Below are 57,671 nucleotides of genomic sequence, written 5' to 3'. Positions count from 1 at the left end.
GCCGATAAGCGTCGTTTGATCATTGACGAAGCAAGCTGTTTGGGCTGCCACAATCAAGAGATCGAGCACTACGATAACGGGGTTAACTGCCAAGCTTGCCACACCCCAGATAAAGGGCTGAACGCGTGGGGCGGTAATGTTCCAACCAGCTTTGCTTATAAGGCCCACAAGGCTGATGGTCACTACCTGAAAGAGTCCGGCACGGTCTTAAAATCGGACTGTGCGACCTGTCACGCGGTAGATAAGAGCACTGGTGAACTGGTCGGGATTACCCTTGGTAGGGCGACTGATCGCGCTTGGCAAGAGGTTAACAAAGCCGGTGAAGCGGTTTGGGCATCGTCCGATACTGGTGCTTGTTTAACTTGTCACCGCCCAACCGATCCGTGGTTCAAAGAGTCCACCCGAGCACACATTGAAGGCAATGGTGGCGTACTAGATGCTGCCACTAAGGTTGAGGCACTTGCAGCCAGCCAACAAGAAAGCTGTGCCACCTGTCATAGCCCAGAGCGCATTATGGCTTCTCATGGGCATCAATAAGGTTATCCGTTAATTCAGAGAAGGGGAGTGTTCCTCCCCGACTCAATTGGCATTTTTTGCTGACTGATAATTCACCCGGTGCCTAACTGGCATTAAAGCTGGATGAGCTCGGTCGGCTTCATCTTTCTTTACAAGTAATAACGATGATGAAAAAAAATCAAAAAAATTGGCGCCTAACCTTGCTGGCTGCGGCCATTGCCACCGGCTTGACGGCCTGTGGCGGCAGCGATGGTAACCCTGGAGAGCCAGGGCGCCCGGGGGGTGAACCTGCTGAGGTCATTACTGAACTGCATCTGGCCATTACCGACATCAAACAAGTTGATGGCGTAACCGAAGTAACAGTGTTAGCGACTAACGAGGAAGATCTCGCGGTTGTTGGCTTAACTGCGCTGCAATTGCGCCAGTATCAACTGTATCCGCAAGGGTATGCCAGCAGTGGTGACTCGGCTCGCTGGGCCAGTAACGGCCGCTTTACTGAGTACAGCAACAATGGCGATGGTACTTACACCTTTAGCCTGGCTGGATTGGAGAACGACGCCAGTCTGACTCAGCGCTATAACATCATCTCCAATGCCGTCACGTTAGCGGGTGGAACTGAGGTACCGCATCAAGAGATCAGCTTAGATTTCAGTGGTACTGGTGGTAATGCCGGTTACACCAAACAGGTGGTTTCACAGGTGGCCTGTGAACAGTGTCATAACCCAGCAGAGCCGATTGCCCGCCGTCACAGTGGCTTCTTCGAAGTGGAAACCTGTGCAAGCTGCCATAACGAAACCAGCATGCAGGATGAGCGTGCCAGCTTCCAGCATTTGGTACACGCCATTCACAATGACAGCCACAGCTTTAGCGACAGCAAAGGCAACCTGTACGATGGTGTTGCTGCAGAAGCGCTGCTGAATAACGATTGCCGTACCTGTCACCTTGCCGATGAACAATTGGCAGAAGCAAATAACTGGAATCGAGTACCAACCAAACAGACCTGCTCTGGTTGTCACAACGACGGTTATGCTGACAGTGGCGCCATCATCCATCTGTCGCATTTAGCTAATCAGACCGATAACACCAGTTGTGCCGCCTGCCACTCGGTGGATGAGATCACCGCAATCCACGTTGGTGATTTGGATCTGGATAAGCAAGCGGCCCAATCGCTTACTAGCCAGTTGTCATTAACCGCCGCCGCCAACGGTGACGTTACCGCGACCTTGCAATTGTTCGATGCTAACGGTGCCAAGGTTGATGCCAATGACTACGCCGACTCTTTGGATTTCGTGGAAGTCATCGGCAACGTTAATCCGCAAGCGACTCAGCTCAATTACGGTAACAAACGTAAATTAGCCGTACGTGGTAATGGTGACGACAGCATCGCTAACTACCTCACCGAAGCGGGCACCATTGCTACCTCATTCAGTCAAATGCTTGCGGGTGAGTATGCCCAAGAAACGGCGTTGGTGATTGCTGGTATTCGCTTCTGTGCCGCAGATGGGGCATTTGTGCCATGTGGCGAACACGATACCTACATCTCGATTGATTCCGCTGCGGCGACCGTGGCGATGGAAGGGGTGACGTTAAAGTCGCGTCACTATGACTCGGTTGATAGCAATAGCTGTGCGACCTGCCATGGTGAAACCTTCCAAATTCATAATAGCTTTGTCGAAGAGAGCCATCATGCTGGTTTTACCTTTAACCAGCAGATGCAAGTGGGTGATTGCGCCGCCTGTCATAACACCCACGGTACTTATGCCGGTGGTGCCAATATGGGCGCGATTGAGATGAAGCTGCATAAGACGCATAAATCTCAAGCGATCGTTTCAGATTGCAGCCAGTGCCATACCAGCTTCAATGTGGACTCGTTCGATGACAAGACGCCGCTGGCGACCAGTGGTGGGCTCTACAGCTCACCGTGGGCTGCGACTTGTGGTTCATGCCATGATTTTGCGGCACAAATGCAAAATAGCAACGGTACGGTTGGCGAGCACATGAGCGGTAAAGGGGCGGTTCTCAACCAGCTGTTGGACAATGCCAGCAGTGCTGAAACCTGCGCTAATTGTCATGGCAAAGGCAAAATGTCTGATCACCACTTTTCCCAATTCTGATTAAGCATAGGGGGGGAATTTCTCCCCCCTTTTTATTGTTCTAAAGGGCTCAAAAAATGCCTAAGAAATCCCTAATTGCCGCTCTGCTTGGCAGTGCCTTATGTGCGCTAAGTTTGGCCAGTCCGGTAATGGCTGCTGGTAAATGGCAGCACATGGACCAGGCCGAATTCGAAGCGGTGCTTGATAAAAAATTTGCCGATGGCGCCTACTCCAAACAAGGTGCCGATAACTGTCTGATGTGTCATAAAAAATCAGCTAAGGTTTCAGCCCTTTTTGATGGCGTGCATGGCCGAGTTGATAATCCTAATAGCCCAATGGCTGGGTTGCAGTGCGAAGCCTGTCACGGGCCAATGGGTAAACATAATCGTGGCGGTAAAGAGCCGATGATTGTCTTTGGCGAAGGCTCACCACTGTCGGCGGTTAAGCAAAATTCGGTGTGTCTCTCTTGCCACCAAGGTGAAGAGCGCATGGCGTGGCACGCCTCTACCCACAACTTGGAAGAGATCGCCTGTGCGGATTGCCACCAAGTACACGTGGCTAAAGACGCGATCTTAGATCCCACTACCGAAGTGGAAACCTGCACCAACTGTCATACCCGCCAAGGGGCTGATATGCACAAACGTAGTGCCCACCCGATGGATTGGGCTGGGATGACCTGCTCTAGTTGCCACAACCCCCACGGTTCGCTGACTGAAGCAGCATTAACCAGCACTACCATCAATGACAATTGCTACCAGTGTCACGCCGAAAAACGTGGTCCGTTCCTACAAGAGCACCAGCCGGTAATGGAAGACTGTTCTAGCTGCCATACACCGCATGGCAGTGTGAATGATGATCTGCTGCAACGCCGTGCCCCACAGTTGTGCCAAAGCTGTCACGCCAGTGCCCACAACGGTAATCCACTGTTTAACTCTGGTGCCGATGTAATGACCGCCGGGAAAAGTTGCCTTAACTGCCACAGTCAGATTCATGGCAGTAACTCACCCATGATGGGTCAGCACGCCATCCCACTAGGTCGCTAAGGAGAGCACCGATGAAGATTCATCTCAACTTAATTACCTTGGCCTTATTGGGGTTCTCTGCAACTGCCTCGGCGAACTATGGCTTGGCGAATGCTAATACCAGCAAAATTAATCTGGAAAAGTGGCAGTGTAAGCGCTGTGACATCAATGAAGGATTAACCGGACAGGTTGCCGCCAGCTTGGGCGTGGTGGAAGCTGCTGCTGATCACGCCGCTAATCATTTTAATGGCTTTGACGATGGGGCTGCCTATGGCTTGGATGCGGATCTGGATTATCAGCGTGCCGGTCATCAAGCCAGTTTCGATGCTTATAACTTAGGTAGCGAGCATGGCGTCGCCACCATTAGCGCCGGCAAGTCCGACGCTGCCATGGTGCAGTTGGATTACGCCCAATATCGCCACGTTAATGCACAGGCATTCTCCCCCTACGCCTACGTCGGGGGAGAGTTGATTGATTTAGGCCATGGCCAAAACCAAGATCTTGAACTTACACGAGAGCGTTTTGGTGCCGCGCTGCAAGCCAGCGTTGGCGAGGTTGAAACCTACGCGGATTTCCAGCGTGAAAATAAAACTGGTACTCGCAGCGCTTCAATTGCGGGGATGACCCCAACTAACGTGCTGGCACCGGTTAATCAGCATACCGATCGCTATCGTGCTGGCGCTAGCCTCAGTGGCAGCAACTGGTTTACTGGGGTTAGCTACCTTTATTCCGACTTTAGCAACGACCTTGGTACGGCGATCGATTTCAACGGTTATCAAAACGCCTTAACCAATGCGCCAAGTAACGATGCCTACCAGCTAATGCTGAACGGCAGTTATCAGTTTGGGGTATCGAATATCGCGGGTCGAATTGTCAGTGGTCAGATGAATCAACGTGCTGATCTGGTTGCCAATCCATCGGTCACCGCATTCGATGGTGAAGTTAAGACGCTAGATATTAATCTCGATTACAGCACCTTGGTGAATAACCAACTGCGTCTGCGGGCCGGCTTTGATTACTCTGATCGCGACAACCGCTCCACGATAGTTAGCGGTCCGAACTTGGTGGCCGATCCGCTGACCGGCGAGCTAGAGGATTATGCGCTGATCGATACCACCTCGACCCGGGCCAACGTTGGTAGCAGTTATCGCATCGCTAGCGGCTACCGCCTGAATGCCGATTACCAGTTCGAGCAGAAACAACGTCATGCTCACGGATGGGATAAGGAAGAGACTCAAGATCACAGCGCTGATATCAAGCTAAAGATCACTCAGTTCGAACGCTGGGACATTGCCTTAAAAGGCGGTTACAGCCATCGAGATATGTCGAAAATTGACGCTGACCGTTTGTTGTCTGGCGAAGATAACGCCTTGTTGCGCCGTTATAATCTGGCCGATCGCGATCGTATCGTCGCTGAGTTTAATGTTATCCATACGCCAATGGCTAACGTGGCTGTCGACCTTAAGGGTCACTGGGCTAAGGACGATTACAGCGACACTGAAATTGGCTTAACTGAAGGCCAAGACTACGGCTATGACTTGGGGCTGAGTTATCACAAACAACAGCTAAAGTTGCAGGCGTTTGGTGGTATGCAATGGATCAATACCGATCAAGCGGGCAGCAGTAATGGCGGCAATGCCAACTGGACCGCAGAGGTGGAAGATCAATTTCTGTACCTAGGAGCGGGTGCCGATTACCAATGGCGTCCAGACACGGCGATTGGTGTCGATTACCTTTACAGTGATTCGGCGAGCGATACCGTGGTACAGCAAGGGATCCAAACCCCTTACGATGACTACTTCGCAATCAGCCACAGCATTACCGTGTACGGTGATCATCAGCTTAACCCTAAAATGGGATTACGGTTGGAATACCGTTATGAACGTTTTGAAGAGACCGACTACGCCAATGTTGGTACTGGTTCGCCTTACCTAGGCAACCTAGACCACAACTACAATGCTCATCAGTTGATGCTGACTATTAGCTATCAGTTGTAGTAGAAACCGTGACTCCTTTGGGAGCTAGCCGAATAAAACAGCGAGCCGATGCTCGCTGTTTTCTTTTCAGTTACCCATTAGGCTAGCGTTAGATCAACCGCACTCGTTTGTCTTCGGCGGTAACCAGCTTGCCGATCGCATGGATGGCGATGCCGTTGGCGGCTAAGGTGGCTTCCAGCTCGGCTTTGGCGTCATCGGCAACGGCGATCAACAAGCCGCCGGAGGTTTGTGGATCGCACAGGATCGCCCGCTGGTCGGCGCTTAGCTCTGGTAGGTTGTGGCCGTAGCTGTCGAAGTTACGGTTGCAACCGCCGGGGATGCAGCCCTGGGCCAAGTAGTTGGCTACCTGCGGTAGCATCGGGATCGCGTCGAAGTCTAATTCGGCAGTCAGATCCGCGCCTTGGCACACTTCGATCAAGTGACCCGCCAGCCCGAAGCCGGTGACGTCGGTGATGGCGTTAACGCCGTCGATCTTGGCCAGTTCTGCGCCCACTTTATTAAGCTGACACATCGCTTCCACTGCAATCTGGCTGTGTTCATCCAGTAATTTTTTCTGCTTTTGGGCGGTGGTCAGAATGCCGATGCCAATTGGTTTGGTCAGGTACAGGGTATCGCCCACTTTGGCTTGGTCATTGCGCTTCAGTTGTTTCAGCAGCACTTGGCCGGTCACCGCCAGACCAAAGATCGGCTCTGGGCTATCGATCGAGTGGCCACCAGCCAGCATGATCCCAGCATCGCGACAGGCGGCGCGGCCACCTTCAATCACCTGCTGGCCAACTTCTGGCGAAAGTTTGTTGATTGGCCAACCAAAGATTGCAATCGCCATCATTGGCGTACCGCCCATGGCGTAGATGTCGCTAATGGCGTTGGTGGCAGCAATCCGTCCAAAGGTGAACGGATCGTCAACGATCGGCATAAAGAAATCAGTGGTGCTGATGATGCCGATCTCGTCGTTCAAGGCGTACACCGCCGCGTCATCGCGGCTGGCGTTGCCGACGATCAGTTGCTCATCATGAAACTCCGGCAGATTGGATTGCAGAATGCTGTCGAGTACTTTCGGCGAGATTTTGCAGCCACAGCCCGCACCGTGGCTGTATTCAGTCAGTTTTACGGTCATTAGTTGATACCTTAAATGTGAATTACTTTATCGCTGTTGAGAGTCCAATCGGTCAGGGTCACTAGGGTGCCAATCTCAATCCCGTCGATGCAGCGCTCAAGGCTAACACCACGGGCTTCGACACAGGTTTTGCACATCTGGATCTCAACCCCCTGCGCCAGCAGGATCTCCAGCATCTGGCCGATGTGATAGCTCAGATCTGGGGTGTTCTGGCCAGACAGCGCGGCAAAAACCGCATCGGACATCAGGAACAACCGCTGCTGAATCGGGGTTTTGGCGTGCTCTTGCATTGCCAAGGCGATGCGCAGCGCGTTGTACAGCTTTTCGGTGCCGTAGGGGCTGTCGTGAGCCACCAGTAGGATTGAAGTCATGGCTTAGCCTTTGTCGAAATGGGGTGATAGTTGCCGCCGCAGCGACCACAGGGTCGGTGCCGCTAGCATAGTGTCTTGTTGCAAACTGGGATGTGACAGCGTTGGCATTGGTTCACCGCAAGCCAGCAACTGGCCTCGGTCGAGGTGCCAAACGCGATCGCAATTGCGGGCGACAAAATCCAGATCGTGGCTGATGCTGATGATGCAACGCCCTTGCTGCTGTTGCGCCGCCAACTGCTGCTCTAGCAGCGCTAAATGGTGACGATCAAAATCGCGGCTCGGTTCATCCAGCAGCAACAGTGCCGGTTCGGCGACCAACACCCCAGCCAGCGTGACCAACCGCCGTTGGCCGGCGTCCAGATCGAGCGGGTGCTGCTCGGCAACATCGCTGAGTCCCAGTTGGCTGATAACCGCGTTGACTCGGGTGGCAATGGCGTCTCGGCTGAGCCGCTGTTGTCGCAGCACCAAACCAATTTCGCTGGCGATGTCGCTGTAGAGCAACTGCTGCTCTGGCTCTTGCAGCAAGATGCCCACCAACTGGCAGCGTTCGCGGGCGGATAGAGTCGCCAGCGTTTGGCTGTGCCATTGGATCTGCCCCTGTCTGGGCTTTAATAAGCCCGCCAGCAGTTTTAGCAGGGTCGACTTACCGGCACCGTTGTTGCCAACAATGCCGATGTGTTCTCCAGCGGCCACCGTCAGATTATCCAGTTGCAGACAGTCATCGGCTTGGTTTAGCCAAGCAAAGCGTAACTGCTTAATCGATAGCATCCGGGTGCTCCTGAAACCAGCGTATCAGCTGCGGATCACTTAGCGGCAACCACGGCGGTGATTGCGGCATCTGCGCCAGCGCGCGGGCTAACGCTTGCCAAGCGTCACTGCAATTTAGCTGATTAAGTAACTGTGGCAGCAGCGCGCAGGGCGTGCCTTGGGCTACGACTTGACCGGCGCGCAATAACAGCACCTGATCCACCAGTGGCAGAGTCGGTTGCAGCGCCATCTCGGCAACAATCACCGTCATCTGGGTCTGCTGGCTTTGCTGCTTAAGCATCGACAGCAGTTCGCTGTGTGCCGCTGGGGTTAAGCGGCTAAAGGCTTGGTCAAGCACCAGCAGTTGTGGCTGCATCGCTAAGGCGCAGGCCAGCGCCACCCGTTGTGATTCGCCGCCAGACAGTTCGGCCGGATGGCGTTCGGCCAGATGGTGGCATTGGCACAGGGTTAAGCTGTGGTCGATGCGCGCTTCGATCTCGGCCAGTGGCAACTGCTGATTGGCTAGGCCAAAGGCGATCTCATCGGCGACGTTGAAGGCGCAGCCGCTCCATTGTGGTGCGGCTTGCAGCAGTTGCACTGCCAGCGGTACCGGCGCATTGGCCAGCAGGTTATGCTCAGCAAATTGTAATTCGCCAGCGCAAGGCAGTGGCGTCAGTTGTGGCAGCCAACCGGCCAGCGCCTGACACAACAAGGTTTTGCCTGCGCCATTGCCTCCGGCCAGCAACAACCACTGGCCGCGTGCCAGCGTCAAGCTAATTGGACCGATGGCGCGGCCATGGTGATCCAGTTGCAGTTGCTTAGTGATTAAGGTCATAGCAGCGCCGCCGCCAGTTGCACTGGGATAGCGAGCAACAGCAGTCGCCGCAGCCTGCGCTGGGCGCTTGAATCTGCCGGTGCTTGCCACGGACTACGCTGCGGCAAGCGGCGAAAGCCGCGCATCTCTAGCATCGCGCCCCGTTGGCTAACGCCATTAAGCAATCCCGCCAGCAGCGGCAGCAACATCATCGGCAGCGAAGTTAAGCGCTGCCACAGATTGCCATCCAGCGGTACCCCGCGTGCCAATTGCGCCAGCCGAATTTGCTGCAGTTGTCGTTGGATCGGATCGATCAGTAGCAGCGGCGCCGCCAACAGATAACTGAGGGTTGCCGGTAAGCGACTGCTAAGCAGCGCGTTAACCAGTTTGGGGATTGGGCAATGGCGCAGCCATAACTGCGCCGCCAGCAAACAGCAGGCGATCTGCAACCACAGTTCGGTTGCCGGCCACGGCCAATGCCACTGATTGGTATGGCCGAGCCAGTAACCGATGATCTGGCTGTGGATCAGCCACAGTCCCAGCGCCAGCGGCAGCAGCAACCGCAGCAGCCAGCCCAAGCGCTGGCGACCGTCACGGTCGCTCAGTAGCAGCGCCAGTGGCAGCAGCGCCGCTGCCAGTTGCAGATAGCCTAGCGGCAGCAACCACACGCTGACGCTAAACCACAGCCACCAACAGAAGCCGCTAAAGGGGTGCAGTTTATTCAACGGCGGCGGCGTCGGGAAATTGCTGGCGCGTGCGTTTAGGCAAGCGTCGCACTAACTGCCACGCCAGCAGCGCCGACAGGGTTTTATCTACCAAGTTGGCGCCAACCACGGTGATCGCCACCGATTGCAGCAAGCTGTCACTAACCGCGGTGAGGTAAGCCACCACCAGATCGGTGCCGCTGCCGGTGGCACCGCCAAACAGGTAACCGCGAATAGGCGCTGCCACCAGCGTCAGGGCGATGGTGATAGCGAGCGCGCTCAGCAGCACTTTTGGCAGCGATTGAAAGCCGCCGCGCTGAGCGCAGATCCCAGCCACTAAGCCGATCACTCCGGCCACTGGTGCAAAGGCCGCGGCGATCGGGCCGCTGATCAGCCCCCACAACAGGTTGGTGGTTAAGCCAGTGGCCAGCGCCGCCCAAGGGCCAGCCAACAGCGCCACGATCAGCGAGCCAACCGAGTCTAAAAACAGAAACGGCAGATTCAGCAGCGACACCAGTTGGCCACCGGTCATATTGATGGCGATACCTACCGCCATCAGGCTTAGGTTGCGGTTGGAAAATAGGGTAGAGCTCATCAGGATTAATCTTCTTTATAAGTAACAGTCAGTTCGTCGTAGCCCGAGTGCGGGCAAGGGGCACGGCCAAAGTGCAGGCTTGGCAACACCCCAATCACCAGTTCCAAGGTGGTGCGGACAATGCAGCCGGGCATTAGATGGCCACCGATCATCTGCCCTTGGCCATCGCTTAAGCTGATGTGCAGATGTGGGCAGGTGCGATCAAGGGTGCCGCTTAAGGCATGCACTTCAAACGGTTTGTCGATAACGCAAGGGTGTTCCTGGGCGGCAAAGCGCAGCGAGGCAACACTTAAACTGCCGACGGCGCTGGCAATAAAGGCGGCGTCAAACGGCTGCTGTTCAAGCCATTGCTGCAGCGCACTGAGCAGTTCTTGGCCCGGCAACAGTCGCAGCACATGAAATTCGGCGGCGCTGACGGCGCTGGCCAGCGGGGCAGAGATCGGCTGGTTCATTGCGGCTATCGATCAATCACAGACAGGGAAATTTGCAGGTGGCGAACCATACCGCAAATCGCCACAAATTTCTGTATCTCATTGTGCGAATATAGCCGCTGTCGATCGCTACGGTTGCCGGTAGCATCTTGCAATGGCGGATATTTCTGCTGCCAATGGCCGCCAATACAGGGCAAGCTGCAAGCGATGGCGTCATTGCCACAGTTTGTTACCAAGGCGATCGCCAAGCCATTACCGTAGCGATCGAGTTGGCGTAAGCTAGGGCGTGTTGACGTTTGATGTTCAGAATTTGGTCGAGGATAGCGGCTGTCAATTGAGGATTGCGATTGAAGGCCCTCTCTTCTGAAATCAAAATCAGGGCTCTACGTCGAAATCGTATGACGAAGAGTGACAGCTGCTAGACCGACCCTGCAAGGCGCCCCTTCGTGACCATCGAACATAAAATTAACCGACCAAGTTCAATTTGCTGTCAAAAGTGGCCAATAATGGGCGCAAAAATATTCGGCAAAGGTCAACACGCCCTAGTAATTCTAATTCGCAGCAACAGCCTGCAACCACTCTCCCGCAAGGAGCAACGGAATGTTGAAAAAATCACTGTTAGCGACCGGTGTCGTACTGGCGCTCAGTGCCTGTTCCGGTCTGGATGACCACGTAGTAGAAGAGCGCACCATGACACCCTCATTGATTGATGTAACCGTCCCAGAAGTGACGGCGCTGCCTGACAGCAACCCGCTGAAATTCGCCAGCACCCTGCCATACCAACTGCCACCGTTTGATCAGATCAGCGATGCTGATGTCGAAGCGGCGATCATGGCTGGCATGGCCGAGCAGTTGGCGCAGGTCGAGGCCATTGCCAATAACCCAGCGCCGGCCACCTTTGCCAACACCCTTGAAGCGCTGGAGCGCAGCGGCGCCCTGTTCGGCCGTGGCCTTAGCATTTTGTATAACTTGGGCTCCAGTGCCGGCACCCCAGAGCGCTTGGCATTGATGGCCAAAGTAAGCCCGCTCTACAGCGAGCAGCAAGACAACATCATGCTCAACCCCAAGCTGTATCAACGCTTCGGCCAAGTGGCGGCCAACAGCCAAGATCTGAATCCAGAGCAGCAACGCTTGGTCGAGGTCTATCAGCAGCGGTTCGAGCAAGCCGGTGCTAGCCTGACCGAGCAGCAGCAAACCCGCGTGCGGGAGATCAACAAGCAGCTGTCGAGCCTGACCACCGAGTTTGGCCAAAACGTTTTAAAAGCCAGCCAAGCGGATGCCATTGAAGTGACCGATGTGGCGCGCCTACAGGGCTTAAGCGAAGCAGAGATTGGAAGTGCTAAAGCCGCCGCCGAGCAAGCGGGCAAGCCGGGCTACCTGTTGCCGCTGGTCAACACCACCCGTCAGTCCTACCTAAGCAGCATCGACGATCGCGCTCTGCGCGAGCAGATCTGGCGCGCTTCGGCGGAACGTGCCAGCAGCGGCGAGTTTGATAACACCAAGGTCGCGACCGAAATCGCCGCGCTGCGCGCCGAAAAAGCGGCGCTGTTTGGCTACAGCAACTGGGCCGAATACCAACTGCAAAGCCAGATGGCCGCGAAGCCCGAAGCGGTATTTGAACTGCTGGGCAGCATGGTGCCGCAGGTGATTGCCAACGCCGAAGCAGAAGCGGCGGAGATCACCGCCTTGATGGCGGCGCAGGGGGTTAACCACGAACTGGAAGCGTGGGATTGGTTCTACTACGGCGAGCAAGTGCGCGCCGCTAAGTACCAGTTGGATAACGCCGAAGTGGCGCAGTACTTCGAATTTGAACGGGTGCTGCAAGATGGCGTGTTCTTCACCATGAACCGCCTGTTTGGCATCAGCTTTAAAGAGCGGCCAGAGCTGCCGGGTTATCACGACGATGTCCGTGTGTTTGAGATCTTCAACGCCGATGGCAGCCCGGTGGGTTTGTTTGTCGCCGATTACTTTGCCCGTGAAGGCAAACGCGGCGGCGCTTGGATGAACGCCTTTGTTGGCCAGAACAAGCTGCAAAACGAGCTGCCGGTGATCGTCAACGTGATGAACATTCCCAAGGCCGCCGCAGGCGAGCCGCAGTTGGTGGCGTTTGATGACGTCACCACCATGTTCCACGAGTTTGGCCACGCGGTGCACGGCTTGTTCTCTGACGTTACCTACCCAAGCTTGGCGGGCACCAGCGTGTCCCGCGACTTTGTCGAGTTCCCATCCACCTTCCAAGAGGATTGGGCCTACCATCCAGAGGTGATTGGCAACTACGCTAAGCACTATCAAACTGGCGAGCCGATCCCGGCGGAACTGCTAGAGAAAGTGCTGGCGGCGGGCAAGTTCAACCAAGGGTTTGATACCTTGGAGTACCTCTCTTCAGCACTGCTGGATATGGAGTGGCACAGCGTTGGCACCGATTTCAAAGTCGATGACATTGAGGCCTTTGAGCAGCAAGCGTTGGCCAAGCATGGGATCCGCATCAGCGCCATTCCGCCACGCTACAAATCCAGCTACTTCAGCCACATCTTCGCTGGTGGCTACAGCGCCGGTTACTACGCCTACCTGTGGAGTGAGATTTTGGCCGCTGATGCTTTTGCCCATATCCGCGACAGCGGCGGTTTAACCCGCGAGCAGGGCGATCACTTCCGCCACAGCATCTTGTCGATGGGCAACAGCCAAGACTTGATGACCACCTATGAAGGTTTCCGAGGCCAACAACCGACCACCGAAGCGTTGTTGATCCGCCGCGGCATTCAGCTAAGCAAAGCCAAATAGGGTGGTAAGCCTGAAACGACCAAACCAGCGCTGCGGCGCTGGTTTTTTTCTGAAAGTTATCAGTTAGTAGTCATTAGTTTTCTGAGAGCTTTTAGTTGGCAGTGATTAGTTTTTAGTAAAAGCCAGAGCCAGAGCCGTGGTTGTCGCCGAACCGACTGCTCTTACTGATAACTAACAACTAATAGCTGCTCTTAACTCGCTCTTACTGCCAACTAATAACTATTAACTGCTTTTCATTCGCTCTTACTGACAACTACCAACTAATAGCTGCTCTTAACTCGCTGTTAAAGGCGACGATTAACTATCAGCTGGCTAGGTTGCGCGTTTTCCCTAAAACGTTGGTCGATAGCGCTAGATGAAAATTTTACAAATGGGGTTAACTTTCAGATATATCGATGCTTTTTTTCTTGATTTGGGTTTCAGGATTGTGAATCCGCAAGTGACTTTATAAGCTGGTGACTGCCATTCACCAGAGCGTCGGTACCGGATGTACCGCATAGGGAACACAAGGAATGTTTAACCCCAATTTACTCGCCAGCGCGGTTGCTATCGGCTTAGCCACCACCGCAACCGCCCAGCCTCTGCCACCAACCACTCAGGTTTCCGTGGGCACCCCGCTGGAGCAAGACGATTACCAGAATCACCGTCGGTACACCTCGCCAACCAGCAGCTGCACCGGAACCCTTGTTAACCCATGGGTAACCAAAACCAGCGCTCACTGCGCCGACGCTGTGCGGCTATATAACGCGGTTGATGTCACCTACAACACCCCGATTTATGGTTTTTACACCACTACTGATGGTTACGAGGACACTCAGGCGTGGATGGATCACAAAATGGTCAAACACCAGCGGTTTGACGTCAACGCCTACACCCCGTTTTACTTTAGCGACGAATCCCCGATGGATATTGGCTCGCGCTTTAAGTTTTACGGTTGGGGCCTAAGCGCACCGGACGGCCAGATCACCGGACTGCATCTGATGGAAGGTGAGATTTACCGGATCGATGTTTTTGGTTACAGCGAGCAGATTTGCGAAAACGTAACCGCCTCCGGCAACCCTGACTCTGATTTCTGTCACGGTCGCCGCGTTCATTTAATCCACGACCAAACCCAATGGACTCGCCACTACACCGCTTTCGTGCGCCCTGACGGCGATTCCAGCACTCAAGGCGGCGACTCCGGTGGTTCATACACCATGAACATCGACGGCGTTGAACAGATCGTTGGCACCCACTATGCGGGCAGCAACATCAACGACAAGTTCAGTGACAACTACGTTGGGTCGAGTTTTCAGGTGTCATGGACTCGGGCGATGCAGTCGGGCTTTTACGCCTTTGTCGATGGCCTAGGCTTCCCAGGCACTGCTGCCGGCGGCCAAAGCGTCTACATTCAAAACCTCAGCCTGAATGACATTGCACTGCAACCAACCCCAGAAGGGACTTGCACTGAGATTTTGCCAGCGGGTGAGTTCTGCTCGATGGTGATGCCAACCAACGGTGACCAATATCGAATTTCCGGCGAACAACACGAGATCTACGATTACGTCATCAACCTCACCGGCAATGAGCCAGAGCCGGAACCAGAGCCAGAACCAGAGCCGGAACCAGAACCGGAACCAGAACCGGAGCCGGAGCCAGAACCGGAGCCAGAGCCGGAACCAGAGCCAGAGCCGGAACCAGAGCCAGAGCCAGAGCCAGAGCCAGAGCCAGTAGCGCCACCCCAACAGCAAAGCAGCAGTGGTGGCAGCATGGGGATGTGGAGCCTCGCGATCATCGGCCTTGCTCTTATCCGCCGCTTTCGCGGCTAAACCGACAGCCATCTGAAACGACAAAACCAGCGCCGCCGCGCTGGTTTTTTGCATTTTGTAGCCATTAGTTGGCAGTAATTAGTTTTTAGTAAAAGCCAGAGCCAGAGCTGTGGTTGTTGCCGAACCGACTGCTCTTACTGCCAACTGACAACTAATAGCTGTTCTTAACTCGCATTTACTGCCAACTAATATCTGCAAACTGGCTTCTAAACTGCCAACTAATAACTGCTCTTAACTCGCTCTTAAAGGCTGTTACTGACAACTGCCAACTAATATCTGCAAACTGGCTCATTCAATTCCCAAGTATTTGTGGGTTTGCACCGATAGGCGCCAGTTACGCTGGATGCAGGTGGCGATCGCCAGTTCGGTGGCGCGGGGCTTTTGACTGATGGGTTGCAGACATATCTGCGCGTTGATTTCGCCGCTGGCGGCGGCGTCGGCCAGTAGCGCATCCAACTGTTCAATGTCTTTTGTAGTCGCCACTGGGTGCTTAATTTCGTTGGCACGGTGCAGCGCGCTAAGATCCATCTTAAGGCCACCGCGCATATTGATCTTCGGCGATACCGTCACCCAAGTTTGCTGGTTGGCTAACACCGGATAGGTGCCGCTGGTTTCAATCTGGGTGGTAAAACCGGCCTCGGTAAAGGCGTCGCACAGTGGCCGCAGGTCATACAGGCAGGGTTCGCCGCCGGTGATCACCAAGTGGCGGGCGTGATAGTTAGCAAGGCAGTGCGCCAGCAGTTGCGCGGCGCTGTTGTTGCTCCAGCGCGGTGATTCTTGAGTTTTCGCTAATACCTCGACCAGTTCGATGCGGTCGCTGTCGTGCTTATCCCAAGTGTGTTTGGTGTCGCACCACGAGCAGCCGACCGGACAGCCTTGCAGACGTAAAAACACCGCTGGCACCCCGGTAAATACCCCTTCGCCTTGGATGGTTTCAAACAGCTCGTTAACTGGATACAACACCGACTGACTTCGCTTTGGCTTGGTTAAAACTGCGCCAAGTCTACCAAATCAACGGCGGCGCGCTCTAGCGCAATGGCAACCGCTAGGATGTAATAACGGCATTGAATATTTACTGATTGGCGTGACGATGAAAGGCAGTACTTTTAACCAGTTAACCGTGTTTAGCGCGATTGCCAGCGAAGGCAGCATTGCCGCGGCGGCGCGCAAACTGTCGATGACCTCGCCATCGGTGAGCCACTCGCTGAAATTGCTGGAACAGCAATTAGGACTGCCGCTGTTTAGCCGCACTACCCGCAAGATTGAATTGACCGAAGCCGGGCAGTTGCTGCGCGAACGGATCGCCGTGCCGATGCAGCAGTTGGATTTCGCCCTAGAGAGCGTCCAAGACCTGAGTCAGCAGCCATCGGGGCGGGTGTCGATCACCTTGCCACGGTTTGTTTATCAATTCTTTTTGCAGCCAATTTACGCTGAATTTTGTCAGCGTTACCCAGAGATTGAACTGGAAATTTCGGTCTCGGATAAAGACGTCGATATCGTCACCGAGGGCCATGATCTGGGCATTCGCTTAGGGGATCGGATCGCCGAGGGGATGGTGGCACGGCAGTTGACCGCGCCGATGCAAGACGCGCTGTTTGCCTCGCCAGATTATCTTCGCCGCTGCGGTATGCCACAGAGCATCGACGAGCTTAAGCAGCACAAGTTGGTGCAGTATCGTTTCTTGGCGTCCAAACAGTTCGCCCCGGCGGTGCTGCGCAACGATGGCCAGCCGTTAACCCTAGAGCTGCCGACGGCGCTGGTGGTCAACGACACCGACGCGGTGATCGATGCGGTTCGTAAAGGCTTGGGGCTGGGTAAATTGCTAACGCCGATGGTGCAGCGCTATTTAGATAACGGCGAGCTGGTGCCGATTTTACCCGAGCATTGGCATCAACTGCCGGGGCTGTATCTCTATTTTGTCCAGCGCAGCCAGCAAGCGCGGCGAGTGCGAGTGTTGGTGGACTTCCTGATTGAAAAGGGGCAACTAAGCTAACGCATCAAAAAGCCCCGAATATCGGGGCTTTGATGACGTTGATAAGCGCTCTTAACTTAACGCAGCACTTTGCTTAAAAACGCTTGGGTACGTGGGTGCGCAGGGCTGTCGAACAGCGCATCTGGGGCGCTGTTTTCGACCACCACGCCGCCATCGATAAACAGCACCCGATCGGAGACTTCGCGAGCAAAGCCCATCTCGTGGGTGACGATCACCATGGTCATCCCCTGTTCCGCCAGATCTTTCATCACATCCAGCACATCGCCGACCATCTCTGGGTCCAGTGCCGAGGTTGGCTCATCAAACAGCATCACATCGGGCTTCATCGCCAACGCTCGGGCAATTGCAACCCGCTGTTTTTGGCCGCCAGAGAGACTGCTTGGGTAGACTTCGGCTTTGTCTGCCAGCCCCACTTTGCCCAGCAGCTCCAGCGCCAAGGCATCGGCTGCGGTCTGGTTTAGCAGCCCCAGCTTAACTGGTGCCAAGGTGATGTTTTGCTTAACGGTTTTATGGGGAAACAGATTGAAGTTCTGAAACACCATGCCGACTTTCTGGCGCAGCTTATCAACGCAGGCGTCTTTGGCAGTGATCGATTCGCCCTCGATGATGATGTCACCGTCGGTCGGCTGCTCCAGCAGGTTTAAGCAGCGCAAGAAGGTGCTTTTACCGGAGCCGGATGGGCCAATGACGCTGACCACTTCACCGGCTTTGATGTGTTCATCGATGCCTTTAAGCACCTCGACCTTGCCGTAGTGTTTGTGCAGGTTGGTTACTTTAATCACTTTGTTTCAATCTCTTTTCAAACCGGGTCAGCAGCAAGGTGAAGCCGTAGGTCAGTACTAAGTAGATGGCGGCACAGGTAAACAGCGGCACCACATCTTCAAAGGTGCGCGAGCGGATGATTTCGCTGGCGCGCATCAAATCAACGCCACCGATAAAGCCGATCACCGCGGTCTCCTTCAGCAGCACGATAAACTCGTTACCCAGCGCCGGTAGGATGTTCTTGACCGCTTGCGGCAGGATCACCTCGACCATGGTTTGACTTTGCGATAAGCCAAGCGAGCGGGCGGCTTCGGTTTGGCCTTTATCCACCGCTTGAATGCCGGCGCGGATGATCTCCGAGATATAGGCGCCAGAGTTAATCGAGAAGGCGATGATGGCGGCGGTGATCTTATCAACGTCCAACGAGGCGAGGACGATGAAGTAGAGGATCACCAACTGGATCACCACCGGCGTCCCCCGAATCACGCCGACGTAGAGATCCGCTGGCCATTTTAGATACCACTTGCCGGACATCTTCATCAGGGTGGCGGCCACCCCAAGAATCGAACCAAACAGGGTGGCGGCGAAGGTCACCAATAGGGTGGTCTTTAGACCCTCAAGGATCAAAAGGCCACCGATCATGCCATCGCTGCCGATGGGGGTGAATAACGAGTCGATCAAAGCTTGCATGGAGCCAATAACGCCTTATTTGATGTGCTTGGTCAGCAGCGCGTTGTAGCTGCCATCGGCTTGCATCTTGTCGAGGGTGGCGTTGATTTGCGCCAGCATTTCGCTGTTGCCTTTGGCCACGGCAAAACCGTAGAACTCTGGGTTGAACTCCAGCAGGGCGCCTTGCAGTTGCGGCTTACCGGCGATCAGGTTTTTGGCTGGGGCGGCATCAAACAGCACCGCGTCCACTTTGCCGTTGGAAAGCTCCATCACCGCTTCAAAGCCGCTGTTAAACGAGGCGACGTCGCTGGTTAGCTCTTGGGCGATGGTGTCGCCGGTGGTGCCCAGCTGCACCGCAATCTTCTTGCCTTTCAGCTGTTCACTGCTGCTGAAGCTGACACCCTGTTGGGTGATCACATATTGGGTGGCTTCGTAGTAGGGCTTGGAGAAATCGGCGTTTTGCTGCCGCTCTGGGGTGATGGTCATCCCTGCCGCCACCATATCGATCTTGCCGGCGTTCAGCGCCACGATCAGCGAATCGAATTTCATGTCTTTGATCACCAGCTCTTTGCCCGCGTCGGCGGCAATTTGCTTGGCGATGTCGATATCAAAACCGAGGATCTCAGTACCGCTTTCGCCACCGACGTATTCAAACGGAGGGAAGGTGGCGTTGGTGCCGACAATCAGTTGTTGTTTCTTGGTTTCTTCGCCACAACCGGTCAGGGCGAGGGTGGTCAGTGCGAGGGCGGCAACGGTCTTGTTCATCATCGTATTCTCTTATCGTTATCAAATCGGGGCAGCGTTGGCTGCGAATGAATGCACTGTAAATATCGATGCAATTTATGTCAATAGTTATTCATTTAAAATGATTTTGAATGCAATTGTGGTTTGATCTCTGTTGAGCATTGATTGCAGCGGTTTACCTACTGTTATCGTCGCTTTGCGCGTGGGCTTGAGTGACACCGATGATAGCCGTTGAAATTGTAGGGTTGGATGAATGGTTATTCATGAAAGCGGGAGCCACTTGGGCTCCCGTTGGGGTGGATTCAGATCAAGTCGCTGTCGCCCTGGCATTACAGTGCTAGCAGCACTTGGCCATCTTCAACTTTGACTGGATAGGTGGTCAGCTTGACCGCTTGATCTTGCAGACATTGGCCGCTGTCGAGGCAGTAGTGGTGGCGATGCAGCGGCGAGCTGATGGTCTGTTGGCCGTTCAGCTCTGCCAATAACCCCCGCGATAACACATTGGCACCGCCAAGCGGATCGTGGTTGTCGATGGCGTACAGTCGGTCATTGGCTAACCGAAACAGGGCGATCTGCTGCTGGCCGATTAGGGCGCAGGCGCCAACGTCCGGCAGCAGATCGCTAAGTTGGCAAACGCGATGCCATTGCTGCTGATTCATGATACCTCCACTATGTTGATCTGCTCTGCGGCGCTGGATTTAGGTTGGATTTGACCGCGCTGCTGTTCAAACTGCACCCCACTGTCGGGTTGATCGCTGTTGATAAAGTGGCTGAAGCGTTGCAGTTTCTCTGGGCTTTGCAAGGTGGTTGCCCACTCGCATTGGTAGCTGTCGATAAGGTTGGCCATCTGCGCTTCTAAGTCGGCGCACAGCCCCAGTTTGTCGTCGATCACCACCTGTTTTAGGTAGCCCAAGCCGCCATCGAGGTTTTCCAGCCATACCGAGGTGCGTTGCAGCCGTTCGGCGGTGCGCACGTAGAACATCATGATCCGATCGATGTAGGCGATCAGGGTGGCGTCATCCAGATCGCTGGCAAACAGATCGGCGTGACGTGGGCGCATGCCGCCGTTACCGCCAACGTAGAGATTCCAACCCGCTTCGGTGGCGATCACCCCAAAGTCTTTGCTTTGGGCTTCGGCGCATTCGCGGGCGCAACCGGATACCGCCAGTTTGATCTTGTGCGGCGAGCGCACCCCGCGATAGCGCTTTTCGATGTCGATCGCCATGGTGGTGCTGTCTTGTACGCCGTAGCGACACCAGCTAGAGCCGACACAGGATTTTACCGTGCGCATCGCTTTGCCGTAGGCGTGGCCGGTTTCAAAACCGGCGTCCACCAGTTGCTGCCAGATCTGCGGCAGTTGATGTAACTGGGCGCCAAACAGATCGATGCGCTGGCCGCCGGTGATCTTGGTGTAGAGGTTAAATTCTTTGGCCACTTGGCCGAGGACGATCAGTTTGTCGGGGGTGATCTCGCCGCCGGGCACCCGCGGCACCACCGAATAGGTGCCGTTTTTCTGCATATTGGCCAAGAAGCGATCGTTGGTGTCTTGCAGCGGCGCGTGGCTGTCTTCCAAGATGTAGTCGTTCCACAGCGATGCCAGCATCGAGCCAACCGCCGGACGGCAAATTTCGCAGCCGCCGCCTTGGCCACAGTGCGCCAGCAGGGCTTCAAAGGTTTTGATCTGCTTGATGCGGATGATGTCGAACAGTTCCACACGGCTGTAGCTAAAATGCTGACACAGTGAGTTATCCACCTCGATGCCGCGATTAGCCAGTTCACTATCCAGTAGCTGACCGACCAGCGGGCCACAGCCGCCGCAGCCAGTCCCGGCCTTACTGCAGGCTTTGAGGCTGGCGAGATCGCAGTTGCCATCACTCATTAATCCGTCGATCTGTTCCAGCAGTTGCCCTTTGCTAACGTCGTAGCAGGAGCAGATCTGAGCGCTGTCGGGCAGGGCGCCAACGCCGGCGGCGCTGGTTGCGCTGCCCGCTTCGGCGGCGGGGATCAGTAGGCTTTGCACCGGCTCTGGCAGTGGCAGTTGGTTTAAACACAGTTGCAGCAGCGTCGGATAGTCGCTGTTATCGCCAACCAGTACCGCCCCTAGCAGCTTGCTGGCGCTGGCATCGATAACGATCTTTTTGTAGACGCCGGCGCCGTGGTCGTGAAAGCAGTAGCTGATTGACCCTTCAGTCTGGCCGTGGGCATCGCCGATGCTGGCCACATCGACCCCCAGCAGTTTTAACTTGGTGCTCATATCGGCACCGCTAAATTGCTTATCGGCGTGGCTATCATCCCCCAACAGTTGCCGTTGCAGTTGCGCCGCCGCCACCTTGGCCATCTGATAGCCGGGGGCGACTAAGCCGAACAGGCGGTTTTGCCACAGCGCGCATTCGCCGATGGCGTAGATGTCGTGGTCGCTGGTTTGGCAGTGATCATTGATGACGATGCCGCCGCGTTCGCCAACGCTAAGTTCGGCCTGCCGCGCGAGCGCATCCTGTGGTCGAATACCGGCAGAGAACACCACCATATCGGTATCCAGCACGCTGCCGTCGTTAAACTGCAGTTGATAGCGGTTGGCTTGCCCGGCGGCGATCACCTTGGTGGCTTTGCTGGTGTGCACCTGCACCCCCAGCGCTTCGATTTTGCGTTGCAGCAGGGCGCCGCCGTCGTCATCCAGTTGCACCGCCATTAGTCGCGGTGCGAACTCCACCACATGGGTTTCAAGTCCTAAGGTTTTCAGGGCGTTGGCCGCCTCTAACCCCAGCAGTCCGCCACCGATCACCACCCCAACTCGGCTGTGCTCGGCGGACGCCTTGATGGCATCCAGATCCTCGATGGTGCGGTAGGGGTGGATGTGCGGTTGCTGGTTGCCGGGGATCGGCGGGATAAACGGGTAGGAACCGGTTGCCAACACCAGCTTATCGTAGCGGTAGTGTTCACCGTCGCTGCAGTGCAGCAGTTGCTGCTGGCGATCGATCCGTTCGACCTTGGTATTAACGTGCGCCAGTACCCCAGCATTGTGGTAGCTGTCGGCATTGGCCAGCATCAGACCGGCGGCGTCGCCCTCGGCAAAATAGCGGGTTAGCTGGACGCGGTCGTAAGCCAGTCGTGGTTCTTCACAAAACACCCGCAGTTGCAGATTGCAGTTGTGTTGCAGTTGCTCCACCAGATGGTGGCCAACCATGCCGTTGCCGACGATGGCGATAATGGGCTGGGTCATGCGCTCTCCTTGGCCAAGGTGGCGAATTGGGATGGGTTGCTGGCGGCTTGGGCGCGCAACTGCGCCAGTTGCAGTGGCAGTTCGGTGACGGCGCCAACGTAGATCAGTGTTGGGCTTTGCAACTGCGCTCGCAGTGCATCGTGCGCCATCTGTTCAAGGCTGGTGTGGATGAGCCGCTGCTGTGGGCGGCAACCATTTTCGACCAGCGCCACTGGGGTGTTGGCGGCCATGCCGTGTTGGCACAGTTGCTGACGAATTTGCGGCAGCGCATTAAGCCCCATGTAGAACACCAAGGTATGGTTGGCCGCCGCCAGAAATGACCAATCGATAGGCTGCTCATTGCGGCCGTGGCCGGTGACAAAAGTGCAGCCTTGGGCTAAGCCGCGATGGGTCAGCGGGATCTCGCTGCTGCTGCCGCAACCGTTGGCGGCGGTGATGCCGGCAATAACCTCGGCATCGATCCCCTGTTTGGCCAGCGCCAGTAGCTCTTCACTGCCGCGACCAAAGACCAACGGATCGCCGCCTTTAACCCGCACTACCCGTTTTCCGGTTTGCGCAAAAGCCACCAGTTGCGCTTCGATATCGCCTTGACTGAGCTGATGGCGATGGCGCTGCTTGCCGACGTAAATCAGTTCGGCAGTGGCGGGGAAAAGTGCCCGAATCGGTTCGCTGACAAGGTTGTCATACAGCACGACTTCGGCCTGCTTGATCGCTTTGTAGGCTTTTAGTGTCAGCAGTTCTGGATCGCCGGGGCCTGCGCCAATCAGGTAAACCGGCGGCCGTGCTGGTGGTCGCGGTGACGAGACCGTCGGCGAGTTATGGTTATCAGTGAGCGCCATCGCAATCCCCTAGTGATGTGGTTGAGTAGCAAACCGATGGCAAGAGCGGTGCCAGAGTCGACTAAGGTGCTGAAATTGTGAGCTATTGCCATTAAAAACATGCGCTTATGTTTTTAATGGCGACCGATCATCGTTGTCATTGGCAACCGTGGCTGTGGTCAGCTGCACCGAGGTAACGCGGCGATTGCCCCAACATAGGGAAAAAGCACGGCGCTGGTGCAACTGGGGGGTTGCTGATTTGGCTGCCGTCTTAGATCAAGTAATTGATTTAGATTGATTTTTGTTGAATTTGTGGGGGTGGGGAATTTCACCAAGCGGCTGGCGCTGCTCTTGCTTGGATCGGGGCAAACCGATAACCACCGCCGAGGCCGCCCGTGTCTGATTCTGACTGTTCATCCGTTCGTAGCACCTGTCCCTATTGCGGTGTTGGCTGCGGGGTGGTGGCGACGCCTGTTGCTGACGCAGATGCGCAGCCGAGCTATCAGATCAGTGGCGATCCGCATCATCCGGCCAACTTTGGCAACTTATGCGCTAAGGGGCGTAGCCTTGGCGCCACCTTAAGCCACCAAGGGCGATTGCTGACGCCGAAGATCAATGGCCGAGCTGAGAGTTGGCCACGGGCGATCGCCCACGTCGCCAGTCGCTTTAGCCAAGCGATTGCCGAACACGGGCCTGATTCGGTGGCGTTTTATCTGTCGGGGCAGTTGCTGACCGAGGATTACTACGTGGCTAATAAGTTGATGAAGGGATTTATCGGCAGTGCCAATGTCGATACCAATTCGCGCTTGTGCATGTCGTCGGCGGTGGTGGCCCATAAAAAAGCGTTTGGTGCTGATCTGGTGCCGGGCTGCTATGAAGACTTTGAGCTGGCGGACTTGGTGGTGCTGGTGGGCAGTAATTTGGCGTGGTGTCATCCGGTGTTGTTTCAACGGTTAATGGCGGCGAAAGCGAAACGACCCAAGCTGAAATTGGTGGTGATCGATCCGCGCCAAACCGCCACCAGCGAAGCGGCGGATCTGCACCTGCAGCTTAAGCCGGACAGTGACTTGGTGCTGTTTAATGGTTTGCTAAAGCAGTTGCAGCAACAGGGGCTGGCGCAGTTGGTCTCGCCGCTATTGGAGTATTCCCTAGGGCAGGTGGCCGAGCAAACCGGGCTGAAACCCGCTGACATTGCCACCTTCTATCGCTGGTTTGCCGAATGCGAGCGCACCGTCAGCGGCTTTTCAATGGGCAGCAACCAATCGGTTAACGGTGTTGCCAACGCCAATGCCATCATCAACTGTCATATCGTCACCGGCCGGATCGGCAAACCGGGGGCGGGGCCGTTTTCGATCACCGGCCAACCGAATGCCATGGGCGGGCGCGAGGTTGGCGGCTTAGCGACTGCGCTGGCGGCGCACATCGATTTTGCTGAAACCGACAAGGCCGCGCAGTTGCAGCAACTGTGGCAAGCCCCGACCATGGCTGGCACTACGGGCTTAACGGCGGTGCCGATGTTTGAGGCGATGGCGGCGGGCAAGATCAAAGCGGTGTGGATTATCGGCACCAATCCGGCGGTCAGTTTGCCGGACAGCGATCTGGTTCGGCGGGCGTTAAAACGATGCCCGACGGTGGTGGTTAGCGATGTGGTGGCCAGCAATGACACCATGGCGCTGGCGGATGTGCTGCTGCCTGCCAAAGCGTGGGGCGAAAAGAGCGGTACCGTCACCAATGCCGAGCGGCGGATCTCGCGCCAGCGCGGTTTTGCCACGGCACCGGCGCTGGCCAAAGCCGATTGGCAAATTGTATGCGAGGTGGCTAAGGCGATGGGCTTTGCCGAGGGCTTTAACTACGCCGATGCGGCGGCGATTTTTCGCGAGCATGCCAGCAGCAGCGCCATCAACGGCGGCGAGTTTGATATCAGCGCGCTGGCGACACTAACTGACAATCAATATCAGCAGTTACCGCCACTGCAATGGCCCCAGCCCAAGGGCAAACCGTTGCAACTGCTGTCACAGCGACTGACCATCGCCAATCCCAAATTGCAGTTGCAGCGGCCACAGCGGCGTCGCGGCAAAGGCCGGTTTGTGCTTAATAGCGGTCGCTATCGGGATCAGTGGCACAGCATGACCCGCACCGGTAGCGTTGATAAGCTCAGTGGCCATCGCCCCTATCCGCAGCTGCACGTTCATCCCGATGATGCGGCCGAGTTGGGCTTAGCCGTTGATGGCTTGGTCGAATTGGAAGGTCAATGTTGGCCGTTACTGCTCGATAGCGATCTGCGCCGCGGCGACCTGTTCGCGGCGCTGCACTTTAATCGCCATAACTGCAGCGTCGGTTCGGTTAATCATGCGGTGGATCGCTGGCAGTCGTCGCAGTTGGATGGCGATTCGCAGCAACCGGCGTTTAAAGCCGCCCGCGTCGATATCAAAGGCTATCGCGCTAAGGCGCCGCTATGGTGGGGGCAATTGTTACTACCAAATGGCGTCGAGCCGCCCCTGCAGCATCTGACGTTTTGGGCTGCGCAGCGATTGCAACAGGGGACCCTGTGGTGGTTCGCGGATGACCGCGACAGCGGCGCTTGGCAGCAGTGGTTGGTAAGCAAAGCCGATAAGCTTGGGAGATTACACAGTGAGCTGGGCGGCAGTGGCAGTTATGGTGCGGTTTATCAGCGCGATGGCCACCTTAGTGCGGCGCTGCGGTTGGCACAGTCCCGCCAACAACTGGCGGGGGATGGCTGGCAACAGGCCTTGGGGCAACCGCTGGCCGCGCCGTTAGTGAACGCCTTGCTGGGCGGCGATCATCGACAACTGTTATGCAGCTGTGTTGGCGTTAGCCAAGCCGAAGTCGAACAGGCGATCGCCGCTGGCGCTGCCACCCCCGCCGCAGTGCAGCAAGCCTGCGGCGCTGGCGGCGGTTGCGGCGTCTGCCAAATGGAGATCAGCGGTCTGTGTCGGCAACAGCAAAGCGAGCTAACCGTTGCCAGCTAAGTCGCCGCTGGCAGGATGAAAGAGTTAGCAGTGATTAGTTTGTAGTAGGCAGTAAGAGCGAAATCGTCAGTGGCAGTAGCGAATATCTATGTTATTCAATCTCTTATTCCATAGCCATTAGCCTCCGGCGGGCGAGGGCTGTGCCCTCTGCACACCCGAAAGCCTCCAACACGGCGACACCCCTTCGCTCCTTGTGCTGCTCCTTTCGGCACTGCGCTGATGCGCCGTCCATGGCCTGCGGCCTCAATGCAGAGCACATCGCTCAGCGCCGCGAGTCGGGGCAAGCCCGTTGGCGCAACCGTTACAGCAAACTGCTGACATTTCTGCTTTCGATGAGGGTAATTCAGAGTGCTCTAAGCCGACTTGTTGACGCCGAGTGAAACCGCAAACGTAGCGGCAAGCCGAGGGCAGGATGCCCGAGAGGCCCGTGAAGGCAGGGATGCCGCCTCGGGCCGATGCTGCCGCGAAGTGCGGTGAGAACGAGGGGCTTTCGTCAACCTTGGAGGCGCAGGGGAATCCAATGGGGCAGCGCCCCGTGGCCGCCGGAGGCAAAGAGAACAGAGTTGGGAGTAATTAGTTTGTAGTGGTCAGTAAAAGCAAGAGCGTTGCTGGCTGCCCGAGGTGATGCCAACAACGACCAAGGCGGCCACTCGGGCCGCCTTGGTTGATTCAAGCTGATGGGTTCGCCGCTGGGCGAAAACCACCTTAAGCGCGATTACGCTTCCCCAAACCGCGGACAAAGTTGCGCAGCAGCTGGTCGCCACATACTTGGAAGTTGCGGTGATCTGGGGCGCGGAACAGCGCTGACAGTTCGGTTTTGCTGATCTTAAAGCCGGCCAGCGCCAAGATGGCGATGATGTCGGTGTCTTTCAGTTCCAAAGCGATCCGCAGTTTGCGCAGAATGTCGTTGTTGGACAGGCGCGCTTTGGCCGCCAGCAGTTGTGGCTCGCGACCCTCTTGAATGCCGCGGTTTTTGATGATCAAACCATCCAGAAACGCCGCCAAAGTACGGTCACGACATGGGACGAAGCCAGCTTCATCTTCTTTCTTTAGCAGGTGATCCAATTCGTCCTGGCTGATTGGGTAATTCATCAACGCAAACACCGCAATCACGTCAGGATTGTTGAATTTCAGGGCGTAGCGCAGTTGGCGCAGCAGGTCGTTTTGCAGGATCATGATCGCTTCCAAATAAAAAATCGCCGCCAATGGTAGGGGATTTGGCGGCGATTTGCTCGGATTTCCGCAGTTGCTGTAGCGGCGTTAGCGTTTAAATTGGCTCGGTTCAAACCAAATGGCAAAGCGGCCCACCAGCAACCACGCGACGGTGCTGATCAGCAGCCAGTAACCGCCGCTGAGCACCAGGCAGGCGAGCCAGTAAAACAGCAGTGGCTCGGTGCTTTGGTCGCGCACGGCGATGTACAGCGAGGTGACCGCCAATAGCGCCAGAAATGCGGCAAACAGGCCGGTCATTAGGTTAATCAAGCGATGTCTAATATCCATATTTTCATCAACTACTTAATCGTTATTGGGAGGCCGAGTTGCTGGCATCGGCAGGTAGGTAATGTTGCCACAGATAGTGGCACCAAGCCTCGGTTTGCGCTGGCGGCAGCTGCGGATCCTGTTTGATTTTGAGTCGATGCTCGATGCTGCCGTACCACTCAAGTGAACCGATATCGGGGCCATGGCCTCGGCCATCGCTGGAATCGACATAACGCTCGATGCGTTCCAGCCCGGTGGGCGAGCAGTCATAGGCCTCGACGGCTTGGGGGGCGACGGTGGGGCTCTGACATGCGACTAACGGTACACAAAGCAGTGCCAACAATATCTTTTTCATCGGTTGTCCTAACGCTGAATTGATGCTGATAACGCCGGACAACCATGGTAAACGCTTCAACGTTGTTGGGCTATGGTCGTGCTGATGGCAGCGAACCTGCATTAACCGAGATGAACAATCCCGGGAAAAGCGATCGACAGTTGATAAGAGATCCACGGCAGCTGCCCGGTGGCCATGATCCCACCAAAGAACACCAGTAAACCGCCAAAGATTGGCGTTAATTTCTGCCCGATCCGAGTTAGCGACGGCAAGATTTTATCCAGATGCTTGAAGTAAAAAGCCATCAAGAGAAACGGCAAGATAAAACCGAACGCATAAGCAACGAGCATTGGCATGCCGCTGGCGGCGGTTGTTGCGGTGGCGCTATAGGCGACGATGGCGCTTAAGATCGGGCCGGCGCAGGGGGAGCGGCCAAAGGCAAAGGCAATTCCCAAGGTAAAAGAGGCAACGGCTGATTTGGGGCTAATTACGGTTGGTTTATTACAGCTGCAGTCACTGCTGCGGCTGTTTGGGAAGGTAATCCAGCCTAAGGTGGTTAAGCCAAATAAGATAATGAAAATGCCAGCAACGGATTGAAACTCCGCTTGGTAATCACGGACGAAGCGGGCGACATAGGTAGTGCCGATAGCGAGCGCGGCGAAGAACGTTAATAAGCCAGAGATAAAGTACAGGCTGTGATTGATAACCTGCTTGTGAGATTGGCTTTTGCCGCCCAGAAAGGACAAATAACCGGGCATTAAAATCAGCGAGCATGGCGATAAAAATGAGATCAGTCCTGCAGCAAAGGCACCAAACAAGCCAAGGTGGGCAAGATCAATCATGATAACCGCCAGCGGCTGGCTGTGAGTTTCGATCGTCAGTAGACGCCGGTGATTGACCGCCGATATAAGCAAGTTGAGGTAGTAGTAACATTAGGAGTTAAATCTGGATTTTGATATATCTGGTTTTATCGAACTAACGTTGGTAAGTCGAGTTCTCCCATCGTGTTACTGAGTAAACTGTGATCAAGGCATGTGCTGGTTTGTCGAACCCCACATGCCAATGATCAAAGGCGTTAGGTTAGCTTGTACAGAGCTTGCTCTAATGCCAAAAACGGTTGTTGTGCCTGTTGGCCATAGCCGATCATCTTAGAGGCTTTTAACTTGGTCAGCCATGGGCTTGGCAGCGCGCTTAGGTAACGGGCGCCAAGTCGTGGGCTGTAGGCGAGTTGCTGTTCCTGCAAGGCCTGCTTAAGCGGGGCTAACCACGCACTTAGCTGACTGTCATCGGCGATCGCCAGTGGCGGTGGTTCTGGCAAGCTGACGGCGCGGCCGCGACAGGCGGAGCAGTGGCCGCAGGCTGTGGGGGCGGCGTGATCGCCAAAGTAGCTGGCCAAAGCGTGACTAACGCAATCTGGGGTTTGCAGCAGTCCGAGCAGATTGTCGATCCGCGCCACTTCACTGCGCTCTTTGTCGGCAAACTGCTGGCTTAGTTGTTCCAATAACGGTTGCAATGCGGGCAGCGGTTGGGCGACGCCGTAGACCTCGGTCATCTGTTTGGTTTGCAGTTCAATCAGCCCCAGTTCGGCAAAGTAATCCAGTGCGGCGAGGGCGCGGCTGCGCTCGCTGCCATACACCTGATACAGCGCGTCGAAGTCGACCTGCCACCAGATCCGGGCTTTTTGGCAGGCTTGCAGCAGCGCCGTCACAAACCCTTGGCGCTCGCCGCTAAAGCGATTAATCAGTTGCTCTTCAGTGACCAACAGCTTGAATTTAACCTCGGCAAAGTAGCTGTACTTGGCTTCAATCAATCCAGCCATCTCTAGGTAAACCAGTAGGGTGCGCAGCGGCAGCGGCCGGATATTGCTGGCACTCGATAGTTGCCGATCCATTAACTCCCACTGCGATCCGGCTTGGGCGATGTCATCCAGTACATGGCGAATGCTGGCGGGCTCTGGGGTATCGCCAAAGATGAAGTTTTCCAGCACCGCGCGGTTGCTTAAGTTGGCCAGCACCACACAGTGGCTAAGATTGCCGTCGCGACCGGCACGACCGATCTCTTGCGAGTAGTTCTCTACCGATTTCGGCAGATCGTAGTGCAGCACATGGCGAATGTCGGCTTTATCGATGCCCATGCCAAAGGCGATGGTGGCGACGATGCAGTGCAACTGCCCCGCCATAAACTGCTGTTGGATCTGCTGGCGGCGGTCGCTGTCCATGCCGGCGTGGTAAGCCGAGACCTGATGGCCTTGTTGCTGCAGTTGGCCAGCAACCTGTTCGGCGGTTTGCTGCTGGGTGACATAGACGATCGCCGCTTGGCCACGGGCCTTATCCAGATAGCGCGCCAGATAGTCGCTGCGTTGCTGTGGGCTAACCGCCACCACCGACAGATCGAGATTGCTGCGGTAAAAGCCGGTGGTGGTGATGCACTCTGGGGCAATCTGAAACTTTGCCGCCATATCTTCAATCACCGCTGGGGTGGCGGTGGCTGTCAGGAGCAGTACCTGGGGAATGTTCAGTGACTGGCAGTAGTGCGGCAGTTTCAGGTAATCAGGGCGAAAGTTGTGGCCCCATTCACTGATGCAGTGGGCTTCATCGACCACCAACAGACTGATCGGCACTTGGCTAATGAATTGGCGAAAGCGTTCATTCTTGAGCCGCTCAACCGAGATCATCAACACCTTAATTTGGCCGGCGCGCACCTGCTGCATTACCTGTTTGGCTTGCTCGAAGTTTTGGGTCGAATCGATGCTGGCGGCGGCGATGCCTTTATTGTGCAAAAACGCCAATTGATCCTGCATCAGTGCCAGCAGTGGCGAGATCACCAAAGTCAGATGCGGTAGCACCATCGCTGGCAGTTGATAGCACAGCGATTTACCGGAACCGGTAGGAAAGATCGCCGCAGCGCTGCGACCCGTTAGCAGGTGTTCAATGGTTTGCTGCTGACCGGGGCGAAACTGGCTGAATCCAAAGTGCTGTTGCAGCAGTTCGCTGGCGTTAATTGAAGCGGACATAAGTGGCCTTGTGGTGATTTATGGGCGGTGCCAACGGCGGCGATTATGGTGTCGGCATTGGCTCCCCCTAGCGAGTACGTATACTGAAACGCAAAACGATGCAGGTAAAGGAGTAGAGCCAATGAAAGGATTGTTAATCAAAGGACTGCGTGAAGGGCTAGGGCGAATTATGGTCTTCGCTGACTGGCTAACGCGGCCGCGCCCCATGCAGCGCAGTAGTGACGCGCAGCAGCAGGTGGAGCAGCAACTTAGCGGGCTAGCACTGTATCAACTGTACGCCTGCCCGTTTTGCATTAAGACCCGCCGCACCTTGCATCGGCTTAATCTGCCGATGGCTCTGCGCAGTACCAAGGTCGGCAGCCCCTACCGTGAGCAACTGGCCACCGAAGGCGGCAAACTGGTGGTGCCCTGTTTGCGTATTGAGGAAGGTAATCAGGTGCGCTGGATGTATGAATCGAGCGAGATTATTGCTTATCTAGAGCAGCGCTTTGGCGCCGCATAATGGCGGCAAATGTTAGTGCACCGTTAAGTGCGACTTATCCCAGTTAACATCGCTAACATTCCGCCTTTGCGCTAGATCATCTGCAACGTCATTGCTGCCAATCCTGACAAATTTGTTGATCTGTTTCATGGGCGACCGGTCTGCCAAGGTGTTTGATATGCACGTTATCAACACAAGGGCGCGATCATGAACGAGCGAATTGATGTAAGCCCGGCCTTAAGGGCGGTGCAGATGGTGATGGAGCGGGGCTATGAAGTCGATGGCGGCCGCGAATATTTAGGGTTCTTTGCAGAAGGCGATTGGGACGATTACAACATCTCGTTAAGCCACGATAATGTCCGTTTGGATATTGGTTTTCACAACACCTATCGGCTGGTGTCACCGAATGACGCGGCCACTCAGCGGTTTGTCGATGCGATGAATCTGCTGGTTTCCGAACAGCCATTAAATCCATTGCATTAAGGCACTTGGATGGCAATAACGCCCTGCGAACGCAGGGCGTTGTCATTTTCGGCAAAAAAGTCCTTTCCCTAGTGGGCGGCTTTGGCTACCCTGCGGCGTTTATTTTTACTCCAAGGGTTCATGTCGATGATCATTGCCAATAACATCACCATGCAGTTTGGCGCCAAGCCGCTGTTTGAGAACATCAGCGTTAAGTTTGGCGGCGGCAACCGCTACGGTCTTATCGGCGCCAACGGCTGCGGTAAGTCCACCTTTATGAAGATCCTCTCCGGTGAGCTGGAGCCAAGCTCCGGTAACGTGGCAGTGGAAGCGAACACCCGCGTGGCCAAACTGGGTCAGGATCAGTGGGCCTTTGAAGAATACAGCGTGATCGACACCGTGATCATGGGTCACAAAGAGTTGTGGCAGGTTAAAGCTGAGCGCGACCGCATCTACTCGCTGCCAGAGATGTCTGAAGAAGACGGTATGAAAGTGGCCGATCTGGAAGTGGAATTTGCCGAGATGGACGGTTACTCCGCCGAAGCTCGCGCAGGCGAACTGCTGCTGGGTCTGGGCTTGGAAGAGAGCCTGCACTTTGGCCCAATGAGCGCGGTAGCCCCGGGTTTGAAAGTACGAGTGCTGCTGGCACAGGTACTGTTCGCCGATCCAGACATCATGCTGCTGGACGAACCAACCAACAACTTGGACATCCACACCATCCACTGGTTGGAAGACGTTCTGAACGCCCGTCAGTGCACCATGATCATCATCTCGCACGACCGTCACTTCCTGAACTCCGTGTGTACCCACATGGCCGACATCGACTACGGTGAGCTGCGTGTGTACCCAGGTAACTACGACGAGTACATGACCGCGGCGTCACAAGCTCGTGAGCGTCTGCTGGCGGACAACGCTAAGAAGAAAGCCCAGATCGCGGAACTGCAAGGCTTCGTAGCGCGATTCTCTGCTAACGCTTCTAAGGCACGTCAGGCCACCTCTCGTGCGAAGCAGATCGATAAGATCCAGCTGGCGGAAGTGAAAGCCTCTAGCCGTCAATCGCCGTTCATCCGCTTCGACCAAGAGAAGAAGCTGTTCCGTCAGGCGCTGGAAGTGGAAGGTCTGGGTCAAGGCTACGACGGCGAGCTGCTGTTCAAAGGTCTGGATCTGAAAGTGGATGTGGGCGAGCGCATCGCCATCATCGGTGCCAACGGCATCGGTAAATCCACCCTGCTGCACACTCTAGTGGGCGCCATGGAAGCCAAAGAGGGTTCCATCAAGTGGTCTGAAAACAGCAACATCGGTTACTACGCGCAGGACCACGCCCACGAGTTTGAGCAGGACATGAACCTGTTCGATTGGATGAGCCAGTGGAACAAAGACGGCGGTGACGAGCAGGTGATCCGTTCCTTCTTGGGTCGTATGCTGTTTGGCGCCAACGACATCAAGAAGTCCACCAAAGTGATCTCCGGTGGTGAGCAAGGTCGCATGCTGTTCGGCAAGCTGATGATGCAGCGTCCAAACATTCTGGTGATGGACGAGCCAACCAACCACATGGACATGGAATCGATTGAAGCACTGAACACCTCGCTGGAGCAGTACCCAGGTACCCTGCTGTTCGTATCCCACGACCGCGTGTTTGTATCTTCTATCGCGACCCGCATCATCGAGCTGAAAGCCGATGGCATCACCGACTTCCACGGTACCTACGAAGAGTACCTGCGCAGTCAGGGTCTGGAAGGCTAAGCTTTCTGTTCCTGTGATGGATAACAAAACAGCCGCTCATTGAGCGGCTGTTTTTGTATCTCCTACTGCAGGGGAGTATTGCTAATGGTCGCGCCATTTTGGCCGACATAGGCATTCATCAGTAGGCGCCCGTATGGGTCAAATGCGGTATGGAATACCATTTTGACCTCAGAGAGATCGGCGCTTTGTGCCTGTTGCTTGCCATCGTCGATGCCAACGCGAACTCGGTTGTCACCATTAACACCATGGTGCACCCAAAGATCGGCTTCGATTACAAATGGGTTTGGACGCTGCCATTGGTAGCTGAAATTTTCCGGCTCGCCGGAGATAAACGCTTTGCGAGCCATAAACTGCTGGAGCATTTCCTCTTTAGCAGTTGGACCTTTACTCAAGGTAAATGACTTTTCGGCAATTTGTTGTTCAGCGCCATTAAGGAAGGTCATGGTGTAAGTCAGATTTTGTTTTCCTTCGACTGCGGCCATATCGCTAATAACAATGCCATTCATCATTGGGCTTTCGAAGTGCCCTTGTTCATTGATGTAGCCTAAGTGACAGTTGCCGTTGGCTTCATCGCGAGAGATGGCGTTGATGGTGTAGTCGGTAATTCCTTCGCCGGAAACTCGAACGGAGCTAAAGCCACGGAACTCAGGGAAGGTATCGGCAATGAATACTGGCGACGTTTCGATTGTGCTGCAGCGCTCGCTGTCTAGGAAAGCATCGACCTCTAAGCGCCACTCAAAGAAATCTTGTTCGCCAGCCCAGAAATAGCCGGCTTCATGCCAAGTGGCTTTGAAGAACAGATTCGAAGAGGTGGGCAGCTGGTATTTATCGCCTTGGAAGGTCAGTTGGTCGCCTTCGTAGGTAAACCAACCGCGCTGGCGACTGGCATTGGCAAATACGCCATGTTCAAAGCGTTCGGTGAACACAATTAAGTAGCTGTTATCACCGTCTTTATCAACGATCTCTAGATCGCGATAGCGGTTCATCTCGCCCACTTCGGCGTTTGCACCATTGTGGAAGTTTTCCACGACGTCCGTTTGGCCAATAGCACCAAACCATTCAGCCTCTGAGTGTACGAGCTCAGTAAGACGAGGGTGGTCTTCGTCTTTATTCAGCAGAATAATCTCTTCCATCAGTGCATCGGCGTCGGCAACCACGTTCAGGTCGTGCTTTGAATACTCCAATGGCAGTTCGCCATCCCAATGACCAGTGGCGTAATCGAAGTTCAATTGCTTGTGGCTAATGCTGTCACTGATAACCACTTCGGTAGCAGTAAAAGCAAACTTCAGCACCGCCATCACCGCGTCCAGCCCTTGGTAATCACCGCGGCTTTCGGCGCGCAGCAGATCGATGTCGAGAGGGACCTCGGCGGCAGTAAACAGCGGTACCAGCTTCTCTTTAAGCTCGGATTGCGCATCAGCAAACGCCGCTTTAGTCATAGCTTCGCGATAGTTCGCAGGGTTTTGATACACCTGTTCGGCATCGACTCCGGTGACCATACTGATCAGCACACGGGTCAGCGGTGACAAGTTGATGTAGCTGGCGTCGCCATCCAGTACCACGCTGTAAAGTTCGACGTCTTGTCCGGCGCTGGTGCCTTCAATGCGCATCACCATCGGCAACGGTTGGCCATCGAGTGCCAGTTGGAATTTGCCGTCATGGATTGGCTTAAGCGCGGTTGCTTTGGCCGCACCTGCGACGTTGATATACCCCTGGATCGTTCCCCCTTGCGAAGCCATTCCGTGGATTTGAGTTGCTGGAGTCGGGGAGTCGCTGCCGCCGGAACAGGCGCTGAGTAATGCCGCGCTAACCAGCGTAAGGGCGAAAGAGTGAAGTTTCATCAAGTGCCTCTACCAAGCCTAAAAAGTGGCGGCATGGTAAAGCGAGTCGAAGTCATTACCTATAGCTAACCGTTTGTTGTTGAAACTAATTAATGAGCATTTGTGAGATTGCTCGCAAATTGTCCATCGTGGTTCGCGGGCTAACGGATTGGCTGTCATGGTTTGAATTGAACACTAAATGCACTAGTTATGTTGCATCTAAAACAATGCGGCGTATACTGGCCGGCATCGATTTATGTTGTAGGTGAAACATTATGGCGAGCAGAGTTTATCAGTGGGCGTTATGGGCGGTGTTAACGGCGGCGGCGTTGTTGTCGTTGTTTCTGGTGACCAGCGATAACGTCGCACCGTTCACTACCCAAGCACAGTTGCACCTACCAACCAGCCGGATTGCCGCCCAAGTGTCGGCGCCCATCGCTCAGTTGGCGGTCCATAATGGCCAACAGGTCAAAGCCGGTCAGGTGTTGATGCAGCTCGATCCCAGTCGCTTTCAGTTGGCCGTGACCCAAGCGCAGGCGGCGTTGGTGGAAGCTCAGCAGGCGCAACAAGCCAAGCAGCAACAGCTGGCCGCCGCGCAAGCGACCTTGAGTCAGCGTCAGCAAGAGGCGGTCAACTCTGCTCGTCAGTTCAAACGCAATCAGCAGCTGTTTGCCAAAAACCTACTCAGCCAATCGCAGCTGGATGACAGTGAGGCCGATAACGGCGTGCGTCAGCAGGCGGTGCAAGCCGCGCAAGCCGATGTCGCCCGGTTGCAAGCGGAACTGCGTCAGAGCAGTGAGCAGGGCGCCTTGGCGGCAGCTCAAGCGCAGGTGCAATTGGCTCAGCTTGATCTGCAACACACCACCGTGGTCGCGCCATTTGATGGGGTGATCAGCAACCTTAATTTAAGCCAAGGTACCTTTATCAGTGCCGGTGCCCCGGTGCTGTTTTTGGTCGATCGTCAGCACGGTTGGGTGAACGCCGACTTCAATGAAAAGGGCAGCCGTGAGTTAACCGTCGGCGCCCAGGTTCGGTTGGTGTTTGATGCTCTGCCGGGACAGGTATTTATCGGTACCGTTAGCGGCCGTGAGTTGGCGGTGCACGATGCCAGCAGCGATACCAACGATCTGGCCAGTGTGGTCAATGACGACCGCTGGATCCGCGATCAGCAAAAGGTTCGAGTCCAAGTACAGCTGCCCAACCTTAATCCAGAGCTGTTTTCCGGCTCCAAAGCCAGCGTGATGGTGGTGTCTGATTCCCCTGTGTGGGGGCCACTCGCCAGTGCTTGGATGACGCTATTAGCCCAGTTGCGCTACTTGGTGTAAGGAGGGCAATATGGCTGGCAATTTGACTAAGCCAAGCGCCTTCAACGTCAACTGGCAAGAGGTGGCGTGGATCAGCGCCATCGTCAGTCTTGGGATGTTGGCACAGTGGTTACTGCAACTGCGGATCTCCGCCCACTTGGCGCTGTTCCCGGTGATGGCGGCCACGCTAGTTCGCGATTATTCGCCGCTGGGGTTGGTAAAACAGTTTCTTCCCACTATCGCCACCGCCGCCGGTGCTTTGCTGTTGTGTGACATCTTTGCCGCTCATCCGGCGGTGATCTGGAGCATCAGCCTGTTTGTGTTCGATCGGGTTCGTTGTTGGGCTGATACACCCGCCAAGCAAAGTCGAGCCATGGCCCCATTGTTGAACTGGTTTTTGGTGGTGGTGTTTTTTCAACACAGCAGCGTACCGATGACCGAATGGTTGCGCTGCATGGTAACCGCGTTGCTGGTGACCATTGTGGTGGTGCAGCTGGTGCGCGTATTTTTACCTGTGCCACAACGGCCATTGCCACCGGCCGTAGCGCCAATGGCGGCCACCTACCAGCAGCGTTTGGTGTTTGTGTTGTTGCTGGGCAGTGGCCTAGCGTTCTTGATGATGGTGGATTTGGCGGCGGCGACGTTTTGCATGATGCCGGTGATCACGGCCGCCGGCCAAGTGCAGCGGCAGGGCTATCAAGCGGTACTGCGCAGCACTTTGCAAGGTCACGTTGGCGGCTGCGCGCTGGCGATGATTTTCATCACCTTGCTGTTGGGGCAATACAGTCACTTTATGGTTTATGGCACCGCCTTAGTGGCGTTAGTGACCTTGATGGCGTACTGGATCTGCGCCAGCAGTGGAGCGGTTCGAGTACTGCATAATCAAGGGCTTTTGGGTACTATGCTGCCGCTGCAACTGTACCTCAGTAGCAGTGACTGGGGATTGCAAGACACCTTTCATCGGGGCGGCTATCTGTTGGTGGTATTGTTGCTGTTGTTTGCCGTTCAAGGAGCAATTTATGGATCCAAAGGAGCCGCGGATGATCACCGGCATTGAGGAGTTGGATCGCAATCCCATGTTTTTGATGGGCTTGGTGTATAAGCAGTTCCGCGCGCAGGTGGCTCAGCAACTCAGCGTTGGCTGTGAGATCTCATTGGAGATGTTTGGGGCGCTGCGGGTGTTGCAGCAGCATGGCCAGATCACCCAGCAGCAGTTGGCGGATTACCTGATGCGAGATCGCTCGGTGACTAAGCGGTTGGCTGATAACGCCATTAAGTTGGGACTGGTGCAGGCCGATAAAAGCAACACCAATAAGAAGATTAAACTGCTGTCGTTAACCACCGCCGGTGAGCAACAGCTCGCCCACAGTAAACCGCTGGTTGCTGAGCTAAATCAGCAGTTTCGCAGTCCTCTAAGCGATGCTGAACAGCAGCAGTTGCAACAGCTACTGAGTAAGTTAGTGCGCGTGGATTTGGTGACCGACTAACAACGGCGCCGTAATAGTAGCCAGCCCTTGAGGCTGGCTTTTTTGGATGGCGGTGCTGGGTCAGGATTCAGTGCTAACCAACTGATCAACCAAGCGGCAGGCGATAACGCTCTCGCTCTACGCCTGCTCGAACTCGGTCGCTGGATCGTTGTATTAGCGAGGATTCGAACCGCAGGTTCTTGGGTTTTAGATACGAAAAAGCCCGTTCAATGAACGGGCTTGTCGCAAAGTGGGCGCTGGATTGTCGTATTAGTGAGGATTCGAACCTCTGACCCTCTTGTTCCGCGATGCCAATAGCTGCGATGTGCGGCCAAGCTGCGCTAATCAGCTTATCGGTCATATAAACGAAAAAAGCCTGCTCAATGAGCAGGCTTGTTCGAAAGTGGTCGCTGGATCGTTGTATTAGCGAGGATTCGAACCGCAGGTTCTTGGATTTTAGATACGAAAAAGCCCGTTCAATGAACGGGCTTATCGCACAGTGGTCGCTGGATTGTCGCATTAGTTAGGATTCGAACCTCTGACCCTTGGCTTCGTCATACCAACAGTAGCGCTGATCGCTTTCTTGGTGGAAAGGCCAGTTCTTGAAACGAAAAAAGCCTGCTCAATGAGCAGGCTTCTTCGAAAGTGGTCGCTGGATCGTTGTATTGGCGAGGATTCGAACCGCAGGTTCTTGGATTTTAGATACGAAAAAGCCCGTTCAATGAACGGGCTTGTCGTAAAGTGGTCGCTGGATTGTCGCATTAGTGAGGATTCGAATCTCTGATCCTCTTGTTCCGCGATGCCAACAGCTGTGATGCACGGCCAAGCTGCGCTATTCAGCTTATCGGGGGTTAAAACGAAAAAAAGCCTGCTCAATGAGCAGGCTTCTTCGAAAGTGGTCGGTGATAGAGGATTCGAACCTCTGACCCTCTGGTCCCAAACCAGATGCGCTACCAGGCTGCGCTAATCACCGACATATTGTGTGCTGTATCTCTACAGCAGGTCGACCATTGTAGCGGTCAACGAGGCGCTATTCTAGTGATTTTGCTTTGCTGTGCAAGCCCCGATTTCGGCTTTTTGAAACAACTGCGGTTTTTGTGCACAACTGTGCCGTTGCTCGTTCACTATTTATGTCCTTTTGGAATAAAAAGTAGGCTTTGTCTATTTCATCTGTTCTAACGAGGCTGGGTAAACTGCTTGCATCGTTACCCTTAACAGGATGTTGTTGTGCCGATGCTGCCATCAGATGTTGTTCCCTTCACCACTAAATCTGCGCCTGCAGTGTCCAAACCGGTGATGCTAATTGGTGCCGGCCCCGGCGATCCGGGTTTGCTAACGTTGCATGCCATTAATGGGATCAACCAAGCCGAGGTGATTCTGGTCGATGCGTTGGTCTCTGCAGAGATCCGCCAGTTGTTGCCAGCTGAGGCCGAAATTATCGATGTGGGTAAGCGCTGCGGTAAACACAGCATGGATCAGCGCCAGATTGAGCGGGTCATGGTCGCCAAAGCGCTTGCTGGTTTGCGAGTGGTTCGCTTAAAAGGCGGCGATGCGATGATGTTCGCTCGGGTAGCTGAAGAGCTTAGTGCCCTAAAAGCGGCAGGTTTAAGCTATCGAGTGGTACCGGGAGTCACCGCCGCCAGTGGTTTAAGCGCTTACGGGGCAATGCCACTTACCGACCGGCAGTTGGCACAGGGAGTGACCTTGATAACCGGCCATGGCAAGCAGGGGCAGGTTGAGGATTGGCGTCCCTATGTGATTGCCAATCATACCTTGGTGATCTACATGGGGCTAAAGCAGGCGAATACCATCCAACAGGGCTTATTGGCTGCGGGCATGTCGGCGCAAATGCCGGTGGCGATCGTGGGTCAGGCGACCCAGCCAGGGCAGCAGCGGATTGTCGGTAACTTGGCGCAACTCACCGAACTGGCAAGCGCGGCAGCGGTACCGACTCCGGCAGCGATCATCATCGGTGAGGTGGTCAATTTAGCGGCGCAACTAGATTGGTTTGAGCCTCAACTCCAGCGCAGCGCTTTGCTGCCCAACGTTAGTAAAGCGGCGATGTAGTCGTTTGGCGTTTCCTGTTGCAGCAGCTTCGACAGCTCTTCACCGCTGTGACTAAAGCGGTAATAGCGTAGATGCACTCTGGCGTTCTGTGGTTGCAATTGCAGTGGCCGTGAACGTAATTGCAGTGTCAGTGGTCGTTGTGGCAACGTGCCAGTTTCCATCTCTACCGCGTGCAGTAGTCCCAACTCCCGTAGGGTTAAGATGGCGGAATAGGGCAATCCCAGCGTAGTTAATGGCAACTGTTCGCCGGCGGCCGCAATCAATCCTCCCCAAGCGGGATCGCTGCGCCAACCGGTGACGATAATCGGATTCGGATCTTGGTCGAAGCGGCCGCTTAAGCTGACAGCGGTCAACAGCAGCTGGGCATCGCGATGATTCATCCGCTTCAGCGCGTCAAGCGCCTTAAAGCCGAAACTGCGTGGCTGTGCCAGTTCGACTGTGAGGATCTGCCCCCACAGCTTTTGCATTTTGGGATTGTGGATCTGTTCGGCCAGTTGCGAGAACTGATGCCACCAGTCGGGATCCAGCTCATGGCTGGCAATTTCGCTGTTACTGCCCGCCACCGCGTGTTTCACCACCGCTTCTAAATTGCTCTGGTACTGCTCGAGTAAACGGTTGTGGCGAAATTCGACTCGTTCCGGTAACGCTTCCAGCTCCTGTCCTAGACCAATCTTACGACTAAGATCGAGCACCGCCGCTCGGGTGCTTTGATGGCTGTGGCCGCTGCTGTGGGCAATGGGCGGCTGTGTTGGTGACGCGGTGGCAGACATGGCGACTCCGAAAACAAAAGGGGCGATCTTTTAGATCACCCCTTAGTTATCGGCTTAAGTATCGAGAGCTTAAGTGGTTAGCGCTTCGATTAAGCGGACTCGACTGGACGGCGGCGACCGCCGAGGTATGGCAACTCTGGATTGGGATCTTTCGGCACCAACAGACTTAGTAGCAGTGAACAAACCGCAAAACCGGCACCGATAAAGAACACCAGCGAATGGTCGTTCAACCATACCAAGCCAAGCAGTGCTGGGATAAATACCGCGGCGATGTGGTTGATGGTAAAGCTGACTGAAGAGGTCGAGGCCAGATCCTGCGGATCGGCAATCTTTTGCAGGTAGCTGCGCATCGCAATGGCTAGAGCAAACAGCAGATGGTCGATAACGTACAGCACCGCCGCTTGCCAGGCTTCATCGGCCAAGCCGTAGCCGACAAACACCAGAATCAAGCCAACGTATTCCACCAGCAGCGCGTTGCGATCGCCAAAGCGCTTGATAAAGCGGCCCAGCGCCGGTGCACAGGTGAGGTTAAACAGGTAGTTGACCAAGAATAGGGTGGTGATGTCGGTAACGCTGAAGCCGAATTTTTCGACCATCAAGAAACCGGCGAATACCACAAAGATCTGTCGCCGTGCGCCGGAGAAAAAGGTCAAACCGTAGTAGAGCCAGTAGTCCTTTTTGATGATCAGCTTTTTGTGCTGAGTGGCGCCGCCTTTAAAGATTGGGAAGCGATACACCAAATAGCCCAGCGCCATTAACCCCATCAGGCCAGAGGCTAAATAGATCCACTGGTAATCCAACTCCAGCCAGGTCATCCCCAAATAGATCATGCCGTAAGCCACTAACGCCCCAGCGGCTTTAATCGACAACGCTTTGCCCATAAATTCCGCCGCTTGATCTTTTGGCAGCCATTGCAGAGTCAGCGATTGGTTGATGGTTTCGTAGTAGTGAAAGCCGATCGACATCAGCAGAGTGGTGGCATAAAGCCCGTAAACGCTCGGGAAGTAGCCCGTCAGTGCCACGCCGATGCACATCAGTGCCATGGCCACCAAGGCAAACACCTGTTCCTTAAGGATCAGCAACACAAAAACCGCAGTAAAGGCCAGAAAACCCGGAACCTCTCGTAGCGATTGCAGCATACCGATCTGGGCGCCATCAAAGCTGGCGACCTCGACCACAAAGTTGTTCAGTAGCGCATTCCAAGTGGCGAAGGTCAGCGACATGATAAAGGTTAGGCCGAGCAGCAAACGGGCCTGAGGGGAGAGTTGCACTAGCGAGAGCTCCTGATGGATCCAGCGGATCGTGACAGCGATATGACAGCCTGATGATCAAGTTGAGCAGGGCTATACTTGATGAATGAGAACGCATCTTATCATCTTCCTCATTGGCTGGATGCTGTTTGGTTGCGCATCGATTGATAAGGCGCAAATCAGCACCGATTCGCTGTGGCAGGATCAGCTGTTTGAGCCGCTGGCTAATTCGGCGGCCGTGCCGACACCGGCAAAGATTTTTGCGCTGACCCCAGCAATGCGCAGAGCGTTACAGACGATGCCACGAGGGCAGCATCGGCCATTGGTCGAGTTTCTGCAGCAGGATGGCCAAGTTCAGTACGACAGTCGCCTAACCCGCGATGCTGCCGCGACCTTTGCCAGTAGCAGCGGTAATTGCATGTCGCTGGTGGTAATGACCGCCGCGTTGGCTAAGGCCAATGGCATCGGCTACCGCTATCAACTGGTGCAAGCGCCGCCAGTGTGGGATCGCCAAGGCGGGGTTTATCTGATTAACGGCCACGTCAATATCCGCTTGCAGTCCGGCAGCGACGACACTGTGTTTGAGCGCCGTGGCAGTACTGTCGATTTTTTGCCAGGCAATCAGATCCGCGGCTACCAGATCATCAGCTTAAGCGAGTCGCAATTGCTGGCTCGCTATTACAACAATCTAGCGGCAGAAGCCTTGGTACAACGGCGCTATCAAGCCAGTTATCAACTGCTGAAAGCGGCGCATCAGATCGATCCGCAGTTTGTGCAACTGTGGAACACCTTAGGGGTGTTGTACCGTCGCGTTGGTGCCGAGGCGCAGGCGGAACGGGTTTATCGTTACGCCATTGAGTTAGCGCCAACGGATGTGATCCGCGCTAATTTGGTTAATAACGCGCTGCATAATTTGGCATTGCTGCTTAGCAGTCAAAATCGGTTGCAAGAGTGGCAGCAGGTGCATGCCCGATTAGAACTGAATCGCTTGGCCAATCCTTACTACTACTTCGATATGGGCGAGGCCGCCTATCGCGGAGGCGACTATCAACAGGCGCTGCGCTACTACCGTCGCGCACTTGATTTAGCGGAATATCGGCACGAATTCCACTTTGGCATCAGCCGCGCGTATTTTCGTAATGGCCAGTTAAGCCTCAGTGAGCGGCATATGCGTCAGGCACACAAACTGGCGCCACAAAATGAAAAACAGCGCTACCAACTGAAATTGGCAGCGCTGCGAAGCGGTTAACGGATAGCCGTTTAAGCGTTGTGGTAGCGCTCGGCTGAGCTCAAAATTTCGGCGCGTGCCGCTGCGGCGTCAGCCCAACCATCCACCTTCACCCACTTGCCGCTTTCCAGCTCTTTGTAGCGTTCGAAGAACTGTTGGATCTGCGCTTTGAGCAGGGCCGGTACGTCGTCGATGTCGCGGATATGGTCGTACTCTTGCGACAGTTTAGTGTGCGGTACGGCGATGATCTTGGCGTCTTCGCCGGATTCATCGGTCATGTTCAGCACCCCTACTGGGCGGCAACGGATTACGCTGCCTGGCTGCAGTGGAAACGGCGTCGGAACCAAGACATCAACCGGATCGCCATCCAGCGACAGGGTTTGATTCACGTAGCCGTAATTGGCTGGGTAGAACATTGGTGACTTCATCAGGCGATCAACAAACAGCGCACCGCTGTCTTTGTCGACTTCGTATTTGATGGGGTCATGATTGGCAGGGATCTCGATGATCACATAGATATCATCAGGCAGACTTTTGCCCGCAGGCACATCATTCAAGCTCATGTACGGCATCCTTGTAGTGTATGAACGATAGATTGCCGCTGAGTATAACCGCCTATTAACAACTCGTTAATAGGCGGTAGGTAGAAGGATCAGCGGCTATGGTACGCCAAGCATTCCGCCACTTCATGACGTGAGCCTAAGATCACTGCTACTCGCTGGTGAATGTGGTTTGGCTGGATATCCAAAATGGTTTCATAACCGGTGCTGGCGATGCCGCCGGCTTGCTCAACCAGCAGCGCCATTGGGTTGGCTTCGTACATTAGCCGCAGCTTAAATGGTTTGTTTGGATCCTTGGTGTCGGTTGGGTAGGTGAACAAACCGCCACGGCTGAGCACCCGATGCACGTCACCAACCATCGCTGCGATCCAGCGCATGTTGAAGTTTTTGCCGCGCGGCCCCTCTTTGCCCACCAGCAGATCGGCAATGTACTGCTGCATTGGCGCTTGCCAAAAACGCTGATTGGACATGTTGATGGCAAATTCACTGGTATCCGCTGGTACTTGTACCGCGCCATCCACCAGTTTGAACTGGTTGTCGGTTGGATCGAGGCTGAACATTTGGGTGCCGTTGCCGGTGGTCAATGCCATTACTGTGGCTGGACCGTACAGCATGTAGCAGGCCAGCACTTGGTTGCGGCCGGCTTGCATAAAGGCTTGTTCGCCGTCGATGCCCGCTTGCGCTGGCAGTACCGAGAAAATGGTGCCAACCAAAGAGTTAATGTCGATGTTGGACGAACCATCCAGTGGATCGAAGCTCACCAGATAGTGGCCATCGGCATGGCAAGCCACCACATGATCTTCCTCTTCCGAGGCCAAGGCTTTCACCAGTGGTTGTGCCGCCAGTTTGTCTTTGATCAGATCGTTGGCGATCACATCCAGCTTCTTCTGAGTTTCACCCTGAACGTTCTCTGATTCGGTTGCCCCAAGCACGCCGGCTAGGGCGCCGCCGCGCACCAGTTGGCTGATCTCGACACTGCAGTCGGCCAAGGTGGCAATCAGGGATTGCAGGTTAGCATCAACACCAGTCTGCTTTAGGTAGTCACTCAGAATTTGCATGCTCACAGTCCTGTGAAGTTATGTGAAATTGGGAATCGCCGCGCATGATAGCGGGTTTAAGCGCTGATCAAAATAACAAAAACTCGGCTGCTTGAGCCGAGTTTCAATAGTATTTCAATTGATTACGCTTGTGTGATTGCTCACAGCATAATCACGTTGTAGCGGATTAACACCACCAGTACTAGTAGCAATGGCAGCAGATTGCCCAGTGCCCCAAGTAGGGTGGGTGATTGTCGGCCAATGACCATTTTCAGGGTCAGCAGTAAGCCAGTAAAGTTAATGGCGACCGCGCCTAAGGCAATCAAGCCGGCGATATTCAGCGCACTGTTGCCATTGTCGCGGATCAGTTTAGCCATTTCGTCAGCTTCGCTAACAAAAGCAAAGGGCACAAACAGCACCGCAAAGGCGATGAAGTACAGGATCAAGCCTAATTTGGCGAGTTGGCGTGGAGTAAACATAGTCAGGTGCGGATTAAGTTCAGAGGGCTGAGTGTATCAAAAACGGCGGCGACCCGATGGGTGGCCGCCGTGGTTGGCGTAGTCGTTAGTCTTTGCTAAGTCGCAAAGGTTCCCGCGGTTAGCGCTTACGCAACAAAATGGTTGCGATGGCGACTGCGGTCAGAATAAAGCAGTACCAACCGTAGCTGGCGACCGCCAGTGGCGAGATCGCAAAGGTGGATGCCAATAACAATGCTTGCGCGCCATACGGCAGCAGGCCTTGGATAATGCAAGCGAAGATGTCCAAGGTGGCGGCGCTGCGACGTGGGCTAACCTGGTGTTGCTCGGCCAGCTCTTTGGCAACCGGGCCGGCAACAATCAACGATACGGTGTTGTTGGCGATACAAACGTTGGTTGCGGCCACCAGCGCGCCAATGCCCAGTTCGGCGGATTTCGGATTGCTGTGACTGCCGATCCAGCCGCTGATCTTGGCGGTGATCCACGCCAAGCCACCTTGCTGTTTCATCAGTGCCGCGAGGCCACCAACCAACATCGACAGGATAAAGATCTCCTGCATGTTGCTAAAGCCTTTGTAGATGTCTTGGCCAAAGGTCATAAAGCCATAGTCGCCGGACGCAAATGCCACCCCGCCAGCCAGCAGGACGCCGATGGTCAGCACCAAAAACACGTTTAAACCGGCGACGGCCAAAACCAGAATTGATAGGTATGGCAACACTTTAGTCAGTTCGATGGTCTGTGGTTCGATGCTAGCATTGCCGCTGGCAGAGAAGCCAAACAGCACCAAAGTGATCAATGCCGCCGGTAGGGCGATCCACAAGTTTTCGCGGAACTTGTCTTTCATCTGCGCGCCTTGGGTACGAGTCGCGGCGATGGTGGTATCGGAGATGATCGACAGGTTGTCACCAAAGATCGCACCAGAAAGCACCACCCCTGCCATCAGCGCGTAATCAAAGCCCGCTTGTTCAGCAATGCCTAGGGCAACGGGTGCAACTGCCGCAATGGTACCCATTGAGGTGCCCATTGCGGTCGAGATAAAGGCACTAATCACAAAGATCCCCGGCAGCAGCAACGCCGCTGGGATCAGGTGCAGACCCAGAGCCACGGTGGCATCGACACCACCGGTGGCTTTACCGACCGCCGCAAACGCGCCAGCCAGTAGGTAGATCAGGCACATGGCGATGATGTTGTGATCGCCAATCCCTTTCATAAAGGTATCGATGGCGTCATTAAGACGCTGCTTGCTCATCAGCACGGCCAAGATGATCGCCGGTAAAATGGCGATAACTGGCGACAACTGATAGAAAGCAAAGTCGGTGCCTTGCGCATGAAAGTAGGCACCGGTGCCGACATAGATCGCTAGGTAAAGCATCAGTGGCAACAGGGCTTTCGGGGTAGCAGCGGCGATCGGTGCGCTCATGGTGGTTCTGCCTAATGGATAATTCAGTGGCGGCACAATACGCAAGTCATGGCCGTCCGTCAATATGGACGTCTAAACGTCTTTTGTGTTCTGCGCAGTCAGCACGGTTTCAGTGATTAATCGGCTCGGGCGCGATTGCCACTCTAACCACAACATCGGGATAACGATTAGGGCCGCCCCGGCCAGCATCGGTACGGTTAATGGTTCGTCGAACCACAGCAGACCCACGATTGCGGCCCACACCAAGGCGGTGTATTCGGCGCTGGCGATTTGGCTGCTGGCGCAGCGACGAAAGGCGATCACGCACAATCCGGTAAACAGTAGCAGCGCCGCGCTGGAGCCGATCGCGGTATCGATAATGCTGAAATCCCAAGGCTGGTTATCCGCCATTGCCAAGGCAAAAGTGGCGGGGACTCCTAACAAATTGGTCAGAAACAGGGTTTGCAACACCGTATGCTGACTGGGCAATTGTCGTATCAGCAGGTTATTAACCGCGATCGACAGCGCCACCATCAGCGCCGCAATGGCACCGAGGTTGAACTCGGTCGGCTGTACGATCACCAATACGCCGATAAAGCCAATGATGGTGGCGGTGATGGCGGCGGTGGTTAATGACTCTCGATACCACCAGTAGGCCAGCGGCAACATCAGTAGCGGGGTGGAGTGAAACAGTGCGCTGGCGGAGGCGATTGGTAGGTGAGCCAAGGCCGGCACCATGCACAGGGCGCCGAGAACAAACACGTGAGCCCGTAAGGCGTGCCAGTGCAGTCCCTGACGCCAGCGGCCTTGGGGCAACCACCACAGTAACGGCGCCAGCAACACCAGCGAGGCCAATTGCCGAAACAACACAAACTGAAATATCGGCATTTGGGCGCCGCCCACTTTGATACACAGATCTGAGACAACGCTGGCGAGGTTAGCCAGCACCAGCAGCAACATGCCATTGCGGGGAGAAAGTGGGTGCATGATAGGGGGTTAAGCAGCAATAAAAGCTCAGGGTAGTGCCGGCTTTGGGTGATGTATAATGATGAAAATTAACTCTTTATTAGTTTGATTCATGAAGTTGCCGCCCCTGCGTGCCACCCAATGCTTTGAAGCGGTGGTCCGTTTAAACAGCTTTTCGTTGGCCGCCCAAGCGCTGCACATCACCCAAAGTGCCGTCAGCCATCAGGTTCGGCAGTTAGAGGATTATCTTGGCGAGCCACTGCTGGCCAGGCAGGGACGACATTGGTCGTTAACGCCATCGGGACAACGCTTTTATGAACAAACTGCCCAAGCGCTATTGCAGTTGGCCAATGCCGCCAGCGTTTTTCGCGACGGCAGCGGCGGCCCGATCCGCTTGGCGTTGTACAGCTCGTTAGCGGTGAAGTGGTTGATCCCAAGGTTGCCGCTGTTGAAACAGCAGCATCCCGAGTTGCAGCTGAGCCTGAATATGGTGGCCGACAATCCCCAATGCAGTGATCAGCTGGGCGACTGCTTTATTACCGTAAAGCCACCCAGCAGCGGCATGATCTGCCAGCAACTCTATCAAGAACGCTTACTGCCAGTTTGCGGTCAGCGCACGTGGCAACAGTTGCAGCAGCAACCTTTGCCGCAGGCGTTGTGGTCGCAACCACTGCTATCGGTGCAATCCAGTTTTGGCGCGCCGCAAGAAGATTGGCGCCGCTGGTGTCAGCATAACGGCTGGCAATTGCCGTCAGAGGTGCAGTTTCAGCATCTGAGCCACATGCTGCTGGCGGCGGAAGCGGCCCGCTTTGATCAGGGCATTGCCTTGGTCAATCACTACATGCTGGATGACTTGGCGAGCCACGACTTAGTGCGGATCCCGCTGCCGGAACTGCTGACTGGGGATAGCTTCTACTTTGTTTACAAAGCCAGTCGGCAGCGCCAACCACAGTTGTTATTGCTGCTGCATTGGTTGCAGCAGCAAAGCCTTCAGTACGGCAGTGCCAGCACTGCTGTCAGCGCCGCAGCAATCGGGTAGACTGACGCCTAATATCAACCGCCAGTACCAGACGGACAGCACTGACGATGCACATTCATATTTTGGGGATCTGCGGCACCTTTATGGGCGGCCTAGCCCTGCTGGCGCGCCAGCAAGGGCATAAGATCACCGGCAGCGATGCCAACGTTTACCCGCCAATGAGCACTCAGCTTGAGCAGCAAGGGATTGAACTGATCGAAGGCTATGATCCGGCGCAACTTCAGCCACAGCCAGATTTGGTGGTGATTGGCAACGCCATGAGCCGCGGCAATCCCTGCGTTGAGGCGGTGCTGGATCGTGGCATTCCTTATACCTCTGGCCCACAGTTTTTAGCCGAGCATATTTTGCCTGGCAAATGGGTGCTGGCGGTGTCTGGCACTCACGGTAAAACCACCACCGCCTCGATGCTGGCGTGGTTATTGGAAGACAACGGTTTAAACCCGAGCTTCTTAATTGGTGGGGTAGTGCGTGAATTTGGCCTGTCGGCACGACTGACCGATGATCCGTTTTTTGTGGTCGAAGCCGATGAGTACGACAGCGCCTTTTTCGATAAGCGTTCTAAGTTCGTTCACTACCGACCACGGACTCTGGTGATCAACAACCTCGAATTTGATCACGCCGACATCTTTGATTCCCTTAAAGACATTCAGCGTCAGTTCCATCACTTGCTGCGGATGGTGCCAAGCAGTGGCTTGGTGCTGCATCCGCCGATGGCATCGATCACCGACACCATCGCCATGGGCTGCTGGAGTCAGCAACAATTGCTGGGGGATGACCGAGGCTGGCAAGCGCGCAAACTGACAGCCGATGGCAGCGCCTTTGAGGTCTATCTTGAGGGGCAACTGCAAGGTCAGCTAGCGTGGAACCTGATTGGCGATCACAACATCAGCAACGCCTTGGCGGCGCTGGCGGCGGCGCGTCATGTCGGGGTTCGTCCCGCCGATGGCTTGGCGTCTCTGGCCAAGTTCCAAGGGCCGAAGCGGCGTTTAGAGCTGCGGGCGGAAATCGGTGGCATCGCCATCTATGACGATTTTGCTCACCACCCAACGGCGATCGCCACCACCTTGAATGGCGTCCGTCAGCGCATCGGCGACCGAGGCCGCGTGATTGCGGTGTTGGAGCCTCGTTCGAACACCATGAAACAGGGCGTACATCAGCATACCTTGGCGGCGTCCTTAGCCGAGGCCGACTTGGCCTTTATGCTGGCGCCGGGCTCGGTGGATTGGGATGTGGCGGCGGCGATGGCCAATGGCCCAACCCCAACTCAAGTGCTGGCTAGCGTCGACGCCATTATCGAACAGTTGCTCACACAAATTACCGCTGGCGACCAGTTGGTGATCATGAGTAATGGCGGTTTTGACAGCATCCATCAGCGATTGATCGACAAGTTGAGGGCGATTCATGCATCAGCGTGACCAAAGCGCACAAAAGCGTGACCAAAGCATCACTTTGGCGTTTACTGGGGCGTCCGGCGCGCCATATGGGCTGCGCTTATTGCGTTGTCTGCTAGAATCCGGCCGCAACGTGCATCTGATGATTTCATCAGCGGCGCGGGTGGTACTCGCCGAAGAGCAAGGGCTGAAACTGCCGGGCTCGCCGGAAGCCTGTGAACAACTGTTATCCGAGCAGTTGGGTGCGGCACCGGGGCAACTGCGAGTGTACGGTAAAGAGCAATGGTTTTCGCCGGTAGCCTCTGGCTCTGGTGCGCCGCGACAGATGGTGATCTGTCCCTGTTCTACCGGTACGCTGGCGGCGGTTGCTACTGGCATGAGTAACAACCTGATTGAACGTGCTGCCGATGTGGTGCTGAAAGAACGAGGCCAACTGTTGTTGGTGCCGCGGGAAACGCCGTTTAACAGTATCCATCTGGAGCATATGCTGAAACTCAGCAACCTGGGCGCAGTCATTATGCCGGCGGCACCGGGGTTTTATCACCAGCCGCAGTCAATCGACGATCTGGTGGATTTTATGGTGGCACGGATCCTCGACCACCTACAGATAGAACATCACCTTAGCCGCCGTTGGGGCTACGGTACACCTACACAATCGAATTAAGCCGAAGGCTAACCAAATGAGCAAACTGAACCAGCTGAACTACGAAGTAATGATCTCTGAAGAGGAGATCGGTCAGATCCTGGATACCGTGGCAGCGAAGATCAATCAAGATTACGCTGACGTTGACAACCTACTGCTGGTTGGCCTGCTGAAAGGTTCTGTGGTGGTAATGAGCGACTTGGCTCGTCGTCTGACTGGTGACGTCCATTTCGACTTTATGACCGCATCCTCCTACCACGGTGGCACCGAGTCCAGCGGTGATGTGAAGATCGTAATGGATCTGGCCAACAGCATCCGTGGTCGTCACGTGATGTTGGTGGAAGACATCATCGATACCGGCCGTACCTTGTCCAAAGTACGCGAACTGCTGCTGAGCCGTGAGCCAGCCAGCTTGAAGATCTGTACCTTCCTGGACAAGCCATCCCGCCGCGTTGTTGACGTGCCAGTGGATTACGTAGGTCGTGAAATTCCAGATGAGTTCGTTATCGGTTACGGTCTGGATTACGCTGAAAGCTACCGTCAGCTGCCTTACATCGCCAAAGTAAACCCAGCGTAATCGTATTGCTTGGTTAACCGTCTCATGTTGTGGTGAAAGCCTTGATTGAGACGGTTGCTCCGGCGCCATAAGCGCAGCGCGAGCGACTAAAAAGCCGCCCTATGAATCCATAGGGCGGCTTTTTATTGGGCGAGATTTGTCCCAGCGGTTACGCTACTGCGCCAACTTATTGTTGGGGTAGTTGGTCGCCAATACCTGCTTGGCGTGATCCCGCAAGGTCTGTTGCCCCAGTTTGTCGTAGGCCTGCACCATGATCTCCAGCGCGCGCTCGGTGGCTGGGGTATCGGAATACTTCTCTAAGATCAGTTGGGCGCGGTTGGCGGCGGCAATCCAAGTGTCCATGTAGACGTAGTATTCAGCGACTTGCAGTTCGTAGTTACCTAAGCGGTTTTTCAAAAAGCGCATCCGCTGTTGGGCGTCCGGGCTGTAGCGGCTGTTGGGGTAAGCTTTGACTAACTGCTCAAAATCGCGAAACGCTTCAATCGCCGCGGTTGGATCGCGATCGCTGCGATCGATGCCCATCAACTCATGGAACAGGTATTGATCCGCCTGCATGTTGGTGAGGCCACGCATGTAGTAGACGTAATCGATATCTTTATGGGTTGGGTTTAGGCGGATAAAACGGTCGATGTTGGCCAGCGCATTGGCGCTATCCTCTAGCTTGTAATAAGCGAAGATCAGATCCAACTGCACTTGGGTCTTGTGCGGACCAAAAGGGTAGCGGCTGTCCAAGGCTTCCAGTACTTGGGTCGCTTTAGTGAAATTGCCCAGTTCCATCGCGGCACGCGCATCGGCATACAGCGCTTCGGGGGTCTTATTTTCCACCTGATAGCCACTGTCTTGGTCGTTCGAAGAACAGCCGGTCACCAGAACCAGACTACTGAGGGCTAAGAGCGCCGAAGCGGTTAGTTTGCGCATGGGTGGTGTCGATCCCTAAACAAGCCGTGCCTGTGCACGGAAAAAAGCGATAAAATGCAATCTGAGCGATTCTAACAGAACTGATTACGAATTCGAGTCCCCGCGGACTAAGCCAGAGACTATGACACAAAACATTGAATTAACAGGAAACATCCAATTCTCCCAGTTGGGCCAACGGCTCGATCAAGCACTGGCGGAGTGTTTCCCTGACTACTCCCGTAGTCGTATTAAAGAGTGGATCCTGGCGGAAAAAGTTCAACTGGACGGCAAAATTGCCGCCAAGCCGCGTGAAAAAGTGCGCGGCGGCGAAGAAATTTTGATCCGCGCTGAACTGCAAGAGGAGGTCTCCTCGCGCCCGCAGGATATTCCGCTGAACATCGTCTTCGAAGACGAGCACATTTTGGTGATCAACAAGCCAACCGATTTGGTGGTTCACCCTGGTGCTGGCAACCACGATGGCACCATCTTGAATGCGTTGCTGCACCACTATCCTGAGATCGTCAACGTACCGCGTGCCGGTATCGTTCACCGTCTGGATAAAGACACCACCGGTTTGATGGTAATTGCCAAGACCGTACCAGCGCAGACCCACCTGGTGGCCAAGCTGCAAGCCCGTGAAATTACCCGTGAATACGAAGCGGTGGCCTGCGGCATGATGACCGCTGGCGGTACCGTGGATGAGCCAATTGGCCGTCACCCACAGCGTCGTACCCACATGGCGGTAACCGAACTGGGTAAAGAAGCGGTAACCCACTACCGTGTGAAAGAGAAGTTCCGCGCTCACACGTTGCTGCGTCTGCGCTTGGAATCCGGTCGTACGCACCAAATCCGCGTGCATATGGCCCACATTGGTCATCCACTGGTTGGCGATCCGCTGTACTTGGGCCGTCCTCGCCCGCTGCGTGGCGCTTCTGAAGAGCTGCGCGACACCATGCGGTTCTTCGGTCGTCAGGCACTGCACGCGGCGATGCTGCGCTTAGAGCACCCAATCACTGGTGAAATGATGCAGTGGCAAGCGCCAATCCCTGAAGATATGGTGCGTCTGACCGCGTTGCTGCGTGAAGACACCATCGACAAAGGCATGGACTACTAAGTCTTAGGAACAAGTCTCAGGAACTAAGCGCATGTGGTTACGCCCCGATTGGCCTGCTCCTAGCAATGTATTGGCGCTGTCGACAACCCGCTTTGGTGGTCGATCGATTGCTGCTTTTCGTGGCTTAAACCTTGGCGATCACGTCGGCGACCACCCCGAGTTGGTCGCCGCTAACCGCGCCATAGTGCAGCAGCGTCTGCCGGCGGATGCGCAGATCCAATGGCTCAGCCAAGTGCACGGCACCACGGTGTTGAATTTGCCGCTGTCAGAGGCGGCCGCTGCCCCTGAAGCGGATGCCAGTTACAGCAATCAGCCTCAGCAATTTTGTGCGGTGATGACCGCTGATTGTTTGCCGCTGTTGTTGTGCGATGTCGCTGGGCGCGAAGTGGCGGCAGTGCACGCCGGTTGGCGTGGCCTCTGTGATGGCATTATCGAGCAAGCCGTGACCGGCTTTAGCGCCGACGCCAATCAGTTACTGGCGTGGCTTGGTCCGGCCATCGGCCCCAGTTGCTTTGAGGTGGGCGCTGAGGTTCGGCAAGCCTTCATTGATAAGCAAGCGGCTGCCGCTAGCGCCTTTACTCGCCAGCATAACGGTAAATATCTGGCCGATATCTATGCGCTGGCACGACGGCGTTTGCAGGCGATTGGCGTCAGCCAAATTTACGGTGGCGATCTTTGTACCGTCAGCGATCCTTCCCGTTTTTACTCCTACCGTCGCAGCGGCACTACCGGTCGCCAAGCCAGCCTCATTGGCTTATTACGCTAAACCTCAACGCCGCTGATTTGGATCAAGCGTCACCGCCTTTGCCAAAGGTGATGCTTGAATCATTGCTAAATGCCCCCATCTGAATTGAGTAACTAATTCATCTTCAGAGGTGTGCCATGCGTTTAGATAAAATGACCAACAAGCTGCAACAGGCGATCAGCGATGCGCAATCGTTGGCGCTGGGATTGGATCATCAATATATCGAACCCGCTCACATCATGTTGGCCTTGCTGCAGCAGCAAGGGGGCAGTGTTCGGCCATTGCTGCAACTGATTAAAGTCGACAGCAATCAATTGCAGCAACAACTGCAACAAAGTTTGGAGCGCACCGCCAAAGTCAGCGGTGGCGACGGCGACTTGCAACTGTCCCGCGATACCATTCGAGTGCTGAATCTGTGCGATAAGCTGTCGCAGCAGCGCAACGAGCAATTTATCTCTTCTGAACTGTTTGTGTTGGCGTTGCTGCAAAGCCAATCGGAGGTTGGCCAACTGCTGGCGCAGCAAGGCGTTAGCGAACAGAAACTCAACGACGCCATCGCTTCGGTACGTGGTGGTGCTGGGGTTGATAGCGCCGGCGCCGAAGATCAGCGCCAAGCCTTAAGCAAATACACCATCGATCTGAACGAGCGTGCCGAATCCGGCAAGCTCGATCCAGTGATCGGCCGCGACGATGAGATCCGTCGCACCATTCAAGTGCTGCAGCGTCGCAGCAAAAACAACCCAGTGTTGATTGGCGAGCCAGGGGTAGGTAAAACCGCCATCGTCGAGGGTTTAGCGCAGCGGATCGTCAATGGCGAAGTGCCCGAAGGCTTAAAAGACAAGCGGGTATTGTCGTTGGATATGGGCGCGTTGCTCGCGGGCGCTAAGTACCGTGGCGAATTCGAAGAACGACTGAAAGCGGTGTTGAATGAACTGGCCAAAGAAGAGGGCCGGGTCATTTTGTTTATCGACGAACTGCACACCATGGTCGGCGCCGGTAAAGCCGATGGTGCCATGGACGCTGGCAATATGCTTAAGCCTGCGCTGGCTCGTGGTGAACTGCACTGTGTTGGCGCCACGACGTTGGATGAGTATCGCCAATATGTAGAGAAAGACGCGGCGTTGGAGCGTCGATTCCAGAAAGTGCTGGTGGATGAACCGAGCGTTGAAGACACCATCGCCATTTTGCGCGGCTTAAAAGAGCGCTATGAACTGCACCACAATGTCGAGATCACCGATCCGGCGATTGTGGCGGCGGCGACCTTATCCCATCGCTATGTCTCTGATCGTAAGCTACCGGACAAAGCGATCGATCTAATTGACGAGGCGGCATCTTCGATCCGCTTAGAAATTGACTCTAAACCGGAATCGCTGGATCGACTGGAGCGACGGATCATTCAGTTAAAGCTGGAACAGCAGGCGCTGCAGAAAGAGTCCGACGACGGCAGTCGCAAACGGTTAGAGCTGCTGAATGAGCAACTGGACAAGCTCGAGCGTGAATTTGGCGAACTGGATGAGATCTGGCGTAGCGAAAAAGCCGCTCTGGCGGGCAGCCATGACATTAAAGCGGAACTGGACCAAGCGCGGCAGCAATTGGAAGTGGCCCGTCGCGCCACCGATCTACAAGCAATGTCAGAACTGCAATACGGCCGCATTCCAGAATTAGAGCGCAAACTGGATTTGGCAGCGCAAGCCGAGATGCAGGAGATGACTCTGCTAAAGAATAAGGTGACCGATGCCGAAATCGCCGAGGTGCTGGCCAAAGCTACCGGCATTCCGGTAGCCAATATGCTCGAGGGCGAGCGCGATAAGCTGCTGCGGATGGAGGAGCACCTGCATCAACGGGTGGTGGGGCAAGCTGAAGCGGTTGAAGCGGTTTCCAACGCGATTCGTCGCAGCCGTGCTGGGCTGTCGGCGCCGGATCAGCCAATCGGCTCGTTCCTATTCTTAGGTCCGACCGGGGTTGGTAAGACCGAACTGTCCAAAGCACTGGCTAACTTTATGTTTGATACCGACGACGCGATGGTGCGCATCGACATGTCCGAGTTTATGGAGAAACACTCGGTAGCACGGTTGGTGGGCGCGCCTCCAGGTTACGTCGGCTACGAAGAGGGCGGCTACCTGACTGAAGCGGTGCGCCGTAAGCCGTATTCGGTGATCTTGCTCGATGAAGTCGAAAAAGCCCATCCGGATGTGTTCAACATTCTCTTGCAAGTGCTGGATGACGGCCGTCTAACCGATGGTCAGGGCCGCACCGTGGATTTTCGTAACACCGTTATCATCATGACCTCCAACTTGGGTTCGGATCAGATCCAACAGCACCATGGTGAACTGGCCTACGAAGAGATTAAGCAATTGCTGCAAGACGCGCTGCTGACCCAGTTCCGTCCAGAGTTTCTCAACCGAGTCGATGAAACCGTGGTATTCCACCCATTAGCGCAAGCGCAGATCGCCAACATTGCCGATATTCAGTTGGCCAAACTAAAGCAGCGCTTGGCTGACAAAGAGTACCAACTGCAACTGTCGCCGCAGGCATTACAGTGGCTGGCTGCCGCAGGGTTTGATCCAGTCTACGGCGCAAGACCACTGAAACGGGCGATCCAGCAGCGTTTGGAAAACCCACTGGCGCAACAAATTTTGGCGGGCAGCTTGCTGCCTGGGCAGCCGATACAGGTTGATGTGGTTGATGAGCAGCTGCAATTCAAGCAATAACCAAGGTTAGTGCGAAGGGTCACTAGTACAATTAAGAAAGGATGCAACATCCTCTGACCAGTAAAAAAGCCGCATTTCGCGGCTTTTTTATCCATTTTTTATTCTAAAATGGAGGTTTCGCTTAATTGATGAGCGAATGGCGCTAAAAATGCAAAAAACTTCACTTTAGGGGTTGCGGGAATTTCGAAGCTCCCTATAATGCGCCTCCTGTCGACGGGGCACAGCGAGCAAATCGCCGCAGTGAAAACCAAGTCGACCGGTTCGAAAAAGAAGTTAGAAAATAACGCTTGACGAACCAACCGGATACGCTAGAATGCGCGTCCTGTCTCGAACGAGACAAGCTCTTTAAAAATTAGTCAGACAATCTGTGTGGGCACTCACGTGGAACGAGAAATCATCATTTTCTCGATGAAACTGAAGTGTTCATGCAACATGCAGAATGTTGAATCTTCGGATTTAACATCTATCAGAATTCATTGAGTAGTCTGTGATTGTTACTTCGGTAGC

General features: G+C 55.1%; 51 protein-coding genes and 1 tRNA gene (1 of these 52 running past the window's edge). 23 read left to right on the top strand and 29 right to left on the bottom strand.

The genetic code is table 11. The features are described 5' to 3' along the window. The 4 genes from G506_RS0105670 to G506_RS0105655 all read left to right on the top strand — a co-directional run. A protein-coding gene (locus G506_RS0105670; RefSeq protein WP_028116017.1) for an OmcA/MtrC family decaheme c-type cytochrome crosses the window boundary here: on the top strand, positions 1-537 show its end. 1,716 nt of this gene lie to the left of the window's left edge; only the last 537 of its 2,253 coding nucleotides appear in the window; its start codon lies off the left edge, out of view; it ends in the stop codon at positions 535-537. A gap of 146 nt (positions 538-683) precedes the next feature. Next, the gene (locus tag G506_RS0105665; protein WP_028116016.1) at positions 684-2,630 is read left to right on the top strand and encodes a multiheme c-type cytochrome; all 1,947 of its coding nucleotides are present in this window, start codon (positions 684-686) and stop codon (positions 2,628-2,630) included. A 56-nt stretch (positions 2,631-2,686) separates the two neighbouring features. After that, a complete protein-coding gene (locus G506_RS18955; RefSeq protein ID WP_051201934.1) occupies positions 2,687-3,652 on the top strand; it encodes a DmsE family decaheme c-type cytochrome in 966 nt (321 codons plus the stop codon). An 11-nt stretch (positions 3,653-3,663) separates the two neighbouring features. Beyond that, positions 3,664-5,628: an MtrB/PioB family decaheme-associated outer membrane protein gene (locus G506_RS0105655; RefSeq protein WP_028116015.1), complete on the top strand. Its 1,965-nt coding sequence runs from the start codon at positions 3,664-3,666 to the stop codon at positions 5,626-5,628. Positions 5,629-5,716: 88 nt separating this feature from the next. Here the strand turns inward: G506_RS0105655 and selD are convergent, their stop codons facing one another. Genes selD through G506_RS0105620 form a run of 7 tightly spaced genes read right to left on the bottom strand, consistent with a single transcriptional unit; the run spans position 5,717 to position 10,428 of the window. Beyond that, positions 5,717-6,745 carry a selenide, water dikinase SelD gene (selD, locus tag G506_RS0105650; RefSeq protein WP_028116014.1) on the bottom strand — a complete coding sequence of 343 codons (1,029 nt, stop codon included), beginning with the start codon at positions 6,743-6,745 and terminating at the stop codon, positions 5,717-5,719. 11 nt (positions 6,746-6,756) lie between these two features. After that, the gene (locus G506_RS0105645; protein ID WP_028116013.1) at positions 6,757-7,116 is read right to left on the bottom strand and encodes a DsrE/DsrF/TusD sulfur relay family protein; all 360 of its coding nucleotides are present in this window, start codon (positions 7,114-7,116) and stop codon (positions 6,757-6,759) included. Positions 7,117-7,119: 3 nt separating this feature from the next. Next, complete coding sequence (locus G506_RS18950) at positions 7,120-7,884, bottom strand: energy-coupling factor ABC transporter ATP-binding protein (protein WP_035387070.1); 765 nt, start codon at positions 7,882-7,884, stop codon at positions 7,120-7,122. After that, on the bottom strand, positions 7,871-8,698 hold the full coding sequence (locus tag G506_RS18945) for an energy-coupling factor ABC transporter ATP-binding protein (protein WP_035387069.1): 828 nt from the start codon (positions 8,696-8,698) through the stop codon (positions 7,871-7,873). Before G506_RS18945 ends, G506_RS18950 begins: the two co-directional genes overlap by 14 nt. After that, positions 8,695-9,402: an energy-coupling factor transporter transmembrane component T gene (locus G506_RS0105630; RefSeq protein WP_051201933.1), complete on the bottom strand. Its 708-nt coding sequence runs from the start codon at positions 9,400-9,402 to the stop codon at positions 8,695-8,697. Before G506_RS0105630 ends, G506_RS18945 begins: the two co-directional genes overlap by 4 nt. After that, a complete protein-coding gene (locus G506_RS0105625) occupies positions 9,395-9,976 on the bottom strand; it encodes a membrane protein (protein WP_028116011.1) in 582 nt (193 codons plus the stop codon). Before G506_RS0105625 ends, G506_RS0105630 begins: the two co-directional genes overlap by 8 nt. A gap of 5 nt (positions 9,977-9,981) precedes the next feature. Then, complete coding sequence (locus G506_RS0105620) at positions 9,982-10,428, bottom strand: PPC domain-containing DNA-binding protein (RefSeq protein WP_051201932.1); 447 nt, start codon at positions 10,426-10,428, stop codon at positions 9,982-9,984. A gap of 579 nt (positions 10,429-11,007) precedes the next feature. Here G506_RS0105620 and G506_RS0105610 point away from each other — a divergent pair. Next, the gene (locus G506_RS0105610; RefSeq protein WP_240473390.1) at positions 11,008-13,188 is read left to right on the top strand and encodes a M3 family metallopeptidase; all 2,181 of its coding nucleotides are present in this window, start codon (positions 11,008-11,010) and stop codon (positions 13,186-13,188) included. Between the two features lie 512 nt (positions 13,189-13,700). After that, positions 13,701-14,996: a GlyGly-CTERM sorting domain-containing protein gene (locus G506_RS20875; protein WP_051201931.1), complete on the top strand. Its 1,296-nt coding sequence runs from the start codon at positions 13,701-13,703 to the stop codon at positions 14,994-14,996. A 288-nt stretch (positions 14,997-15,284) separates the two neighbouring features. Here the strand turns inward: G506_RS20875 and queE are convergent, their stop codons facing one another. Beyond that, on the bottom strand, positions 15,285-15,959 hold the full coding sequence (queE, locus tag G506_RS0105600; RefSeq protein ID WP_205619477.1) for a 7-carboxy-7-deazaguanine synthase QueE: 675 nt from the start codon (positions 15,957-15,959) through the stop codon (positions 15,285-15,287). A gap of 127 nt (positions 15,960-16,086) precedes the next feature. On the opposite strand from queE, the gene G506_RS0105595 reads away from it, so the two are divergent. After that, positions 16,087-16,989, top strand: a complete 903-nt coding sequence (locus G506_RS0105595; protein WP_028116006.1) for a LysR family transcriptional regulator — start codon at positions 16,087-16,089, stop codon at positions 16,987-16,989. A gap of 56 nt (positions 16,990-17,045) precedes the next feature. On the opposite strand, the gene G506_RS0105590 is transcribed toward G506_RS0105595, so the two are convergent. From G506_RS0105590 to cobA (G506_RS18935), 6 genes are all read right to left on the bottom strand, one after another. Then, positions 17,046-17,771 carry an amino acid ABC transporter ATP-binding protein gene (locus G506_RS0105590; RefSeq protein ID WP_028116005.1) on the bottom strand — a complete coding sequence of 242 codons (726 nt, stop codon included), beginning with the start codon at positions 17,769-17,771 and terminating at the stop codon, positions 17,046-17,048. Further along, positions 17,764-18,441: an amino acid ABC transporter permease gene (locus G506_RS0105585; protein WP_028116004.1), complete on the bottom strand. Its 678-nt coding sequence runs from the start codon at positions 18,439-18,441 to the stop codon at positions 17,764-17,766. Before G506_RS0105585 ends, G506_RS0105590 begins: the two co-directional genes overlap by 8 nt. Positions 18,442-18,456: 15 nt before the next feature. Next, a complete protein-coding gene (locus G506_RS0105580; protein ID WP_028116003.1) occupies positions 18,457-19,185 on the bottom strand; it encodes a basic amino acid ABC transporter substrate-binding protein in 729 nt (242 codons plus the stop codon). A 308-nt stretch (positions 19,186-19,493) separates the two neighbouring features. Further along, positions 19,494-19,823 (bottom strand): nitrite reductase small subunit NirD, encoded by a 330-nt coding sequence (gene nirD / locus G506_RS0105570; RefSeq protein WP_035387068.1) that lies wholly within the window; start codon positions 19,821-19,823, stop codon positions 19,494-19,496. Next, entirely contained in the window at positions 19,820-22,384 is a 2,565-nt protein-coding gene (gene nirB / locus G506_RS0105565) for a nitrite reductase large subunit NirB (protein WP_028116001.1), read from the bottom strand. The genes nirD and nirB overlap by 4 nt, the downstream gene beginning before the upstream one ends. Further along, positions 22,381-23,223: a uroporphyrinogen-III C-methyltransferase gene (gene cobA / locus G506_RS18935; protein WP_084631195.1), complete on the bottom strand. Its 843-nt coding sequence runs from the start codon at positions 23,221-23,223 to the stop codon at positions 22,381-22,383. The genes nirB and cobA (G506_RS18935) overlap by 4 nt, the downstream gene beginning before the upstream one ends. A gap of 374 nt (positions 23,224-23,597) precedes the next feature. On the opposite strand from cobA (G506_RS18935), the gene G506_RS0105555 reads away from it, so the two are divergent. After that, a complete protein-coding gene (locus G506_RS0105555) occupies positions 23,598-26,192 on the top strand; it encodes a molybdopterin oxidoreductase family protein (protein ID WP_028116000.1) in 2,595 nt (864 codons plus the stop codon). A 705-nt stretch (positions 26,193-26,897) separates the two neighbouring features. On the opposite strand, the gene G506_RS0105540 is transcribed toward G506_RS0105555, so the two are convergent. From G506_RS0105540 to G506_RS0105520, 5 genes are all read right to left on the bottom strand, one after another. Continuing rightward, positions 26,898-27,368, bottom strand: a complete 471-nt coding sequence (locus G506_RS0105540; protein WP_240473389.1) for a YehS family protein — start codon at positions 27,366-27,368, stop codon at positions 26,898-26,900. A gap of 84 nt (positions 27,369-27,452) precedes the next feature. Continuing rightward, positions 27,453-27,692, bottom strand: coding sequence for a hypothetical protein (locus G506_RS0105535; RefSeq protein WP_156904811.1), 240 nt, complete (start codon positions 27,690-27,692; stop codon positions 27,453-27,455). 22 nt (positions 27,693-27,714) lie between these two features. Then, a complete protein-coding gene (locus G506_RS20350; protein WP_156904810.1) occupies positions 27,715-28,026 on the bottom strand; it encodes a hypothetical protein in 312 nt (103 codons plus the stop codon). A 101-nt stretch (positions 28,027-28,127) separates the two neighbouring features. Next, positions 28,128-28,847, bottom strand: coding sequence for a cytochrome c biogenesis CcdA family protein (locus tag G506_RS0105525; RefSeq protein ID WP_156904809.1), 720 nt, complete (start codon positions 28,845-28,847; stop codon positions 28,128-28,130). Positions 28,848-29,080: 233 nt separating this feature from the next. Then, on the bottom strand, positions 29,081-31,018 hold the full coding sequence (locus tag G506_RS0105520; RefSeq protein WP_028115996.1) for a RecQ family ATP-dependent DNA helicase: 1,938 nt from the start codon (positions 31,016-31,018) through the stop codon (positions 29,081-29,083). 121 nt (positions 31,019-31,139) lie between these two features. On the opposite strand from G506_RS0105520, the gene G506_RS0105515 reads away from it, so the two are divergent. The 3 genes from G506_RS0105515 (at position 31,140) to G506_RS0105505 (ending at position 33,704) form a co-directional block, all read left to right on the top strand. Beyond that, positions 31,140-31,520 (top strand): glutathione S-transferase N-terminal domain-containing protein, encoded by a 381-nt coding sequence (locus tag G506_RS0105515; protein ID WP_205619476.1) that lies wholly within the window; start codon positions 31,140-31,142, stop codon positions 31,518-31,520. A gap of 186 nt (positions 31,521-31,706) precedes the next feature. Then, positions 31,707-31,982 carry a DUF3081 family protein gene (locus tag G506_RS18925; RefSeq protein ID WP_051201928.1) on the top strand — a complete coding sequence of 92 codons (276 nt, stop codon included), beginning with the start codon at positions 31,707-31,709 and terminating at the stop codon, positions 31,980-31,982. 126 nt (positions 31,983-32,108) lie between these two features. Continuing rightward, a complete protein-coding gene (locus G506_RS0105505) occupies positions 32,109-33,704 on the top strand; it encodes an ABC-F family ATPase (protein ID WP_028115994.1) in 1,596 nt (531 codons plus the stop codon). A gap of 62 nt (positions 33,705-33,766) precedes the next feature. On the opposite strand, the gene G506_RS0105500 is transcribed toward G506_RS0105505, so the two are convergent. Continuing rightward, entirely contained in the window at positions 33,767-35,545 is a 1,779-nt protein-coding gene (locus G506_RS0105500) for a hypothetical protein (RefSeq protein ID WP_028115993.1), read from the bottom strand. Positions 35,546-35,799: 254 nt separating this feature from the next. Here G506_RS0105500 and G506_RS0105495 point away from each other — a divergent pair, with 254 nt between their 5' ends. From G506_RS0105495 to G506_RS0105485, 3 genes are read left to right on the top strand one after another with little or no spacing between them, the layout of a single operon-like run. Then, on the top strand, positions 35,800-36,849 hold the full coding sequence (locus G506_RS0105495) for an HlyD family secretion protein (RefSeq protein WP_028115992.1): 1,050 nt from the start codon (positions 35,800-35,802) through the stop codon (positions 36,847-36,849). 10 nt (positions 36,850-36,859) lie between these two features. Next, on the top strand, positions 36,860-37,885 hold the full coding sequence (locus G506_RS0105490) for a DUF2955 domain-containing protein (RefSeq protein WP_051201927.1): 1,026 nt from the start codon (positions 36,860-36,862) through the stop codon (positions 37,883-37,885). Beyond that, positions 37,848-38,315, top strand: a complete 468-nt coding sequence (locus tag G506_RS0105485) for a MarR family winged helix-turn-helix transcriptional regulator (protein WP_028115990.1) — start codon at positions 37,848-37,850, stop codon at positions 38,313-38,315. Before G506_RS0105490 ends, G506_RS0105485 begins: the two co-directional genes overlap by 38 nt. 875 nt (positions 38,316-39,190) lie before the next feature. On the opposite strand, the gene G506_RS0105480 is transcribed toward G506_RS0105485, so the two are convergent. Then, a tRNA-Pro gene (locus tag G506_RS0105480) sits at positions 39,191-39,267 on the bottom strand. Between the two features lie 308 nt (positions 39,268-39,575). Here G506_RS0105480 and cobA (G506_RS0105475) point away from each other — a divergent pair. Beyond that, positions 39,576-40,361: a uroporphyrinogen-III C-methyltransferase gene (gene cobA / locus G506_RS0105475; protein WP_028115989.1), complete on the top strand. Its 786-nt coding sequence runs from the start codon at positions 39,576-39,578 to the stop codon at positions 40,359-40,361. On the opposite strand, the gene G506_RS0105470 is transcribed toward cobA (G506_RS0105475), so the two are convergent. Beyond that, a complete protein-coding gene (locus G506_RS0105470; protein ID WP_028115988.1) occupies positions 40,310-41,131 on the bottom strand; it encodes a TIGR03899 family protein in 822 nt (273 codons plus the stop codon). The two genes, cobA (G506_RS0105475) and G506_RS0105470, sit on opposite strands and share 52 nt — an antisense overlap. 89 nt (positions 41,132-41,220) lie before the next feature. Continuing rightward, positions 41,221-42,402, bottom strand: coding sequence for an MFS transporter (locus G506_RS18910; protein ID WP_035387065.1), 1,182 nt, complete (start codon positions 42,400-42,402; stop codon positions 41,221-41,223). A gap of 85 nt (positions 42,403-42,487) precedes the next feature. Between G506_RS18910 and G506_RS0105460 the strand changes: the two genes are divergently transcribed. Continuing rightward, positions 42,488-43,630, top strand: a complete 1,143-nt coding sequence (locus G506_RS0105460) for a tetratricopeptide repeat protein (RefSeq protein WP_028115987.1) — start codon at positions 42,488-42,490, stop codon at positions 43,628-43,630. 11 nt (positions 43,631-43,641) lie between these two features. On the opposite strand, the gene ppa is transcribed toward G506_RS0105460, so the two are convergent. The 5 genes from ppa to G506_RS0105435 form a co-directional block, all read right to left on the bottom strand. After that, positions 43,642-44,172 (bottom strand): inorganic diphosphatase, encoded by a 531-nt coding sequence (ppa, locus tag G506_RS0105455; RefSeq protein ID WP_028115986.1) that lies wholly within the window; start codon positions 44,170-44,172, stop codon positions 43,642-43,644. An 89-nt stretch (positions 44,173-44,261) separates the two neighbouring features. Beyond that, the gene (locus tag G506_RS0105450; RefSeq protein WP_028115985.1) at positions 44,262-45,227 is read right to left on the bottom strand and encodes a class 1 fructose-bisphosphatase; all 966 of its coding nucleotides are present in this window, start codon (positions 45,225-45,227) and stop codon (positions 44,262-44,264) included. A gap of 140 nt (positions 45,228-45,367) precedes the next feature. Beyond that, the gene (locus tag G506_RS0105445; protein ID WP_028115984.1) at positions 45,368-45,685 is read right to left on the bottom strand and encodes a hypothetical protein; all 318 of its coding nucleotides are present in this window, start codon (positions 45,683-45,685) and stop codon (positions 45,368-45,370) included. A gap of 118 nt (positions 45,686-45,803) precedes the next feature. Beyond that, positions 45,804-47,102 carry a Na+/H+ antiporter NhaC family protein gene (locus G506_RS0105440; RefSeq protein WP_028115983.1) on the bottom strand — a complete coding sequence of 433 codons (1,299 nt, stop codon included), beginning with the start codon at positions 47,100-47,102 and terminating at the stop codon, positions 45,804-45,806. Positions 47,103-47,174: 72 nt separating this feature from the next. After that, positions 47,175-48,068: a DMT family transporter gene (locus G506_RS0105435; protein ID WP_028115982.1), complete on the bottom strand. Its 894-nt coding sequence runs from the start codon at positions 48,066-48,068 to the stop codon at positions 47,175-47,177. Between the two features lie 91 nt (positions 48,069-48,159). On the opposite strand from G506_RS0105435, the gene G506_RS0105430 reads away from it, so the two are divergent. Genes G506_RS0105430 through hpt form a run of 4 tightly spaced genes read left to right on the top strand, consistent with a single transcriptional unit; the run spans position 48,160 to position 51,697 of the window. Further along, positions 48,160-49,086, top strand: a complete 927-nt coding sequence (locus G506_RS0105430) for a LysR family transcriptional regulator (RefSeq protein ID WP_028115981.1) — start codon at positions 48,160-48,162, stop codon at positions 49,084-49,086. Positions 49,087-49,133: 47 nt separating this feature from the next. After that, positions 49,134-50,501, top strand: a complete 1,368-nt coding sequence (gene mpl, locus G506_RS0105425) for a UDP-N-acetylmuramate:L-alanyl-gamma-D-glutamyl-meso-diaminopimelate ligase (RefSeq protein ID WP_028115980.1) — start codon at positions 49,134-49,136, stop codon at positions 50,499-50,501. Continuing rightward, positions 50,488-51,141, top strand: coding sequence for a flavin prenyltransferase UbiX (locus G506_RS0105420; RefSeq protein ID WP_028115979.1), 654 nt, complete (start codon positions 50,488-50,490; stop codon positions 51,139-51,141). Before mpl ends, G506_RS0105420 begins: the two co-directional genes overlap by 14 nt. Before the next feature lie 16 nt (positions 51,142-51,157). After that, positions 51,158-51,697 (top strand): hypoxanthine phosphoribosyltransferase, encoded by a 540-nt coding sequence (gene hpt / locus G506_RS0105415; protein WP_028115978.1) that lies wholly within the window; start codon positions 51,158-51,160, stop codon positions 51,695-51,697. A 153-nt stretch (positions 51,698-51,850) separates the two neighbouring features. Here the strand turns inward: hpt and G506_RS0105410 are convergent, their stop codons facing one another. After that, positions 51,851-52,615 carry an outer membrane protein assembly factor BamD gene (locus tag G506_RS0105410; RefSeq protein WP_028115977.1) on the bottom strand — a complete coding sequence of 255 codons (765 nt, stop codon included), beginning with the start codon at positions 52,613-52,615 and terminating at the stop codon, positions 51,851-51,853. Between the two features lie 121 nt (positions 52,616-52,736). On the opposite strand from G506_RS0105410, the gene rluD reads away from it, so the two are divergent. The 3 genes from rluD to clpB all read left to right on the top strand — a co-directional run bounded on the left by rluD (position 52,737) and on the right by clpB (position 57,164). Next, positions 52,737-53,708, top strand: a complete 972-nt coding sequence (gene rluD / locus G506_RS0105405; RefSeq protein WP_028115976.1) for a 23S rRNA pseudouridine(1911/1915/1917) synthase RluD — start codon at positions 52,737-52,739, stop codon at positions 53,706-53,708. A gap of 31 nt (positions 53,709-53,739) precedes the next feature. Beyond that, the gene (gene pgeF / locus G506_RS0105400) at positions 53,740-54,474 is read left to right on the top strand and encodes a peptidoglycan editing factor PgeF (protein WP_028115975.1); all 735 of its coding nucleotides are present in this window, start codon (positions 53,740-53,742) and stop codon (positions 54,472-54,474) included. A 116-nt stretch (positions 54,475-54,590) separates the two neighbouring features. Beyond that, the gene (clpB, locus tag G506_RS0105395; RefSeq protein ID WP_028115974.1) at positions 54,591-57,164 is read left to right on the top strand and encodes an ATP-dependent chaperone ClpB; all 2,574 of its coding nucleotides are present in this window, start codon (positions 54,591-54,593) and stop codon (positions 57,162-57,164) included. Positions 57,165-57,671: the final 507 nt, after the last annotated feature.

It is taken from the genome of Ferrimonas senticii DSM 18821 (assembly GCF_000422665.1).
Taxonomy (GTDB): domain Bacteria; phylum Pseudomonadota; class Gammaproteobacteria; order Enterobacterales; family Shewanellaceae; genus Ferrimonas; species Ferrimonas senticii.
This window is presented reverse-complemented; position numbering and strand designations above follow the sequence as displayed.

What these genes read in the sequence shown, in the direction of transcription:
- G506_RS0105625 (WP_028116011.1), bottom strand. Translation starts at nt 9,976, where the DNA reads ATGAGCTCTACCCTATTTTCCAACCGCAACCTAAGCCTGATGGCGGTA.
- G506_RS0105450 (WP_028115985.1), bottom strand. Translation starts at nt 45,227, where the DNA reads ATGCAAATTCTGAGTGACTACCTAAAGCAGACTGGTGTTGATGCTAAC.
- G506_RS0105505 (WP_028115994.1), top strand. Translation starts at nt 32,109, where the DNA reads ATGATCATTGCCAATAACATCACCATGCAGTTTGGCGCCAAGCCGCTG.
- G506_RS0105610 (WP_240473390.1), top strand. Translation starts at nt 11,008, where the DNA reads ATGTTGAAAAAATCACTGTTAGCGACCGGTGTCGTACTGGCGCTCAGT.
- G506_RS0105435 (WP_028115982.1), bottom strand. Translation starts at nt 48,068, where the DNA reads ATGCACCCACTTTCTCCCCGCAATGGCATGTTGCTGCTGGTGCTGGCT.
- G506_RS0105485 (WP_028115990.1), top strand. Translation starts at nt 37,848, where the DNA reads ATGGATCCAAAGGAGCCGCGGATGATCACCGGCATTGAGGAGTTGGAT.
- G506_RS0105580 (WP_028116003.1), bottom strand. Translation starts at nt 19,185, where the DNA reads ATGAACAAGACCGTTGCCGCCCTCGCACTGACCACCCTCGCCCTGACC.
- G506_RS0105520 (WP_028115996.1), bottom strand. Translation starts at nt 31,018, where the DNA reads ATGTCCGCTTCAATTAACGCCAGCGAACTGCTGCAACAGCACTTTGGA.
- G506_RS0105495 (WP_028115992.1), top strand. Translation starts at nt 35,800, where the DNA reads ATGGCGAGCAGAGTTTATCAGTGGGCGTTATGGGCGGTGTTAACGGCG.
- G506_RS0105525 (WP_156904809.1), bottom strand. Translation starts at nt 28,847, where the DNA reads ATGATTGATCTTGCCCACCTTGGCTTGTTTGGTGCCTTTGCTGCAGGA.
- G506_RS0105535 (WP_156904811.1), bottom strand. Translation starts at nt 27,692, where the DNA reads ATGGATATTAGACATCGCTTGATTAACCTAATGACCGGCCTGTTTGCC.
- G506_RS0105445 (WP_028115984.1), bottom strand. Translation starts at nt 45,685, where the DNA reads ATGTTTACTCCACGCCAACTCGCCAAATTAGGCTTGATCCTGTACTTC.
- G506_RS0105655 (WP_028116015.1), top strand. Translation starts at nt 3,664, where the DNA reads ATGAAGATTCATCTCAACTTAATTACCTTGGCCTTATTGGGGTTCTCT.
- clpB (WP_028115974.1), top strand. Translation starts at nt 54,591, where the DNA reads ATGCGTTTAGATAAAATGACCAACAAGCTGCAACAGGCGATCAGCGAT.
- G506_RS0105440 (WP_028115983.1), bottom strand. Translation starts at nt 47,102, where the DNA reads ATGAGCGCACCGATCGCCGCTGCTACCCCGAAAGCCCTGTTGCCACTG.
- rluD (WP_028115976.1), top strand. Translation starts at nt 52,737, where the DNA reads ATGACACAAAACATTGAATTAACAGGAAACATCCAATTCTCCCAGTTG.
- cobA (WP_084631195.1), bottom strand. Translation starts at nt 23,223, where the DNA reads ATGGCGCTCACTGATAACCATAACTCGCCGACGGTCTCGTCACCGCGA.
- selD (WP_028116014.1), bottom strand. Translation starts at nt 6,745, where the DNA reads ATGACCGTAAAACTGACTGAATACAGCCACGGTGCGGGCTGTGGCTGC.
- G506_RS18955 (WP_051201934.1), top strand. Translation starts at nt 2,687, where the DNA reads ATGCCTAAGAAATCCCTAATTGCCGCTCTGCTTGGCAGTGCCTTATGT.
- G506_RS0105540 (WP_240473389.1), bottom strand. Translation starts at nt 27,368, where the DNA reads ATGATCCTGCAAAACGACCTGCTGCGCCAACTGCGCTACGCCCTGAAA.
- G506_RS0105420 (WP_028115979.1), top strand. Translation starts at nt 50,488, where the DNA reads ATGCATCAGCGTGACCAAAGCGCACAAAAGCGTGACCAAAGCATCACT.
- hpt (WP_028115978.1), top strand. Translation starts at nt 51,158, where the DNA reads ATGAGCAAACTGAACCAGCTGAACTACGAAGTAATGATCTCTGAAGAG.
- G506_RS0105665 (WP_028116016.1), top strand. Translation starts at nt 684, where the DNA reads ATGAAAAAAAATCAAAAAAATTGGCGCCTAACCTTGCTGGCTGCGGCC.
- G506_RS18925 (WP_051201928.1), top strand. Translation starts at nt 31,707, where the DNA reads ATGAACGAGCGAATTGATGTAAGCCCGGCCTTAAGGGCGGTGCAGATG.
- G506_RS0105470 (WP_028115988.1), bottom strand. Translation starts at nt 41,131, where the DNA reads ATGTCTGCCACCGCGTCACCAACACAGCCGCCCATTGCCCACAGCAGC.
- mpl (WP_028115980.1), top strand. Translation starts at nt 49,134, where the DNA reads ATGCACATTCATATTTTGGGGATCTGCGGCACCTTTATGGGCGGCCTA.
- G506_RS20875 (WP_051201931.1), top strand. Translation starts at nt 13,701, where the DNA reads ATGTTTAACCCCAATTTACTCGCCAGCGCGGTTGCTATCGGCTTAGCC.
- G506_RS0105490 (WP_051201927.1), top strand. Translation starts at nt 36,860, where the DNA reads ATGGCTGGCAATTTGACTAAGCCAAGCGCCTTCAACGTCAACTGGCAA.
- G506_RS0105585 (WP_028116004.1), bottom strand. Translation starts at nt 18,441, where the DNA reads ATGCAAGCTTTGATCGACTCGTTATTCACCCCCATCGGCAGCGATGGC.
- G506_RS20350 (WP_156904810.1), bottom strand. Translation starts at nt 28,026, where the DNA reads ATGAAAAAGATATTGTTGGCACTGCTTTGTGTACCGTTAGTCGCATGT.
- nirB (WP_028116001.1), bottom strand. Translation starts at nt 22,384, where the DNA reads ATGACCCAGCCCATTATCGCCATCGTCGGCAACGGCATGGTTGGCCAC.
- G506_RS18950 (WP_035387070.1), bottom strand. Translation starts at nt 7,884, where the DNA reads ATGCTATCGATTAAGCAGTTACGCTTTGCTTGGCTAAACCAAGCCGAT.
- G506_RS0105430 (WP_028115981.1), top strand. Translation starts at nt 48,160, where the DNA reads ATGAAGTTGCCGCCCCTGCGTGCCACCCAATGCTTTGAAGCGGTGGTC.
- G506_RS0105645 (WP_028116013.1), bottom strand. Translation starts at nt 7,116, where the DNA reads ATGACTTCAATCCTACTGGTGGCTCACGACAGCCCCTACGGCACCGAA.
- G506_RS0105595 (WP_028116006.1), top strand. Translation starts at nt 16,087, where the DNA reads ATGAAAGGCAGTACTTTTAACCAGTTAACCGTGTTTAGCGCGATTGCC.
- G506_RS0105460 (WP_028115987.1), top strand. Translation starts at nt 42,488, where the DNA reads ATGAGAACGCATCTTATCATCTTCCTCATTGGCTGGATGCTGTTTGGT.
- ppa (WP_028115986.1), bottom strand. Translation starts at nt 44,172, where the DNA reads ATGAGCTTGAATGATGTGCCTGCGGGCAAAAGTCTGCCTGATGATATC.
- pgeF (WP_028115975.1), top strand. Translation starts at nt 53,740, where the DNA reads ATGTGGTTACGCCCCGATTGGCCTGCTCCTAGCAATGTATTGGCGCTG.
- G506_RS0105410 (WP_028115977.1), bottom strand. Translation starts at nt 52,615, where the DNA reads ATGCGCAAACTAACCGCTTCGGCGCTCTTAGCCCTCAGTAGTCTGGTT.
- G506_RS18945 (WP_035387069.1), bottom strand. Translation starts at nt 8,698, where the DNA reads ATGACCTTAATCACTAAGCAACTGCAACTGGATCACCATGGCCGCGCC.
- G506_RS0105515 (WP_205619476.1), top strand. Translation starts at nt 31,140, where the DNA reads ATGAAAGGATTGTTAATCAAAGGACTGCGTGAAGGGCTAGGGCGAATT.
- nirD (WP_035387068.1), bottom strand. Translation starts at nt 19,823, where the DNA reads ATGAATCAGCAGCAATGGCATCGCGTTTGCCAACTTAGCGATCTGCTG.
- G506_RS0105500 (WP_028115993.1), bottom strand. Translation starts at nt 35,545, where the DNA reads ATGAAACTTCACTCTTTCGCCCTTACGCTGGTTAGCGCGGCATTACTC.
- G506_RS0105620 (WP_051201932.1), bottom strand. Translation starts at nt 10,428, where the DNA reads ATGAACCAGCCGATCTCTGCCCCGCTGGCCAGCGCCGTCAGCGCCGCC.